Genomic DNA, 56059 nt, shown 5'->3' with positions numbered 1-56059 from the left:
GGCGTTGGTGCGGATCCTGACCCAGCCCAGGAATGCGTTGGTGAAGCAGTATCAGCGGATGTTCGCGATCGACGGGGTGGAGCTGGAGTTCACCGAGGGTGCGGTCGAGGCGGTCGCGGAGCAGGCGTTGTTGCGTGGGACGGGGGCGCGGGGGTTGCGCGCGATCATGGAGGAGGTGTTGCAGCAGGTGATGTTCGACGTGCCGTCGCGTGATGACGTGGAGCGGGTCGTGATCACGCGCGAGGTCGTGCTGGACAACGTCAATCCCACGATCGTGCCGCGCACCACGACCGCCCGCGCACGCACCCCGCGCGAGAAGTCCGCCTGACCCCGACGACGACGCACCCCCGGGCCCACCGGACACCGAAGGGGCTCCCCACCGCACGAGGTAGAGCCCCGGTCCGCCGAGGTAGAGCCCCGGTCCGCCGAGGTAGAGCCCGGGTTCATCCCGGTGGAGCCGCTGCCCCGCGGGCGCACACCCCGGTCGCGCGCGACGACGTCACACGGCGCGCAGCCAGTCGCGCGCCGCGGCGACGAGGAGCGCGACGCCCAGGTCGAGCGTCGGCTCGGGGACGGGCGCGAAGTACGGGGAGTGGTTCGGGGCGACGCCGTCGGGCAGGTTGCCCATGCCCGTCGCGGTGGACAGGTCGAACGCGGCGAACAGCGCGGGGTCGAACCCGCCGAGGTTCCAGTAGACGAGCGGCACGCCGGCGGCGGTGGCGAGGTCGCCGACGTCCTCGGACCCGGGCAGCGGCGGCAGCGACACGACGGCGGCCCGCCCGCCCGCGGCCGTGATGCGGTCGTGCTGCTCGTCGAGCGTGCGGGCGAGGACGGCCCGGGTGCGCTCGGTGGCGGCGGGGGCGTTGACCATGAGGTCGAACGTCGAGACCTCCTCGTACTCCGGCGCCTGGGGCGCCCCGGACGCCGCGGCCTCGGCGTCGACGATGCGGTGGATCGCGTCGAGCACGCGGCGGCGGACGGTCGGCGTGAAGGACCGGACGTTGACGAGCAGCTCCGCCGACCCCGGGATGATGTTGGCCTGCGTCCCGGCCCGCAGGGCCCCGACGGTCACGACCGCGGACTCCCGGGCCCCGACCTCGCGCGACACCACGCCCTGGAGCCGCATGACCGTCGCGGCCGCCATGACGACGGGGTCGACGGTCGACTCGGGGCTGGAGCCGTGGCCGCCCCTGCCGTGCAGGGTGACGCGGAACGAGTCGGTCGCGGCCATCGCCGGCCCGGCCGTGAGGTTGACGACGCCCACGGGCAGGGGCATGACGTGCTGTCCCAGGACGACGTCGGGCCGCCCGCCGGTCCGGTCGAACAGGCCGTCCGCGACCATCGCCCGCGCTCCCCCGCCGACCTCCTCGGCGGGCTGGAAGACGACGACGAGCGTGCCCGACCACGTGTCGCGGTGCGCGGCGAGCTCGGCCGCGGCGCCGAGCAGGCACGTCACGTGCACGTCGTGGCCGCACGCGTGCATGGTGCCGGACTCGTGGCCGTCGGGCGTGGTCGCGGTGTCCGTGGAGGCGTAGGGCAGGCCGGTGCGCTCGGTGACGGGGAGCCCGTCCATGTCGGCGCGCAGCAGGACGCGCGGCCCGTCGCCGTTCGCGAGGACGCCCGCGACGCCGGTCCCGCCGAGGCCCTCGTGCACGTCGTAGCCCCAGCCGCGCAGCCGCTCGGCGACGATCCCGGCGGTCCGGTGCTCGGCGAACGCGAGCTCGGGGTGCCGGTGAAGGTCGGTGTAGACGTCGGTGAGCTCGGCCGTGGTCAGCGGGGTCGCGGTCATGCAGGCATGATCCCGCGCCCGGCGACGGGTGGCGAGCGCGCGCGTCAGCCCACGAAGAGGCAGAACGGGTGGCCGGACGGGTCGGCGTAGACGCGCAGCGGTTCGTCCGGGTCGTCGGACCGGTCGAGCAGCAGACGCGCCCCGAGCGCGAGGGCGCGGTCGTGCTGCCGGTCGAGCTCCGCGACGTCGGGCACGGTGCAGTCGAGGTGGAGCTGCTGCGGCACGCCGTCGTCGGGCCACGTCGAGGGCGGGAGCGCCCCGACCTGCTGGAACGCGAGCTGGACCCCGCCCGGGGCGGCGCGCAGCACGAGCCAGTCCGCGCCGTCGGGCTCGGGCTCGCCCGCGGCGGGCGGCTCGTCGCCGGGGCGGTACCCGAGCCCGAACAGGCCGCGGTAGAACTCCGCGAGCGCGCGGGCGTCGGTCGTGTCGAGCACGACCTGGGCGATCCGGGGGAACGTGTCGGCCACGGTGACCACCTCCGCACGCCACCGTCACGCCGCGACCGCGCGCTCGCAAGCAGGTGCGGTCGTGGCACGCGAGGATGGGACCGGACGACGGCAGACCACCCACCGGGAGACGACGTGACGGACCAGGACGGGCGCCTCGCGCGGCACGTCGCCGAGGCGGCCGACGCGTGGCTGCGCGACCCGCTCGACGCGGGCGTGTACCGGCGCCTCGTCGACGCGACGCTGGCCTGGCGGGCCGGCGGCGGTCGCGTGGTGCAGGGCCTCCCGGAGCCGGGAGCCGTGCCCGGCGCCTCGCCGGGGGTCGAGCCGACCGCGCCACCTCGCCCGGCAGCGGTCACCCCGGACGACGACGAGCGCTACCTGCGGCCCGACCGCGCTCCGCGGGCCGTGGGCAGCACGCTCGCCGACGTCGCGAGCCTGCTCCGGGCGCGCGCGGGCGCGGCCCGTGCGGACCCGGCCCCCGACGCGACGGCCTCGGACAGGCACACGGACACGCACACGGGCCCGCACCAGGACCCGGGCACCCCGGGACGCACGCACCCGACCGACACCTCGCCCGAGGACGCCGAGCACGCCTGACGCGCCGCCGTCCGCCCCGAGCGGATCGCGCGACGCCGGGGCGCTGCCGCGTCGCGTCAGCCGGTGGCGCAGGTCGGCGTCGGCGGCTCTCCCGCGAGCCGTGCCTCGGTCCACCGCACGAGGTCGGGGGCGAGCGGCGAGTCCGCCTGGACGAGGCCGACGTGGTCCCGCCCCTCGTACGTGCGGTAGTCGACCGGCCGCCCGGCCGCGCAGCGCTCCCCCACGTACGCGTCCTGCGTGCCCGGGAGGACCAGCGGGTCCGACGCCCCCTGCGCGACGAGCAGCGGCGCCTCGACCGCACCCGTCGGGACGTTCCCGGCGAGCCGCTCCCCGAGGGCGCCGTCCGTCGGGTCCGTCGTCCACAGCGGCTGGTCCATGGACAGCGCCTCGGCGACGGAGACGAGCGCACCCGGCTCGGACAGGCAGCGGGACGCCATCTCGTGCACGACGAGGCGTGCCCCCGGGCGCACGGCGGCGAACGCGTCGGCGTCCGGGTAGGCCGCGTCGTACGCCGCGACGACGTACGACGCGAACACGCTCCCCCCGGCCACGTTCTCCAGGTGCGACACCATCCCGACGAGGTCGCTCGCCGGGGCGAGCGCGGCGACGCCGGCGAGCGGCACGTCGGGCGCGTACGCGGGCGCGACGGCGCCCGTCCACAGGGCGGCGTGCCCGCCCTGGGAGTGACCCCAGACGACGGTCTGCTCGCCCAGCGTCGCGTCGTCGAGCGCGCGGGCCGCGCGCACGGCGTCGAGCACGGAGCGCGCCTCGCCCTGGCCGACGAGGTACGGGTGCGGCCCTGCCGTGCCGAGCCCGGCGTAGTCGGTGGCGACGAGAGCCCACCCGCGCGCGAGCACGTCGTCGAGCAGGAAGAACGCGCCGGACTCGAACGGCTCGTCGAGCACCGACGGCGCGCACCCGCGCGCGAAGCCGGTGGTCCCGTGCGCCCACGCGACGACGGGCGGCGGCGCCCCGCCGTCCGCGCCGACGCCGTCGGGCACGACGACGAGGCCGCTCGCGACGGTGGGCTCCCCCTCGTCGAGCGTCGTCGTGTAGAGGATGCGCCAGGCGGTCGCGCCGTCCGGGATCTGCCGCGTGAACGGCTCGGCCCGCAGCAGCCTGCCGGCCTCGTCGGGCACCGCGTCGGGCTCGTCGTAGAACGCGTCGGCGTGCGGCGCGGCCCGCTGCACCGCGACGCTCACGCCCGTGAGCCCCGCGGCCGCGACGAACGCGAGCACCGCGCCGACGAGCGCGGCCGGCCCGCGGCGCCCCGACCGGGACCGGCCCGACGACGCGGCGGCGGGGTCGGGCGCACGACGTGCGGCCCGCGCACGGCGCACCCCGTCGACGAGCAGCCGCACGCCGAGCAGCACGAGGCGCACTCCCAGCACCACGGCGACGACGAGCACGGTCACGTCCGGCCAGACGAGCGCGAGCCCGCCGAGCAGCACGGACGCCGCACCCACCGCCACGCGGACCCAGCGGTCCGTGCCCGACGACCGGACGCCGTCGACCACGTCGAGGAGCCCGGCGACGACCAGGCCGACGCCCACGAGCACCGCGACGACCGCGATCGTCGGCGCGGGCCACACGAGCACCGCGACCGCGAGCGCGAGGAACAGCACCCCGCGCACGACGCGCAGGGCGCGGGCGCCGCGCGCGTCCGGGGGCGCACCGCCCTCGCCGGCGAGCTCGCCGACGAGCTCGGCGACGCCGAGGACGGCGAGCGCGGCGACGACCGCGACGACGAGGACGGCGAGCGACGCGAACGGCCGCAGCACGACGGCGGCGCCCAGCACGGTGGCGGCGCCGCCGAGCACGACGGCGACCCCGGGCGGCAGGCGGTCCCCGAGGTCGCGCAGCGCGCGGCGCGCCCGAGCGGTGAATCGGCTCACGTCGCGACCGTAGCCAGGCACGACGCAGGGCGCGCGCGGAAGGCGTGGCGGGGTGCGGGAGGAGCGGCGGAGTGACCGTCGACGGCCGGGGCTGCCGGGGGCGGTCGTCGCGCGGGCGACCGCGCTCGCCCCGAGCGGCTGGCGGTCAGACCGCCTCGGGGGCCACCTGGCGCGCGAGCTCCTCGACGATGCGCACGTCGGCGTCGAGCCACGGCACGTCGAGCCAGCTCCCGGCGTCGAGCCACGTCAGCTCGTCGTGCTCGACGAGCGGCTGGGGCTCGCCCGCGGTGACCCGCGCGAACCACAGGCGCATCACGTGGCGGTCGGTGATGATCCAGGACCCGTGGTCGGGACCCACGATCTCGTCGCCGAGCTCCACGGCCACGCCGAGCTCCTCGCGGAGCTCGCGGTGCAGCGCCTCGGTCGGGGTCTCACCGGGGTCGACCTTGCCCCCGGGGAACTCCCAGCGGCCCGCGAGGTGCGACGGACGGGACCGGCGCGCGCTGAGCAGGAGCCGCGGGGCGACGAGATCGTCGACGATCGCCGCGGCCACCACCAGTCTGCGCAGAGTCATACGCGGAGTGTCGCACGGCGTCGTGACGCGCGGGTGACACGACCGCGACCGCGGCCTGCGACGGCTGCGGAGCCGCTCGTCAGCGCAGTCCGGCCGCCCGCGCCCAGGCCACGGCCTCGGCACGGGTCGAGACGCCGAGCTTGCGGTAGAGGCTGCGGACCTGCGACTTGACCGTGTTGCGCGTGACGAAGAGCTTGGTGGCGATCTGCTCGAGCGTGACGTCCTCAGACAGGTTCGACAGGACGACCCGCTCCCGGCGGGTCAGCGGAGCGATCGGTGTGGCGATCCGCTCCGACGGGGCCGCCATGGGGCGGACCAGCTCGATGGTGCTCATGTTCTCCTCCAGATGCTCTCCGGTCACGTCATCCCCACGTGGCGAGTTCCGGTTGGTGCTACATGAAGGGATGGGACAGGAGTCGTTTCATGACGCGACTTCTCGCGACGAGTTTCAGGACGTTCGTCCAGCCCGGGACGAAGGTGCCGCCGGAGCGGCGTCGGTGCAGGTCAGACGAGGTGCTGGTACGAGAGCAGCAGCAGCGCGACCGCCGTGTAGTCCTCGAGGGAACCCGTCGAACGGGTCACGACGCTCACGCTCATCTGCTCGACCGTCGGGAGCATTCCCTGGGCGAGGTCCTCCTGCAGCGTGCGCTCGACGGTGTCGCTCAGCGCTGCCATGGCGGCGTCGATGCTCGCCTGCGGGCCCGACGTGAGGTAGGTCGGCGTCGGGACGCGGGGTGCGCGGGTCTCGCCTCGGGTCGGGCGGTCGGGCGACGTCACGGTGTCGATCATGGGTGTACCCCCTGCCAGTCCGGGGGACGGTCCCCTCGGCACCCACCACACTGGTGGTCGGTCCTCGGGGGAATCCCACGTCCGCCGCAGGAGAACCTCAAGATTTGCTCAAGACTCCGGGTCCGAGCCGTCCCGGGCGCCGTCGGTCAGCGCGTGCAGGCTCCGGAGTCGTGCCGGGACCGCGGCGAGGTCGCCCGCGCGGAGCGCCGTCTCCAGCGCGCGCGCCGCCGCGGTGGTGTCGTCGTCACCGAACGTCCCGGCCGACCCGGCGACGGCGTGGCACAGCGCCGCGGCCTCGAGGACGGCCTCGGGCGTGGGAGCGCCCGTCCCGTCCGGTCCGTGGCCCAGGAGGCGGGCCGCCTCGTCGACCCGGGCCGCGTTCCGGGCCCGCGCCCGCCCCCGCAGCACGACGAGCGCGGCGTCGAGCCGGTCCTCGGCGCGACCGTCGGGTCCGGCCGTCACGGCGTCCACCCGAGGAGGGATCCGAGCCGGGCGGCGAGGTCGAGGGCGTCGAACGGCTTCGTGATGACGCCGGCCGCGCCCAGGCCGTCGAGCCGCGAGATCTCCCCGGCGCCGACCTTGGCGGTGAGGAAGACGACCGGCACGTCCCGCAGCGCGGGGCGGGTCCGCAGGCGCGCGAGCACGGTGGGCCCGTCCACGACGGGCATCATCACGTCGAGGACGATCGCGTCGGGCCGCACCCGCTCCGCGAGCGCCGCGCCCTCGTCGCCGTCGGCCGCGACGTGGACCTCGTAGCCGCCCACCACGTCGAGCGCGAGCTCGACGACCTCGCGGATCGACGGGTCGTCGTCGATGACGACCACGCGCCGCCTCTTCTGCCCTTCCGCGTCCATCGTCCCGACGCTAGCCGAGAAGCCCGCGCCCGGCAGCGCGCACCGACGGGCGGTCACCTACGCTCGACGCATGGTGGGGCAGCGGGGACCGACGGAGCGGACGCACGACCCCTTCGTCCTCTGGTGCTGGGTGGTCGGCGTCCTCCTCGTGCTCCTCGTCCTCGTCCTCGCGAGCCCGCTCGACGCCGAGACGCGACGCACGGTCTCGCAGACCTCGATCATGAGCGCCGGGGCGATCGCCGCAGCGAGCTGCGGGTGGCGCGCGGCACGCTCGACGGGCCGACGGCGTCGGGCGTGGAGCCTGCTCGCGCTCGGCGGCGTGGTCGGTCTCGTCGGGAACGTCTGGGCGGGCCTGGTCGACAACCCCTCGACGGGCGACTACGCCTACATCGCCGCGCTGCTCCTCGGCATCGTCGGGCTCGCGTTCTTCCCCACCGTGCGCCCGCGCGGCAAGGAGATCGGGCGGATGCTGCTCGACAGCGTCGTCGTCGGCGGCTCGGTGCTGTACATCGCGCTCTACGCGGTGACGCTCCGCTCCGCCGAGGCCGCGCCGACCGGCACGACGGCCGTCACGGCGTACACGCTCCCGGTGGTGGACGCGCTGCTCGCGACCTTCGCCGTCCTCGTGATGACCCGTTCGACCGCCTCCGAGCGGGTGCCCCTCGTGCTCGTGGGCAGCGGGTTCGTGCTCTACGCCGTGGCCGACGTCGCGTTCGCCCTGCTCTCCGCCGACGGCACGTTCACGTTCGGCAGCCCGATCGACGTCGGCTGGGTCGGCGGGTACCTCATGATCGCGCTCGCGGCGCGGCACCGGGCGGCGAGCGGCAGCCCGGTGGCCGACGAGCGCGCGCAGGGGTCCGCGATCCTCGGCACGACCGTGACGTTCTGCCTGTTCCTCGCGGCGGCCCTGATCCGGGTCGTGCAGTCCTCGACGGGCTTCACGTGGGCGCCGAACGCGCTCTGGGTCGTCGTGCTGCTCGCGGTCGTCGCGCGGCAGATCCTCGTCGTCGCCGACAACGAGTCGCTGCTGCACGGCCTCGAGCGGCGGGTCGAGGAGCGCACGTCCCAGCTCCGTGCGCTCGCCGGGGAGCGCGCCCGGACGCTCGAGTCCGTGGCGGACGGCATCTACGGCGTCGACCCCGACGGCCGCGTGACCTTCGTCAACGCGGCGGCGTCCCGCACGCTCGGCGCGAGCCAGGACTCGCTCATCGGCCGGGACGCGCACGCGCTCTTCCACGCGCCGGACGCGGACGGCAACCCCTATCCCCCGGACTCCTGCTACATCCGGGAGGCCGTGCGCGACGGCATCACGGCGGTCGCCGAGCAGGACGTCTACCTCCGCGAGGACGGCTCCGAGGTGGCCGTCGAGGTCACGGCGAGCCCGCTCAAGGACGACGGCCGCACGCTGGGCGCCGTCGTCGTGTTCCGCGACATCACGGACCGGCGGGAGGTCGAGCGGCTCAAGGACGAGTTCGTGTCCGTCGTGAGCCACGAGCTGCGCACGCCGCTCACCGCGATCCGCGGCGCGCTCGGCCTGCTCGACAGCGGCGCCCTGGGCACGCTCCCCGAGCGCTCGGCGCGCATGGTGCACGTCGCGCGGTCGAGCAGCGACCGCCTCAACCGGATCGTGGACGACATCCTCGACATCGAGCGCATGGACTCGGGCACGACGCCGCTCGAGCGGGCCGAGCACCGCGTGGCCGACCTCGTCTCGACGGCCGCGGAGCCCGTCGGGCTGCTCGCGCGCGACGCCGGCGTCGAGATCGTGCAGGAGCACACCGACGAGGTCGTCGCCGTCGACGGGGAACGCGTCGTGCAGATGCTGACCAACCTGCTGAGCAACGCCGTGAAGTTCTCCCCGCCGGGTGGGACGGTCCGCGTGTCCGCGCGCTCCGCCGGGGACATGGTCGAGCTCCGCGTCGAAGACGAGGGACGCGGCATCCCCCCGGACAAGCTCGAGACGGTGTTCCGGCGCTTCGAGCAGGTCGACGCGTCGGACTCGCGCGAGCGCGGGGGCAGCGGGCTCGGGCTCGCGATCTCGCAGAGCATCGTGGAGCGCCACGGGGGCCGCATCTGGGCCGAGAGCCGCGGCGAGGGCACGGGCGCGACCTTCCGCGCGACGCTCCCCCGGCCCGAGCCGGTCCTCGGCACGGTCGACGAGGTGCCCGCGACGGCGCCCGGCGACCCGCGCCCCCGGGTCGTGGTGGTCGACGACGACGCGTACGTCGTCGACGTGCTGCGCGCGGTCCTGGAGTCGCGCGGGTACGACGTCGTGGGGGTGACCGACGGCACGCTCGCCTTCGCGGCCATCGAGGCCGCCCGGCCCGCCGCCGTCGTGCTCGACCTCGCGATGCCGGGGCGCGACGGGCAGGACGTGATCGACCGGGTGCGCCGGAGCGCCGCGACGGCGAACGTGCCCGTCGTCATCGTCTCGGGCTCGCAGCCCTCGAAGTCCGTGGCGACGGCGTCCCTCGCCGACCGCTGGCTCGTGAAGCCGGTCGCGCCCGCGGAGCTCGAGCGCACCGTCAGGGAGGTCGTCAGCCTGCGCCCGCACCACGAGCACGTGCTCGTCGTCGAGGACGACCCGGAGGTCGGGGAGGTCGTGCGCACCGTCCTGCAGGGGGCGGGCCTCGTCGTCACGCTGGCGCGCAGCGTCCGCGAGGCGCTGCAGGTTCTCGCGGGCGGCGAGGAACCGGCGCTCGTCGTGCTCGACCTCACGCTGCCCGACGGTGCGGGCCGCGAGGTCGTCGACGCGCTCCGCCAGGACGGCCGCCTGAGCCGGGTCCCGCTCGTCATCTACAGCGGGGCGCGCCTCGACGCGCACCAGCGTGCGGACCTCCGGCTGGGAGATACCGTCTACCTGCGCAAGGGGAGCACCGCCCCCGAGAAGCTGCTGGAACCCGTGCTCGACCTCCTGGACACGGCCGCGGGCCGCTGGGGCACGGCGCACGACGACGGGGCGAGAGCCTCAGGGACGGAGAACACATGACCGCGGGACCCATCATCTACGTGAGCCACGGGACGGGCACGGGGAGGACCGAGCTCTCCGCGTTCGACGCGGCGCTCACGGACGCCGGCGTCGGCGACTTCAACCTCGTCCGGCTGAGCTCCGTCGTGCCGCCCGGGTCCCGCGTGGTCGAGGTGGACCGTCTCGAGGAGGGGTACGGCGGGCACGGCGACCTCCTCTACTGCGTGTACGCCGAGGCGCACGCCGTGATGCCCGGTCACGAGGCGTGGGCCGGCGTGGCGTGGTCGCTGCGCGACGACGACAGCGGTGCCGGTCTCTTCGTGGAGCACGAGGCGCCGTCGCACGAGCAGCTCGAGCTGGACCTCACGCTCAGCCTCGAGGACCTGGCCGCGACGCGCGGCAACCGGTTCCACCCGGCCGGTCGCCGGGTCGCCGGGGTGCGCTGCGAGTCGCTGCCCGTGTGCTCCGTCGTCGTCGCCGCGTACCGCCGCGAGGGCTGGGACGGGGAGACCCGGTGACGGCGCCGACGCGCGCCGGCGCGGGGCGCGCCGCGGTGACGTTCGAGCAGACCGTGGACGGCGAGCTCGCCGACCGGTTCTGGGAGCTGTACCTCGAGGCGTTCGAGCCGCTGCGCACGCGCGCGGCGGCCCGGCACGTGCTGCACCGCGAGGAGTTCGACGAGGAGATGAGCGACCCGCGGGTGCTCAAGCTCCTCGCGCACGACGACGACGGCGCGGCCGTCGGGCTGACGACGCTCGCGACCGACCTCGCGGCGGTCCCGTGGGTGAGCCCGGAGTTCTTCGCGGCGCGCTACCCCGAGCACGCCGCGCGCGGCGCCGTCTGGTACATCGGCTTCACGCTCGCCCACCCGGGCCGTCGGGCGAGCCGGACGTTCATGGACATGATCGACGCGCTCGTCGCGCACCTCGCGGAGAACCGCGTGGTGTGCGCCTACGACGTGTCGCGGTTCAACGACGACTCGCTGCGGTTCGCGGACAACCTGCGCCGCCACCTCGAGCGGACGCAGGACGTCGAGGTCGAGACCGTCGACCAGCAGACGTACTACGCGACGACGTTCCGCTGACCGTTCCGCCGACCCTGTGCCGGGGCGGTCCGCGCCGCCCCGGCCCGGTCGTCAGCTGCCGACGTGCGCCGCGTACTGGTCGGCGGTGAGCAGGTCGCCCGTGTCGACGACGTCGACCTTGAACAGCCAGCCGTCGGTGTACGGGTCCGAGTTCACGACGGCCGGGTCGTCGACCGCCGCCTGGTTCACCTCGACGATCGTGCCCGTGACGGGCGAGAAGAGCTCCGACACGGACTTGGTCGACTCGACCTCGCCGATGACGCTCCCGGCCGTCACCTCGGCGCCCACCTCGGGCAGCTCCAGGTAGACGATGTCGCCGAGCGCCTCGGCAGCCGTCGCGGTGATCCCGACGACGGCGGGGGTCGAGCCGTCGATCCACTCGTGCTCGGCCGTGTACTGCAGGTGCGCCGGGAACTGGGCCTCGGTCATGGGGTTCTCCTTCGGGACGACGGGGCGGTCAGGACTGCTGGGGACGACGGTAGAACGGGAGCGGCACGACGACCACGGGCTCGGCCCGGCCGCGCACGTCGACGGCGAGCTCGGTGCCCTCCGCCGACAGCTCGGGCGTGACGTACGCCAGGGCGATCGGGTGGCCGAGCGTCGGCGACGGGGCGCCGGACGTCACCGTGCCCACGCGGCGCGCGGACTCCCCCACCGCTCCCCCGGCGTCGACGCCGTCGCCCGGCAGCACGACGGCGTAGCCCGCCCGCGCGGGCCGTCGCCCCAGACCCTCGAGCCCGACGAGCACGCGCGCGGGCGGAGACTCCCGGCGCGCGGCGAGCGCGGCCCGGCCGACGAACTCGAGCGGCGCGCCGTCGCCGTCGACCTTGTCGAGCTTCACGACGCGACCGAGCCCCGCCTCGTACGGCGTGGTCGTGGTGTCGAGCTCGTGCCCGTACAGCGGCATCCCCGCCTCCAGGCGCAGCGAGTCGCGCGCGGACAGTCCCGCCGGGACGAGGCCGAGCGGCGTACCCGCGGCGAGCACGGTGCGCCACAGGTCGGCGGCGCGGTCCGCGGGCACGAACAGCTCGAAGCCGTCCTCCCCCGTGTACCCGGTGCGGGCCACGAGGGCATCCACCGCTCCGTCGTCGGTCCGCAGGACGAGCGGTGCGGCCGCGTAGTACCGGAGGTCGCGCACGGTCTCGACGGCGGCCGGGTCGGCCGGGTCCGTGAGGCCCGCGACGATCTCCTCCGCGCGCGGCCCCTGGACCGCGACGAGCGCCGTGCTCGCCCCCTGGTCGGTGACCGTCGCGTCGAAGCCCGCGGCCCGCGCGACGAGCTCGCGCGCGACGAGGTCGGCGTTCCCCGCGTTCGCGACCACGAGGAACCGCTCGTCCGCGAGGCGGTACACGACGAGGTCGTCGAGGACCGCGCCGTCCTCCTGGCAGATCATCGTGTAGCGCGCCCGGCCGGGAGCGACCGCGGAGAGGTTCCCGACGAGCGCGTGGTCCAGCGCGGCCGCGGCCTGCGGTCCCGCGACCTCGATCTCGCCCATGTGGGAGAGGTCGAACAGGCCGGCCGCCTCGCGGACGGCGCGGTGCTCCGCGAGGTCGGACGTGTACCGCAGCGGCATCAGCCACCCGCCGAAGCTCGTGAGGTTCGCGCCGAGCGCGACGTGCTCGTCGTGCAGCGGGCTGCGACGCTCCGCGCTCTCGGTCGTCCCGGTCTGCTGCTCGGTCATGCGAGGTCTCCCGTCACGTAGGACTCCAGGGGCGGGCACGAGCACACCAGGTTGCGGTCGCCCCGCGCACCGTCGATGCGGCGCACCGGCGGCCAGTACTTCCCGGCGCGCAGGCTCGCGACCGGGTACGCCGCGAGCTCGCGCGAGTACGGCTTGTCCCAGTCCTCCGCCACGAGCGCCGCCGCGGTGTGCGGGGCGCCGCGCAGCGGCGACTCCTCGACGCTCCAGCGGCCGGAGGAGACGGCGTCGATCTCGCCGCGGATCGCGACGAGCGCGTCGACGAACCGGTCGAGCTCCGCGAGGTCCTCGCTCTCCGTCGGCTCCACCATGAGCGTGCCCGCCACGGGGAACGAGAGCGTCGGGGCGTGGAACCCGTAGTCCATGAGCCGCTTCGCCACGTCCTCCGCCGTCACGCCCGTCTCCGCGGTGATCGGGCGCAGGTCGAGGATGCACTCGTGCGCGACGAGGCCGTTCGGCCCCGTGTACAGCACCGGGTAGTGGTCGGCGAGACGGCTCGCGACGTAGTTCGCCGTGAGCACCGCCGTCTTCGTCGCCTCCGTCAGACCGTCCGGGCCCATGAGCGCGACGTACGCGTACGAGATCGGCAGGATCCCGGCCGACCCGTACCGCGTCGCCGAGACCGGGGTGCCGGTGGCGGGGTCCTTTCCGGGAGCCAGCGGGTCGCCCGGGAGGAACGGCACGAGGTGCGCGGCAACCGCGACGGGGCCGACTCCCGGCCCTCCCCCGCCGTGCGGGATGCAGAACGTCTTGTGCAGGTTCAGGTGCGAGACGTCGCCCCCGAACTCCCCCGGGCGTGCGAGCCCGACGAGCGCGTTGAGGTTCGCACCATCGATGTACACCTGACCACCCACCTCGTGTACGAGGTCGCAGACCTCGCGGACGTGCTCCTCGAAGACGCCGTGCGTCGACGGGTACGTGATCATGATCGCCGCGACCCGCGGTCCGTGGTCGGCCAGCTTCGCGCGCAGGTCGGCCAGGTCCACCTCGCCGCTCTCCGCGGTCCGCACGACCTCGACCTTCAGCCCCGCCAGCGCCGCCGACGCCGCGTTCGTCCCGTGCGCCGACGCGGGGATCAGGCACACGTCGCGCTCCACGTCGCCGCGCGACACGTGGTACTCGCGGATAGCCAGCAGGCCCGCGAACTCGCCCTGCGACCCCGCGTTCGGCTGCACCGAGACGGCCGCGTAACCCGTGATCTCCGCCAGCGCCGACTCGAGGCCGCCGATCAGCTCCTCGTAGCCGCGCGCCTGGTCGGCCGGCACGAACGGGTGCAGGTCCGCGAACCCCGGCCAGGAGATGGCCTCCATCTCCGCCGTCGCGTTGAGCTTCATCGTGCACGAGCCCAGGGGGATCATCGTGCGGTCCAGCGCGAGGTCCTTGTCCGCGAGACGGCGCAGGTAGCGCAGCATCGACGTCTCGGACCGGTGCAGGCGGAAGATCGGGTGCTGGAGGTACGCCGTCGTCCGGGTCGCCCAGGTCGGGAGGTCGTGGCCGGACCCGGCCACGGGGGCGCCCTCGGCGCTCGGGCCTCCAGCGGCGTCCACGCCGAACGACCTCAGCACGGTGTCGACGGTCGCGGGGGTGGTGGTCTCGTCGCAGGCGATCTGTACATGATCTGCATCGGGGTTGTACAGGTTGATGCCGGCGGTGGCGGCGGCCTCGACGACGGCGGTGGCGCGGCCCGGGACGACGGCGCGGACGGTGTCGAAGAAGGTGTCGTGCTCGACGGCGACGCCCGCGGCCCGGAGGCGCTCCGCGAGGGTCACGGCGTGCGCGTGCGTGCGCTCGGCGATGGCGCGGAGGCCGTCGGGCCCGTGGTAGACCGCGTACATCGAGGCGACGATCGCGAGGAGGGCCTGCGCCGTGCAGATGTTGCTCGTCGCCTTCTCGCGCCGGATGTGCTGCTCGCGCGTCTGGAGCGCGAGGCGGTAGGCGGTGGCGCCGTCGGCGTCGATCGAGACGCCCACGAGACGGCCGGGGAGCGAGCGCTCCAGACCCTTGCGCACGGCCATGAACGCCGCGTGAGGGCCCCCGTAGAACAACGGGACGCCGAACCGCTGGGCCGAGCCCACCGCCACGTCGGCGCCGAGCTCGCCGGGGGAGACGAGCAGCGTCAGCGCGAGCAGGTCGCTCGCCACGGTGACGAGCGCGCCCGCGTCCTTGGCCTCCGCGACCACGGGCCGCCAGTCCACGACGCGGCCCGACGCGCCCGACTGCTGGACGACGACGCCCACGAGGTGCGCGTCGTCGTCCAGCCCGGTCGGGAACGCGCCCGCCGCGCGGGCGGCGGCGAGCCCGGCCTCCAGGCCGTCCGACAGGTCCGCGACGACGACGGGCAGGCCGACCGCCCGGGCCCGGCCCTGGGTGACGGCGAGCGTCTGCGGGAAGAGGTCGGCGTCGAGCACCACGTAGCCGCCCTTCGCGCGCGACGCCCGCCACATGAGGGCGACGGCCTCCGCGACCGCGGTCGCCTCGTCGAGCAGCGACGCGTTCGCGACGTCGAGACCCGTCAGGTCCTCGACGACCTGCTGGAAGTTGAGCAGCGCCTCCAGGCGGCCCTGCGAGATCTCGGGCTGGTACGGCGTGTACGCCGTGTACCAGGCGGGGGACTCGAGGACGTTGCGACGGATCACCGGGGGAGTGACGGTGCCGTAGTAGCCGAGCCCGATCATCTGCGTCTTCACGACGTTCTTCGCGGCGAGCGCGCGCAGGTGGTCGAGCACCTCCGTCTCGGTGCGCGCCGCAGGCAGGTCGAGCGGGCGCTCGGTGCGGATCGCCGCGGGCACGGCGGCGTCGACCAGCGCGTCGAGCGAGGCGTGGCCGAGCTGGTCGAGCATGACCTGCACCTCGCGGCCGCGCGGGCCGAGGTGGCGCGGCGCGAACGCGCCGGAGGCGGCGTCGAGCGGGGAGGTGCGGTCGAGGGACGGCTGGGTCACGGGGACCTCCGGGGGAGGGGACGACGGCGGGTCCCTCCCCGCTCTGTCATCGGACGCACGCGTCGACCTGAGAGTTTTGCCGGTCCGCCGTGCCACGAGGGCCGGGGCGCGCCGACTTGCACCGTCGGTGGGCCGCGCGCGACGCCTCGAGGGCGCCCCAGCACGGCCGCTTTCCAGAGTTGCCTCGCCTCGACGGTACGTGGGCCTGAGAGATTCCCGGGGAGGACTTGCTCCTTCGGCGCCGTCGCCGCGGTCCGGGGACCGGGGCGACGGACTCTCCCGTCGCGGTTCTGGCGGCCCGGCCGGCACCGCGCCCGAAGGACGGCACCGCCGGTCAAGCATGGAGTTGTGGCCTCATCGTAGCGGGCACACCGCCCTCGCTCCCGCGTACCCGGTGCCCCCGGCCCTGCGGACCCCAGGAGGCCGCCGTACATTCGGACGATGGGGGACACGCGCACGATCATCGTCACCGGGGCCGCAGGGCCGGCCGGGCGGGCGCTCGGGGCTCAGCTCGCGCGACGACCGGAGGTGCACGCCGTCGGGGTGGACCTGGCGCCACGTGCCGTCCCGGGGTTCGCGACCGTGGAGGCCGTCCCGGCGGCGGGAGACCCCGCCTACGACGGCGCGACCCTGGCGCTCGTGCGCCGGCACGGAGACGTCCTCGTCGTCCCGTCCGTCTCCGAGGAGCTGGCGCACCTCGCCGTCCTCGCCGGTGCCGCGGGCCTGACCCGCGACGTCGTGGTGTCGCCGCCCGGCCCGACGGCCGTCGCCGGCGACAAGCTCCTCACGATGCTCGCGCTCGACCGCCAGGGCGTCGGCGTCCCGCCGCACGCCGGGGCCGACGCCCTGCCCTCCGCGGCGGACGCGCTCGACTGGGCGGCGGGTCCGGTCGTCGTCAAGCCGCGTGTCGCGCGGGGCGGGCGTGGCGTCCACGTCGTGGAGACCGCGGACGACCCGGCATGGGCCGCTCTCGACGCGTCGTGGATCGTCCAGGGGTTCGCGCCGGGGCGGGAGTACTGCCCGCAGGTGTTCCGGTCGCCGTCGACCGGGGAGACGCAGGTCGTCGTCCTGGAGAAGACCGGCCGCAAGGAGGGACGCGTCGGCAACGCCACGACGGTGACGCGCCTCGAGGAGAGCGCGGCCGCGGACGTCGCCGCCGTGGCACGGGCCACGACCCTGGCGCTCGGGCTCGTCGGTCCTCTCGACATGGACGTCCGGCGGCTCGCGGACGGGACACCGGTCGTCCTGGAGGTCAACGCGCGCTTCGGGGCGGTGTCCGAGTCCGCACCGGAGCTGCTCGACGCCGTGCTCCGCGAGTGGCCGGTCTGAAGGCATGCCGGCCGCCCTGACCGGAGTCCTCACCGCGCTCGCGCTCGTGGTCGGATCGACGCTCCTCGTCGTGGGGCTCGTCCGCCTCGCCCTCGTGCCGTTCGCGCTCGCCTTCGAGCACCGCCACCGACGCGCGGCACCCGGCCCCGCCGGGCTCGGCCCGTCCTGGGCGGAGCCTCCTCTGGTCTCCGTCGTGGTCCCCGCCTTCGACGAGGCGGTCGTCATCGACAACTGCGTGCGGTCGCTCCTGCGCAGCGACTACCCGCGCTTCGAGATCCTGTGCGTCGACGACGGGTCCCGCGACGACACCTTCGACAGGATGCTCAGGCTGTCCGAGCGGCACGCGCGCGTGCACGCGGTGCGGCAGGAGAACGCCGGCAAGGGCGCCGCCCTCAACCGTGGCATCGCCCTCGCGCGGGGCGAGGTCGTCCTCCTGGTCGACGCCGACGGCGTCTTCCGGCCCGACACGATCACCCGGCTGCTGCGCGGGTTCCGCGACGCCCGCGTCGGCGCGGTGTGCGGGAACGACCGCCCGGTGAACCTCGATCGGGTGCTGACGCGGTTCCTCGCCCTCGTCAGCCACGTCGGCACCGGGCTCATGCGCCGCGCGCTCGACGTGCTCGGCTGCCTCCCCGTCGTGTCGGGGAACGTGGGCGCGTTCCGGCGCGAGGTGCTCGAACGCACGGGGCCCCTCCGGACGGACACCCTGGCAGAGGACCTCGAGCTCACCTGGCGGGTGCACGCCGCCGGCTACGGGGTGACGTTCGCGCCGGACGCCGTGGTCTACGCCGAGTCGCCCTCGACGGTCCGCGGCCTCTGGCGACAGCGGGTGCGGTGGGCGCGCGGCCTGCTCCAGGTGTCGGCGCTGCACCGGCGGATGATCGGCAACCTCCGGTACGGGCGCTTCGGGGCGTACCTGCTCTACAACACCGTGTCGCAGGTGGCGGGACCGTTCCTCCAGGTGCTCGCGTTCCTCGCCCTCTCCGTCCTCGTCGCCGTCGAGGGCACGGGCTGGCTGCCTCCGTCGTGGTGGGAGTGGGCGCTGTTCCTCGGGCTGCCCCTGTCCCTGGGGCTGCTGCTCCTCGCGGTCGTGCTCGACCACGCACCCGGCGATCTTCGATATCTGTGGACGGTCCCGCTGTGGCCCGTCTACTCCTCGCTCATGACACTGGTCATGCTGGAGGCGGCACGCCGGGAGACGACGGACGCGGAGGGACGATGGGACAAGCTCGAGAGGACCGGCACGGTGTCGGTGCGCGGGCTCGGCGCGGTCGACGACCCTGGGTCGCGCTGATCGTCGTGCCCCTCGTCGCCGTCGTCGTCGCGGCGGTGCTCCTCGCAAGCCCGTGGAAGGAGTCCCTGCCGCCCATGCGGTCCACGCCCCCGCCCGACGACGTACGGTCCGTCAGCATCGACTTCGGTGTGGTGACCGACCCGGGCACCGACTGGGGAGCGGTCGACCAGCACCTCGACTCCGCCGGGGCGAACGCCGTGGAGCTCAACGCCGGACGGGTGGAGTTCACCGCGTTCGACTGGGCCGCCTACCCGGAGGCCGCCGCCGAGCCGGGTACCGACCACCTCTCGACGGCGGCGCGCGCCCTGGCCCGGACCTCCGACGGCGCGCAGCGCGAGTTCGGCCTGATCGTGGACGCGTTCGTCCCGCGGTGGCTCGAGCAGGACCCCTCCCTCGCCGGCCGGAGCACGAGCGGTGAGACGGCGACCTACCAGGCCTCCGCGAGCGCTCTCGCGACCGGGCCCGTCGGTGACCGCCTGGTCGCCTACGTCGTCGCGCTGGGCGAGCGGTACGAGCCCGCGTACATCTCCGTGACCGAGCTCTTCCTCGACGGCTACACGTTCGGCGAGGACGATCTCGCGCTCTACCGCGAGATGACCGGCGCGGAGGACTGGCCGCGCGACGAGTCCGGCGCGGTCCAGGAGGACGCGCCGGAGCTGGGGTCCTGGCGGTCCGACGTGCTCGCCGGGCTCCTCGCGCGGATGCGGGCCGGCCTCGACGAGGTCGGGGACGGCGACGGCGCGTCGATCGCCCTCTCCATGGAGGTACGCGTGGACTGGGACGACCTCGCGCAGGGCGTCCCGTCCAGCGGCCACGACTACGGCGTCCTGCTGTCCGCCGTCGACCGGCTGACCGTCTGGGCCTACTTCCAGAACTCGGGACACGAGGCCGACAGCGTCGAGGCGCTCACCGCAGCGCTCGCTGCGGCGGGATACGACACGTCGCGCATCACGATCTCCGTCGGCCTCTGGGCGGGGCGCGGCCGCAACATCGAGCCGGAGACGATGGCGGAGGGCGTCTCCTTCGCCGCGACGAACGGGGTGCGCTCGGTCAACGTGACCCCGTACTCCCTCATGGGCGACGCGTACTGGACCGCGCTCGCGTCCGTGTGGCGCCCCGACGCGAGCGAAGAACCGGCCTAGGGCTCGTCCTGGTCCGGTGAGAGGTCGGGCAGGAGCACGTCCACCTCGGTCCCGACCCCCGGTTCGCTGGCGATGGACAGGCTCCCCCCGTGCGCGTCGACGATCGTCTGCACGAGCGACAGGCCGAGACCGACGCCCCGGACCCGCCGACGGACGGTCTCCCGGGTCCGGTAGAAGCGCTCGGTCAGGCGCGCGAGCTCATCCGCCGGGATGCCGGTGCCGTGGTCGACGACCCGGACGCGGACGCACCGGGCGGCATCCTGCGCGGGCTCGGCGGTGACGCTCACCCGCACCTGGCCGCCCCGCGTGCTGTGCTTCACGGCGTTCGTGAGCAGGTTCTCGACCACCTGGCCCAGCCGCTGCGCGTCGGAGAGCAGGCGGACCTCGGCGTCCCCGTCCTCGACGATCGCGACCCCGGCACGGGCCGCGACCGGTGCGGTGGACGCCACGGCCTCCCGGACCACCTCCACCACGTCCAGCTCCATCGGTACCAGGGCGAACGTCCCGGAGACCACCTGGGCGCTGGTGAGCAGGTCCTCCACCAGGGCCTGGAGCTGGTGCGCGTTGCGCTCCACGACCTGGAGATAGCGCTGCTGCTCGTCGTCCAGGCTCTCGGGCCGCATCCGGAGCAGGTCGACGTACCCGAGGATCGAGGCGAGCGGCGTGCGCAGCTCGTGGCTGACGAGGCCGATGAACGCGTCCTGCTCCTGCTCGTCCTCGTGGCGGCGCGTCACGTCGGTCGCCACGAACAGGTAGCCCGGCGGGAGCTCCGGCGCCGGCCCCGAGAGGGCGGGCCTGCGGGTCACGACCACCTCGAGCCGACGACTCGTACCGTCCGGCAGGGTGTGGTCGCGCTCGTGCACCTCGGTGCCGCCGTGCGCGGCGGCCCCGACGATCTCCGCGAGCGCCGACGGCGTGCCCCCCTCCTGGTCGCCCGCCTCGCCCGCCGCGGCCGATCCTCCGCCGAGGAGGCGGACGACGTCCGTCCCCACGAGCGTGCTCGCCGCCGTCCCGAGGAGACGTTCGGCGCCGGTGTTGGCGGAGACCACCGTGCCCGCGTCGTCGGTGGCCAGGAAGGCCTGCTCGGTAGCGGCGGCGAGGATGCTCGCGAGCGTGTCCCGCGAGTCGCGCAGACGTCGTGACGACGCGTCGAGGGCGTCGCGGGCGGCGGCCAGCTGGACGGCCTGGCCGCGCGCGAGCGTCACCATGCCGTGGATGCCGAGCGCGAGCGTCGCGAGGATCGAGAAGGTGACGACCGCGTGCAGGACGGGCTGGATCCGGCCGGTGTCCACGACGACCGGCACGAGGAGGACCAGACCCGCGCCCGCGAGCCCGACCGCGGGACCGGCCGAGCCCGGACGGAGCGCCAGGCTCGCGAGGGGGAGGACGAGGAGGATGTCGAGGGTCACCGCCTGGAGGCCCGCCCCGACGTCGAGCAGGCCGATCGCGAGCATCTGCGCGAGCGAGCAGGCGAAGCGCCATGAGACGGGCCACGTGTCCCACCGGCCGAGCGCGGCGACCACGAGGACGCCGACGGAGAGCACGACCGCCGCGACCAGCAGACCCGGACGGGCGGGCTCCACCATCCACCACAGCGAGGCCGCGGCGACCACCACGGAGAGCGTGATGGGCACCTGGCGCAGCGCGACGGCGTCCTCGTCCGCCCAGCCCAGGCGGAGGACCGGGTACCTCTCACCGAGCTCGGTCGGTCTGCTCACCGCCCGCCGGAGCCGTGCCCGGCGTCCGCCCCCTGCCCGTCGACCGCGGGAGCCGCCTGGACGACCTCCCCGCGGACGAGGGTCTCGCTGGCCCGGACCGTCTCCAACGGCTCGGCGTCGCGGGCGGGGCTGAACCTGGCCCAGTACCGCGCGGTCGCACGCACCACGTCGGGCTGCATGTACTCCCGGTGGCTCTGGGACGCGAAGGCGGCGAGCATGCTCAGCTTGGTGTCGACGAACCCGTCGACGTCGACGAAGCGGTTCGGCGCGAACTCGACGGTCGAGGACGGGCTCTGGAAGCACCAGAGCCCCGGGACCTCCCGCGCAGCGACCTGGACCGCCTCGTGCACGGCGCGGTGGTCCTGGTGGCGGTCGTGGATCCCGTGGGTGTAGATCCGCGTCGGGCGGACCTCCCGGACGACCTCCTCGATCGCGGTGATCATCCCCGCGGCGGGGTCCAGCCGCGTGTCGGGGAAGTCGAGGTGCACGAGGCGCGCACCGACGACCGCGGCCGCGGCGGCCGCCTCCGAGCGGCGGGCCGAGGTCTCGCCGCCGACCGCACCGCCGGAGAGGACGAGCGTCACGATCTCGTCCCCGGCGGCGGCGTGCGCGGCGAGCGTGGCACCCACCCCGATCTCGACGTCGTCCGGGTGCGCTCCGACGGCGAGCACCCGCTGCCGGGAGGAGGTGCGGGCCGCCCGGGTCCGCTGCGCGAGCTCGGTGGCGCGGCGGACGACCTCGGCGGCTGTCACCGGCTTGACGAGGAAGTCGTCCGCCGACTCGCGCAGCGCACCGATCGCGTGGTCCACGGTCGGGTACGCGGTGACGATCATGACGCGCACCGCCGGGTCGATCGCCCGGAGCTCGGGCAGGACCTCGAGCCCGGAACGGCCGGGCAGCTGGATGTCGCTGACGAGGACGTCGTACGACTGCCGTCGCAGCGCCTCGACGGCTCCCTCGGCGGTCTCGACCGTGTCGACGTGCATGCCGCCGTGACGCTCGAGCGCGATCCTCAGGAACTCGGCGGCGTCGAGGTCGTCCTCGATCACGAGCACCTGGTACTGGGATTCGGGCACGGTCCCCCCTGACTGCGGACTCGGTCCCATCGACGGTACGCGCCCCGGGACGACACCGCTCGTCACGGTCCCGGCGTGCGCGGCACGGGCACCCCGGGGCGCGGTCAGGGACGCCCGGCGTCGCCTCCCGCGGGCTCGACGACGACGGAGCGCACCGTCGCGAGTCGCCGGACCGCGCGCTCCAGGGCCCGCGTGCGGCGGGGCGTCGCGCGGAACGACACGACGATCCGCCCGGCCCGGCCGTCGCCGTCCACCGGCCCGGTGGCGAGCGAGTCGAAGCTCACGCCGCGCGTCGAGAACACCCCGGTGAGCGCGGTGAGCGTGCCCGGCTGGTCCAGACCGTGCACGGTCGCGACCCAGTCGCGCTCCGCACCGGCCGGGGTCGGCACGCGCTCCGCGACCGTCGTCCCGGTCGTGCCCGGGACGCCAGCCGTCCCGACCTGCGTGCCCGCCGCGCCCGACGAACCCTCCGCACCCGCCGCCGCGCTCGCCGTACCGCCCGCGGGCGACCCCGCGCTCGCCGACGCCGCGCTCGCCGACACCAGGCGATCGATCCCCCCGGCCGCCTGCACGAGCCGGCGCGCTTCGTCGTCGGGCAGCTCGTCGAGCAGGACGCGCGTCCACCCGCCCGGGCCGAGCACGACCGGGACGCCGAGGACGCCGCGCGACGGCACGCCGTCGTCCGAGGGAAGCCGTCCGTCGAGCTCGCCGTCGAGCGCGACCTGCCCCGCGACGACGATCTCGCGGCCGTCGAGGATCACCTCGAGGAGGTCGACGGTCGCGCTCGCGGTGCCCGCGGGGGTCTTCGCGCCGGACTGGTGGGTCATCCAGGGTCGCGTGACGAGCCGCAGGTCGGCGGGCCAGGTGTCGATGAGCTCGAACGCGGCGCCCATGTCCTGGCTCGCGACGCGCGCGAGCTCGTCCTTCGCCGCGGCGATCTCGCCGGGCAGGGCGCCGAGCGTGCGGCCGCGGCGTAGCGCGGCGACGGCGCGGGCCCGCTCGTCGGCGTCGAGCCCGCTCACCCGGACGGTCGACCACAGCGGGACGGCGTCCTCGCCGTGCTGGCCCCCCACGAACCCGCCGACCCGGTGCCGCCGCACGCCCAGCTCGACCGCGATCTCGCGCCGGAACCGCAGCGTGTCGAGCCAGGCCCCCATGCCGAGCACACGGTGCCGCCCGAGCCGTTCCGCCATGACCGCGACCCCGAGCTCCACGGGGTTCGTCACGACGATCACGACCTCGTGGCCCGAGCCGTGCCGCGCGATCGCGTCCGCGTACTCGGCGAGCACCGCGCCGTTCGTCGCGGCGAGCACGCGCCGGTCGGGGTCGGCGCCCGTGCGGGCCGGGGGAGTGAGGCCGGCGGCGACGACGATGACGTCGGCGGTCACGTCGTCGGGCGAGTGCGCGACGTCGAGGAGCGGCGCGTGCTCGTCGTACGCGTCGACGAGGTCGGCGCGCAGCCCGTGCACGGCGCGCCCCGACGCCCCGCCTGCCCGGCCGACGAGCTGGAGCCGCGCCGTCGGCGGGAGCACCCGCCGCTCGACGATCTGCGTGCACACCTGCCGGCCGACGTCGCCCGTCGCCCCCACCACCGCTACGTCCACCCTCGCAGGCTACGACGCCCCGGAGTCAGGCGAACGCGATCCCGCCCGCGGCGGCGACCATCTCGTCGAGCACGGCGGAGACCACGGGACGGGGCTCGTGCCGGGTCGCGCGGTGGCGCGCGACGAGGCGGCGCGAGCCGAGCCCGGGCAGCCCGACGACCGTGACGCCGTCGGGCACCTCGTCCGACGCGCCACCCTCCACGGCGAGCGCCGGGAGCATCGCGACGCCGAGCCCGGCCGCGACGAGCGAGAGCGCGACGTCGAAGTCGTAGTAGTTGTGCCGCGTGCGCAGGGTCCCGCCGAGCCCGCGCGACAGCCGCCGGAGCGCACGGGCCGCGGCGGTGCCGGGCTCGGGTCCCAGCCACACGGCGTCGCGCACGTCGTCGAGACGCGTGGGCGTCGGCATGCCGGCGGGGACGACGAGCCGCCACGGCTCGTCGAGCAGGACGATCTCGCGCGTGCCGCGCGGGGCGGGGGAGTCGGCCTCGTAGTCGCGCTCGAGGAGGACGACGTCGAGCTCGCCCGCGCGCAGGAGGCGCAGGGCCTCGGTGGGCTCGCGCTCCTGCACGTCGAGCTCGATCCCGGGGGCGGTCTCGGCGAGCCGCCCGGCGACGGGCGCGACGACGGCGCGGATCGCCGTCTGGAAGGAGCCGACGGCGACGCGCCCGCTCACCTCGTCGCCGAGCGCGGCGAGCGCCTTGCGGGCCTCGACGAGCTCGGTCTCGATGCGCTCGGCGGTCTCGGCGAGCACGCGACCGGCGGGCGTGAGGGTCACGCCGCGCGGTCCGCGGTCGAGCACGACGACCCCCTCCTCGGCCTCGAGCCGCTGGATCTGCTGCGAGACCGCGGACGGGGTGACGTGCAGGAGATCCGCTGCCGCGAGGATGCCTCCACCACGGTGCACGGCAAGGAGGAAACCAAGTCTGCGTGGGTCCGTCGCCATGTAGAGATGCTAAACACCCGGTGCAGAATCCTTCGATTGTGCTGAACCGCGGAAGGCCTCACACTTGTCGTGGCGCCGGTCGGTTACCTCCTCCTCCTTACGGGTCGGCGCCCGAGCTTCGCACCACCCGCGCCACCAGCCATCGGCCCGGAGCGCACAGCCACCGCAGCGTCGCGGTACCCCCCTCCACCCCTTCTTCGTCACCGGAGTACCGCTGTGCCTGTCACCCTCGACGCGATCGTCATGTTCCTCGGCTGGATCGGTGCCGCCGCCGGCGTCGTCGCCTACGCGATGGTCAGCCGTGGCCGCTGGGCGCCGTCGTCCGCCCCGTTCCAGCTCACCAACCTCACCGCCGCGGGCCTCATGGGCATGGTCGCCGCGGCCAACGGCGTGTGGCCGTCCGTCGCCGCGAACCTCGTGTGGGTGCTCATCGGCGCCCAGGCGATCGTCGTCATCGTGCGGGCGCGGCGTGCGCGCCGTCGCGCGCTCGACGAGGCCGCCGCCCTCACCGCGTCCGCCCCTGCGGCGGTCGCCGTGCGCGCCGACGGCGAGCCCGCGCCCCAGGAGGTCGGGCTCGCCGCCTGACGGCCGCCCGCCCCCGCCCGGCACGGCTGCCCGACCCCGCTCGGCGCGGCCGCCCGACCCTGCTCAGCGCGGAGCGCCGGGCGCCGGCTCCAGGACGACGTCCACCACGACCGCACGGTGGTCGGACAGCCCTGTGTCGACGGCCGTCGCGGGCCCGAGGGCCCGGACGGTCGGGCCGCCGGGCAGGCCGTCGGCGAGCACGTGGTCGATCTGCCGCACGGGCCGGTCGACGGGGTGCGTGAGCACGTCGGCGAGCGAGGTGAACCCGGTGATCTCCGCGGGCTCCGGCGCGCGCAGGTTGAGGTCGCCCAGCAGCACGAGCGGGCGCGGGAGCGGCGCGCAGGCTCCCGTGAAGGCCCGGAGCTGGTCCGCGGTGAACTCGGGGCGCGACGTCGTGTGCGCGGTCACGACGGTGAGCGGCCCCCACGGCGTGCGGACGGCCGCGGCGAGCGCGGCGCGCGGCTCGTCGGGCACCACCCGGAAGGGCAGCAGGCGCGCGGCCCCCGTCGCGGTCCCCGGCCGGCGCCGCCGCACGCGCGACCGCCACGGCATCCGGTCGAGCTCGAGGCGCGACCACCGCTCGACGGAGAACCTGCTGACGAGACCGATCCCGTAGGACGCGACGCCCGGGACGCGCCGCACGCCCGACCCCGGCCGCCCCGCGCGCACCCACGCACCGGAGACGCCACGGAGCGTGGGGGACAGGTGCCGGTGCTCGGCGCTCAGCGCCTCCGCCGCGACGGCGACGAGGTCGGCGCGGTGCGAGCGGGGCGAGTCGCGCTCGACCTCCTGGAGGGCGAGCACGTCGGCGTCGAGATACGCGACGGCGCGCGCGAACCGCTCGACGTCGACCGTCCCGTCGAGCGCGGCGCCGTGCAGCGTGTTGAAGGTCGCGAGGCGCAGGGCGCCGTCCGGGCGCGGGGGCAGCGGTCCGTCGTTCAGGTCACGGGAGTCGTGGGGCACCGGACGATCCTCGCGCGGGCCGCGGACCGTCGCGACCAGGGCGGGGTCCCCGGGCGCGGGGGACGTCGTCGGGCCGCGCGCCGCCCGGGCCGCGTCAGAGGGTGCGGCGCCAGGCGGCGATGCGCTCGACCGCTTCGGCGACCGTGCTCGGGGCCGCGGCGAACGACAGCCGGACCCAGTCCCCGCCGCGGACGCCGTCGAAGTCGGTGCCGGGGGTGAGCGCGACGCCCGCCTCGGCGAGCAGGCGCGCGCACCACGTCACGGAGTCCAGGCCGTCCCCGGAGACGTCGGCGTAGACGTAGAACGCGCCGTCGGCGGGCGCGACGCGCGACCACCCGAGGTCGTCGAGCCGGGAGAGCACGAGCTCGCGCGACGCCGCGTACCGCGCGACGTTCTCGGCCGCGGCGGCGTACCCCTCGGGGGAGAACGCGGCGACGCCCGCGTGCTGCGCGAGCGCGGGCGGTGACAGCGCGACGTTCCCGGCGAGGGCGTCGACCGGCCCCACGAGCTCGTCGGGCAGCACGAGCCACCCGAGGCGCCACCCCGTCATCGCCCAGTACTTCGAGAACGAGTTGACGACGACGGCGCCGTCGGGCACGTACCGCGCCGCCGTCGGCAGCGCGGCGGCCGGGCCGTCCGCGCCGTCACCGTAGACGATGCCGTGGTAGATCTCGTCGCTCACGAGGCGCACCTCGTGGTCGGTGCACCACGCCGCGACGGCGTCGAGCTCGGCGGGCAGGATCATCGTCCCCGTCGGGTTCGCGGGGCTCGCGACGACGAGCCCGTCGAGGCCGCCGTCGTAGTACGCCTCCATGAGCTGCGACACCGTGGGCTGGTAGCGCGTCTCCGGGCCGCAGTCGAGCTCGACGACCTCGCAGCCCAGCGCGCGCAGGATGTTCTTGTACGCGGGGTAGCCGGGGCGTGCGAGCGCGACGCGGTCGCCGACGTCGAAGGCCGCGAGGAACGCGAGGAGGAACCCGCCGGACGACCCGGTCGTCACCGCGACGCGCGCCGGGTCGATCTCGACGCCGTACCAGCGGTCGTAGTGCTCGGCGATCGCGCGCCGCAGCGTGGGCACCCCGAGCGACTCGGTGTAGCCGAGGTCGCCGTGCTCGAGCAGCTCGATCGCACGCCGCCGCACGACGTCCGACGCCCCGGTCGACGGCTCGCCCGCGCAGAGGTTGAGCACGGACGCGCCCGCGTCGCGCAGCCGGTTCGCCTCGGCGAGGACCTCCATCACCGCGAACGGCGGCACGTGGGAGCGGCGTGAGACCTTCATCGACCCGGGCATGAGCCCATCATGCCCGGGTCATCCGTTCGGCGGACGTCGGCCGGCCGCGCACCGTGGTGTCGGTCGTCCGGCCGACGCGCCGTGCCCGACGCCCGGGGTCGGATGGGGCCATGACGACCGACGACGCCTGGCGCGACGGCCCCGACGACCGGGAGGACGACGACCGCGGCGACCACGGCGACCACGGTGACCGACGGGACGGCGCCGCGACCTTCCGCCCCGTCCGCGGGTGGGCGGTGCTGTGGCGCAGCGCGTTCGGGCTCCGGCACGGCGGCCACGAGTTCGTCGTGGCCGTGGACTTCCTCGACTGGGACGAGCGCATCCGGCTGTACCGGGACGGTCGGCTCGTCGACGAGCAGCGCTCGCGCGCCCGGTTCGACCTCGGGGGCGCGACGCTGGAGGCGAGGATGGGCACCTACGGGATGCGGTACGTGCGCGTCGTGGACGCGGTCGGCACCGTGCACGACGTCCCCCCGCTGCCCGGGACCGCCGAGGCCTGGCGCGACCGCATGGACCGCGAGCGCCCGACGGCGAGCCGCGCCGTGGGCGTGACGGCGTGGGTCGTGCTCGCGGTCGCGCTCGTCACGCAGGTGCCGCAGCTGCTCGCGCTGGCGTCGGAGATCACGGGGTGGACGCCGCCCTTCGTCCCGGACCTCCCGGGCCCGGTGAACACGATCCTCACCGTGGGCGGCGTGCTCGCCGCGCTCGACCGGGCCCTGCGCCGCCGGTACCACCCGCTCCTCGACGGCTGATCCCCCGCTCGTCCCGCGGGGCGGCGGCTGCCTACGCTGGCGGGGACGACGAGGGAGGTGCTCGTGTTCCGACGACGTTCCCGGACCCCGGACGACCCGGTCCGGCGTGCCGCGCAGTACCGGGTCGACCGGGAGGCGGCACGCGAGGCCGCGCAGCAGGAGGCGTCCGACGACGAGCCCGCGATCCCTGACCCGGCGCGCGCACCGGGCGGGTCGCGCACGACGGACGAGCCGGCCGGGGCGCGCGACGACGACCTCCCGGCCGGAGGTCCGCGTCGCGTACGACCCGAGGACCGGGCGATGTACGTCGACACGGTGATCGACCAGGCTGTCCGGCGCGGCGAGTTCGACGACCTCCCGCTCGCGGGCAAGCCGATCCCCGGGCTCACGGGGACGCACGACCCGGATTGGTGGCTCAAGGCCGTGATCGAGCGCGAGCAGCTCACCGGGCTCGGGCCCCCGGCCATGCTCCTCAAGCGCGAGGACCGCGAGCTCGACGACCGCCTCGACCGGGAGCTCGACGAGCGGGCGGTCCGCGAGATCCTCGCGGACTTCAACGCGCGCGTCGTCGACGCCCGCCGCCAGCTGCTCGGCGGGCCGCCCGTCGTGACGCCGACGCGCGACGTCGAGCACGAGGTCGCGCGCTGGCGCGCCCGCCGCACCGCCCGCTGACCACCGGGCGGGCGGCCGTCGTCGGGCCCGCCTAGGGTCGGCGGCATGGCCGACTGGCAGCCCGACGTCCTGGGCGACGACTACGAGCAGCTCATGCTCCCGCTCGCGCCCGACGAGGAGGGCGACGTCGTCGCGACGCTCGTGCGGCGCCGACGCCCGGGCCCCGACCCGTACCTCGACGTGCTGTACGTGCACGGCTGGTCCGACTACTTCTTCCAGACCGGGCTCGCCGACTTCTGGGAGGCGCACGGCGCGCGGTTCCACGCGCTCGACCTGCGCAAGTACGGCCGCAGCCTGCGGCCCGGCCAGACGCCCGGGTACGTCGCCGACCTCGCCACGTACGACGAGGACATCGAGGCCGCGCTCGGGGCGATGGGCCACCGGGGCGACGGGCGCTCCTCGCGCGAGGTCGTGCTCATGGGTCACTCGACCGGCGGCCTCACGCTGAGCCTGTGGCTCGCGCGCCACCCGGGGCGCGCGGCGGCGCTCGTCCTCAACAGCCCGTGGCTGGAGTTCCAGACGCGCGAGGTCGGCCGCCTCCTGCTCGAGCCCGTGATCGGCGCACGCGCCCGGCTCACGCCCACGCGCCCGCTCCCGAACGTCGACCTCGGCTTCTACACGCGCTCCGTGAGCAAGGAGTTCGACGGCGAGTGGTCCTACGACCTCGCGTGGCGTCCCCAGCACGGCTTCCGGACGACGCCCGCGTGGCTGTCCGCCGTCTTCCGCGGGCAGCAGACCGTCGCGCGCGGCCTCGGGATCGGCGCGCCGGTGCTCGTCCTGCTCTCGGCCCGGAGCACGCTGCTGCCGCGGTGGACGCCGGAGATGATGCACACCGACACGGCGATCGACGTGGACGGCGTCGCGCAGCGCTCGGTCCAGCTCGGCGACCTCGTCACGGTCGCGCGCCTCGACGGCGCCCTGCACGACGTCGTCCTCTCCTCCCGGCCGGTGCGCGCGCTCGCGTACGGGCGCATCGCGCAGTGGGTCGGCGCGTACCTGCCGCGCCCGGCCCCCGTCACGCCCCCCGTGCCCGACGCCGTCGCCCCCTCTCCCCGCGTCGCGCCGCGCGCGACGGGGGGCGTGGCGCGCGCGCTCGGCCGGCTCGGTGCCGGGGTGCGGCGCGCCGGACGGTCCGTCGCGCGGTCCGTGGGGACCGCCGTCGGGACGTTGCGCGGGCGGACGCGCCGCCGGTGACGCTCGACGACACCCGATGACACCTCCCCTCGCCGACCGCACGACACCCAGGAGAGACGCATGACGCTGCCCCCCGCCCCGTTCACGACCCCCGGCGGCACAGTTCCCGCCGAGCGCCCCGCCCGTCGTCGACCGCGGTGGCTGGTCCCGCTCGTCGTCGTGCTCGCGCTGGTCCTCGTCGCCGCGGTCGCGCTGGTCGCCTCCCTCGTGCTGGGACCCGACCGCCAGCGCCGGGCGAACATCGCTGCCGTGTCGACGGCGTTCGACGAGTGCGACCTCGGTGGCTCGGGCGCGACCGTCGACCGCGAGAACGGCTCCGTCAGCTTCGGCGCGGTGGGATCGTCGTTCGGCCCCTCCTGGGGCCACGTCGAGTGCCTCACCGACGCGCTGGGGATGCCCGAGGGATACCTCACGGAGCTGCAGGAGCCCGGGGAGAGCGTCGACACGGAGGAGTACCGGTGGGACACCTACATGGTGCTGCGGCTGCGGAGCGGGACCGAGACCCGCGTCTCCGTCTACCACGACTGGTGGGCGCCGGCGTACGAGCGCTGACCTGATCCACCGACCCCGGGAAGCGGCGCGGACCGCGGGCCGCGCGCGGACCGGTCCCCCCGCAGGGGGACGGCGCCGGGGCCGGCGTCGCACCGTCGGGGGATCCCCCGGACGACGCGGCGGCGCTACCGTCGGCGACGTCGTGCGTGGCGTCGTCAGCTGAAGGAGCGGTTCGAGTGTTTCGCGAGGTCCCCGTCCTCCCCGTCGTGATCCCGCTGGGAGCGGTGGTCCTCGCGCTCCTGCTGTGGCGCCTGCACCGGACCGGCCGGCTGACCGTGCCCCGCGCCGCCGTCGCGCTCGCGCTCGCCGTCTACGCGGCCGGGGTCGTGGCGAACACGGTGTTCCCGATCTTCCTCGACAAGCCGGTGACCAGCGCCCCGTGGGACGCCCACCTGGTCCTCGTGCCTCTCGTGGACTACGAGGTCGCCGACGCGCTGACGAACGTCCTCGTGTTCGTGCCGCTGGGCATGCTCGTGCCGCTCCTCCTGACGCGGACGTCGTGGTGGCGCGTCGTCCTCGCGGCGGCGGCCTTCAGCCTCGCGATCGAGGTCACCCAGTACGTCACCGCGCACCTGCTGGGTGGGGGCCACATCGCGGACGCCAGCGACCTGCTCTTCAACGTCGTGGGCGGCGTGCTCGGCCTCGCGCTGTTCACCGTGCTGTCCCGCGTCCCCGCGCTCGACGCGTTCTTCGACCGCTTCCGCTGGTCCGCGGCGCCGCGGCCGGGCGGGTCGCGCGGGTCGCGCCTCGACGGGACCGAAGCCGGTCGCGCGCGCTCAGCCGTCGAGCGCTGAGCGCACGAGGTCGACGATCCCGTCGGCCGCGGCCTCGACCTCGGCGAGGCAGTCCTCGAAGTCCTGCTGCCCGCCGTACCAGGGGTCGGCGATGTCGAGCACGTGCTCGGACCCGCCCGGCTCGACGCGCGGCGCGGCCGGGTCGAACGAGCGGTACAGGCGCACCGGCGCCGACGCGTCGAGCCGCCGCAGCGCCCGCGCGTGCTGGGCGGTCATCGCGAGCACGAGGTCGCGGGCGGCGAGGTCGCCCGCGCGCACCTGCCGCGCCCGGTGCGTCCCGTCGACGACGTACCCGTGCTCGGCCAGGACGGCGCGCGCCCGGCGGTCGATCGGGTTCCCCCGCTCCTCGTCGCTGATCCCGGTCGAGTCCACGACGACGCGGTCGTTGAGCCCGGCCGCCTCGAAGCGGTCGCGCAGCACCACCTCGGCCATGGGGGAGCGGCAGATGTTGCCGGTGCAGACGGTCATGACGCGGTAGGGCCCGGGGCGGGTCTCGGCACTGGACATGGCCCCATTCTGCGCGAGTCGTGACCTTTCCTCCCGTCCGGGTCGGGCGTCCTGCGTGTCCTGACGCCCCGCCCGGACCGTCGTCGGGCGGCCGGTGACCTGGGCGCCTACCGTGAGGAGATGATGATCGGGGCGGGGTCGGGGCGGGTCGCCGTGACGGGCGCGAGCGGGCTCCTGGGGTCGAAGCTCGCGTTCCGGCTCGCCGCCGAGGGTGCGCCGCAGCGCCTGGTGGTGCGCGACGCCGCCCGCGCGCCCAGCCTGGGCGACGACCCGTTGCCCGAGTCGGACGTCGCCGTCGTCTCCGGGTACACGGACACGCGGGGCATGGTCGAGGCGTTCACGGGGGTGGACACGGTGCTGCTCGTGTCCGCGCGCGAGGACGTCGACCGCGTCGCGCAGCACCGCGCGGCCGTGGACGCGGCCGTCGCGGCGGGCGTCCACCGCATCGTCTACGTGTCGTTCGTGGGCGCCGCCCCGGACGCCGTGTTCACGTTCGCGCGCGACCACTGGCGCACCGAGGAGTACATCCGCGCCACCGGCGTGCGGCACACGTTCCTGCGCGACAACCTCTACCACCGCGGGCTCGCGCTCATGGTGGGCGACGACGGCGTGATCCGCGGCCCCGCGGGCGACGGGCGCGTCGCGTCGGTGTCGCACGACGACATCGCCGACGTCGCGACCGTCGTGCTGCTCGACGCCGACGCGCACCGTCACGACGGCGTCACCTACGACGTCACGGGCCCCGAGGCGCTCACGCTCGCCGAGGTCGCGGCCGAGCTGTCGTCGGCCACCGGGCGCGAGATCACGTACCACCCGGAGACCGTCGACGAGGCGTACGCCTCACGCGACCGGTACGGGGCGCCGCGGTTCGAGGTGGACGGGTGGGTGTCGTCGTACACGGCGATCGCCGCGGGCGAGCTCGCGCACGTGAGCGACACCGTCCCGCGGCTCGTCGAGCGGCCCGCCCAGTCGTTCGCCGCGTGGCTCGACGACTACCCCGAGGAGTGGGCGCACCTGCGTCCCGCCTGACGCCCGTCCTGCGCACGAGATCGGCCCACGCGTCCGACGTCGACCCTCGGAGGGCCGACCGGGCGACCGGCAGGTCGATCTCGGCGGTTCCACGCCGTGGGCGAAAACCCCTGGCGTGGCCGCGGGAGGCGGACGTACCGTCGTCGTACACGCGAAAGGAGGTGGTCCTGGAAGTGAAGATTCTTCGGACTCGTGAGGTGGTTGCGCGCTAGTCGTCGCGCAACCGATCCAGCAACGGACCGGATGCGGTGAGCCCGTGAACCGGGCGGGGTCTCCCGACGCGAGCCCCCGGCGGCGAGCGAGTACCACGCAACCACCGGAGCCCGCGGGTGTCGTGCCCTCGTCCAGCACGACAGGAGGAACCCTCCAGCCCGCGGGCTTCTTGCTGTCCACCCCCTGCCGCTGGGTGCAGGAAACAGTCGCGTCCGGCACGTCCGGACGCGACTGTCTCACGCGCTCACGGGGTGGCGAGGTGGGGTTCCACGAGCTCGACGTAGCGGCGGGCGAGGGTCGCGACGACGTCGGCGCCGGGCGCGGCCCAGACGTCGGCGTGGAAGATCTCGACCTCCACGTCGCCCGTGTAGCCCGCGGCCGCGACCGACCGCGTGAACGCCGCGAAGTCGACGTGGCCGTCGCCCATCATGCCGCGGCCCAGCAGCGTGTCCGCGGGGAGCGGCGTGATCCAGTCGCACACCTGGTAGCTGACGATCCGCCCCGCCGCGCCGGCGCGCGCGACCTGCTCGTGCACCTTCGGCTCCCACCACAGGTGGTACGTGTCGACGACGACGCCTACCTCCTCGGGCGCGAACGGCTCGGCCAGGTCGAGGGCCTGCTCGAGCGTCGACACGACGCCGCGGTCGGCGGCGAAGATCGGGTTCATGGGCTCGATCCCCAGCGTCACGCCCGCGTCGCGCGCGGCCGGGACGAGGGCCGCGATCGCGTCCGCCGCCCGGGCGCGCGCCCCGACGAGGTCGCGGTCGCCCGCGGGCAGGCCGCCGGGCACGAGGACGAGCGCGCGTGCCCCGAGCGCGGCCGTCTCCGCGATCGCGGCGAGGTTGCTCGCGTGGGCGGCCGCGCGCGCGTCGGGGTCGCTCGCGGTGAAGAACCCGCCGCGGCACACGGACGAGACGCGCAGCCCGGCGTCGCGCACCCACCGCACGGCGGTGTCGAGCCCGACCTCGGCGACGGGCTCGCGCCACACCCCGATCGCCGGGAGCCCGGCCGCGACGCAGCCGTCGATCGCCTCGCGCAGCGACCAGCCCGCCGTCGTGCGCTGGTTGAGCGAGAGCCGCGCGAGCCGCGGATCGCCGGCCAGCGGTGTCCCGACACGAGCCGGCGCGCCGCTCGGCACGTCCACGACCCCCGCCTCCCCGCCGAACATGGGGTCATCGCCCGAGCTGAGCCCCGGACGGGCCCCAACCGCATGCTCGGCGGGTGGGGCGCCCCGTTCGGGGGCCGACGGGAACTCCGAGATCTCGGTGCTCATGCGACACCGTGCCCGACGACGGCCGGCTCGTTCGCGCCCGCACCGGACCCTTCGACTCCCGCCGCCGCGAGCACGAGGCCGAGGCGGTGCGCCGCGAGGTCCGGGTCCGGCAGGAGGCGCGCCTCGTTGGCGAGCTCGAACGCGCGCGCGAGGTGCACGACGCTCCTGGCCGACTGTAGGCCGCCGACCATGGTGAAGCCCGGCTGGTGGCCCGCGAGCCAGGCGAGGAACGCGATGCCGGTCTTGTAGTAGTACGTCGGCGCCTCGAACACGTGCCGCGAGAGCGCGAGCGTCGGCGCCATCTCGGCGTCGTAGCGGTCGAGGTCGCCGTCGTCGAGCGCAGCGAGCGCGGCCGAGGCGGCGGGCGCGACGGCCGCGAACGCGCCGAGCAGCGCGTCGGAGTGCCGCTCGCCGTCGCCCCGGATCAGCTCGGGGTAGTGGAAGTCGTCGCCCGTGTACAACCGCGCACCCTCAGGAAGTACAGCGCGCAGACCCACCTCGTGCGCCGCCGAGAGCAGCGACACCTTGACCCCGTCGACCTTCGCGGCGTGCGCGCGCACGAGGTCGACGAAGGTCGACGTCGCGACGTCGACGTCGTCCGACCCCCAGTAGCCCCGGAGGTTCGGGTCGAACGCCTCGCCGAGCCAGTGCAGCACGACCGGCTCGCGCACCTGGGACAGGATCGCGTCGTAGACGCGCACGTAGTCGTCGGCGGACGTCGCGACGCGCGCGAGGTGCCGGGACGCCATGAGGATCACCTGCGACCCCGTGCCCTCGACGAACTCGACCTGCTCCGCGTAGGCCCCGATCACGTCGTCGACGGTCCGCAGCTCGTCGGGCGCGCGGTGGTCCGTGCCCGCTCCGGACGCGATGCGCGCGCCCAGCTCGTGGGCCTGCGCGGCGCTGCGCGACACGAGCTCCTGCACCGCCGGCCAGTCGAGCCCCATGTTGCGCTGCGCGGTGTCCATCGCCTCGGCGACCCCGAGCCCGTACCGGAACAGGTGCCGCCGGAAGGCGAGCGTCGAGTCCCAGTCGACGACGGCCGGGGCGCCCGGGACGTTCTCGCCCCGCGGGTCCGCCACGACGTGCGCCGCCGCGAACGCGACGCGCGAGCGGTACGGGCCGGGGTGGGCGGCCCACTCCCGGGGCGCGCGGAGCTCGACGCGGCGCGTGCCGCCGTCGGCCAGCGGGATGCGCACCGCGTCCCCGGCCGTCACGCGCCCGCCTCGACGGCAGGCGCGGCGAGGCCCGACGGCGCGGAACCCGCCCCGAGCTCGACCCGACGTCCCTCGCGCGACGACGCGTAGCCGGCGTCGACCAGGCGCAGCCCGCGGACCCCGGCGTCGAAGTCGTACGGGTGCGGCCGCCCGGCGTGGACGTCGCGGAGGAACTCCTCCCACTGGGCGCGGAACCCGTTGACGAACTCCTGGTTGTCCGGGACCTGCTCCCACTGGGCGCGGAAGTCCTGGTCGGTCGGCAGGTCGGGGTTCCACACGGGCTTGGGCGTGCGGGCCCGCGGCTGGACCCGGCACCCGAACAGGCCGGCCACCGCCGACCCGTGCGTGCCGTCCACCTGGAACTCGACGAGCTCGCCCCGGTCCACGCGCACGGCCCACGACGAGTTCACCTGGGCCACGACCGGGCCGTCCGGCCCGGCGAGCTCGAAGATCCCGTACGCCGCGTCGTCGGCCGTGGCCCGGTAGGGCTCGCCGCGCTCGTCCCAGCGCTCCGGGATGTGGGTCACGGCCTTCGCCATGACCGCCTCGACGGGGCCGAACAGGTTCTCGAGCACGTAGTTCCAGTGGCAGAACATGTCGAGGACCATCCCGCCGCCGTCCTCGGCACGGTAGTTCCAGCTCGGTCGCTGCGCGGGCTGCCAGTCGCCCTCGAACACCCAGTACCCGAACTCGCCGCGCACCGACAGGATGCGGCCGAAGAACCCGCCGTCGATGAGGCGCTTGAGCTTGATCAGGCCCGGCAGGTACAGCTTGTCGTGCACGACGCCGTGGATCACCCCCGCGGCGCGCGCCGCGTCCGCGAGCTCCTCGCCGTCGGCGACGGACTCCGCGATGGGCTTCTCCGTGTACACGTGCTTGCCGGCCGCGAGCGCCGACAGCAGCGCCTTCTTGCGCTCGGACGTCACCTGGGCGTCGAAGTAGACGGTCGCCGTCGGGTCCGCGAGCGCCGCGTCGAGGTCGGTCGTGAACTCGGCGACGCCGTGCCGCTCGGCGAGCTCCGCGAGCTTCGTGCGGTTGCGGCCCACGAGGACGGGCTCCACCTGGAGGCGCGTGCCGTCGTCGAGCTCGACGCCGCCGTCGTCGCGGATCGCGAGGATCGAGCGGACGAGGTGCTGGCGGTATCCCATGCGGCCCGTGACGCCGTTCATGACGATGCGGACGGTGCGGTCGGGCGTCGTCGCGCCCGTGGTCTGGCTGGTCATCCTGCGGGTCATCCGTTCTGCGAGAGCGAGCGCTCGGCGGGGCGTCCGCCGAGGTAGAGCTCGGAGAGCTGGGGGTCGGCGAGGAGCTCGGGCGCGGGGCCGGTGATGTGGACGCGGCCCAGGTCGAGCACGCACCCGATGTCGGCGGTCTCGAGCGCGCGGCGCGCGTTCTGCTCGACGAGCAGCACCGCGACCCCGGCGTCGCGCATGCGCACGACCTGCTCGAACACCGTCGACGTGGTCTTGGGGTCGAGGCCCATCGAGGGCTCGTCGAGGAGCACGACCTGCGGGCTCACCATGAGCGAGCGCGCGAACTCGACCTGCTTCTGCTGCCCTCCGGACAGCAGGCCGGCGAGCTGCTTCCAGCGCTCGCCCACGATGGGGAAGAGGTTCTGCACGAACGCCACGCGCTCCGCGACCTTCTCCTTGTCGCGCAGCGTGTACGCGCCGAGGAGCACGTTCTCCGCGACGGTCATCTCGCGGAACACGCTGTGCCCCTGGAGCACGTGGGCCAGCCCGGAGGAGAGCATCTCCTGCGGTCCCTGGCCCGTGACGTCGCGCCCGCCGACGAGGATGCGGCCCGAGCGCGGCTTGAGCAGCCCGCTCGCGACCTTGAGCACCGTCGACTTGCCCGCGCCGTTCGGTCCGACGAGGCACACGACCGTCGACGCGGGGACCTTGATGGTCAGCCCGCGCAGCACCATCGCGGCGCGGCCGTAGCCGGCCTGGACGTCGTCCAGCTCGAGGAGGTACTCCTGCTTCGCCCCCGTCCCGGGGGTCGGGTCAGACACCAAGGTAGGCCTCCAGCACTCGCGGGTCGGCTTGCACGACGGCGGGGGTCCCCTCGGCGATGGGCCGTCCCCGGTCGAACACGATGACGTGGTGGGACAGGCTCATGACCATGTCCATGTTGTGCTCGACGACGAGGAACGTCTTGCCCTCGGCGTTGAGCTCCTGCACGAGCGTCCCGATGCGCCCGATGAGCGCCGGGTTCACGCCGCCCGCCGGCTCGTCGAGCATGATCGTGTCCGGGTCGCCCATGAGCACGCCCGCGAGCTCGAGAAGCTTCTGCTGCCCGTAGGACAGGTTGCGCGCCTCCGCGTTCTCCAGGTGATCGATCCCGACCCGCACGAGCAGCGCGCGCGCCTTGTCGATCTCCTCCGGGTTGCGCGCCCCGGCGAGCAGCTCGCGCACCCGGGTGCGCCGGACCGCGACGAGCATGTTCTCGAGGACCGTCATGCGGGGGAACACGCGGCAGAGCTGGAAGCTGCGCCCGATCCCGGCGCGCGCGATCTTGTGCGGCGCGCGCCGCGTGATGTCCTCGCCGCGGAACGTGACCGTGCCCGCGTCGGGCTTGATCATGCCCGTCACGCAGTTGAAGAACGTCGTCTTGCCCGAGCCGTTGGGCCCGATGAGCGCGTTGATCTTCCCGTGCTGGAACGTGACCGTCGCGTCGCGCACGGCGTGGACGCCGCCGAACGACTTGGTGAGGCCGACGGTCTCGAGGTTGCGGGTCGTCGGCGGGGTGGTGGTCGTCGTCATCGGTCCTTCTCCTCTCCCGTGCCCTCTGCCCTCGGCTCGCCGTCCTCGCGCCGCCCGTCCTGCCCGACGGCGGTGGCCGGCCCGGCGGTCGCGGCGCCCGTCGTCGGGGCGGGGCCGGCCGCGGCGCGGTTGCGCTCGAGGAGCTCGGCGGCCGTCATCTCGCGGATCGAGGAGTCCTGCGGGCCGAAGCGCTTCACGAGCGCCTGGGCGGCGGGGATGATCCCGTCGGGCATGAAGAGCACGACGACGCCGAGCAGCAGGGCCGTGGCGACGAGGTGGAACTGGGTGTCGCCGAACTCGAGCTTGAAGTACTCCAGGCCGGTGCCCACGACGACGGCGCCGAGGAGCGGGCCGAAGAGGTGCCGGACGCCCCCGAAGAGGGCCATGAGCACCATGTAGGAGCCGAGCATGATGGAGAACTGGAAGATCGGGTCGAGGTCGCCGAACCACAGGGCGTACATGCCGCCCGCGAGGCCGGTGAACGTCGCCGACACCACGTACGCGACGAGCTTGTAGTTGCGCGTCGGGACGCCGAGCGCCTGGGCCTTGTCCTCGTCCTCGCGGATGGCCTTGAGCCCGGTACCGAAGCGCGAGCGGTCGATCGCCCACCACGCGACGAGCATGACGGCGAGCAGCGCCGCGAACAGGTAGAAGAACGTGCGGTGGTGCTCGGGCCGCAGCAGGTCGGGGAACGGGCGGGGGACGACGAGGCCGTCGGACCCGCCGGTGAAGGAGCCCCATGCCTGGAAGACGAGCAGCAGGATGAGCACGAACGAGATCGACACGATGACGAACGACGCGCCGCGCACGCGCAGCGCCGCGATCCCCACCGGGATGGTGACGAGCAGGACGAGCACGCCCGCGACGAGCCAGGCGACGAAGCTCGGGAGGCCGACGTCGCGGATGAGCAGGCCGGTCCCGTAGGCGCCGAGCCCGAAGAACGCTGCGTGGCCGAGCGAGACGTAGCCGGTGAACCCGCCCATGAAGTTCCAGGCGGTGGCGGTGCACGCGTAGCTCGCGACGACGATGCCGGCCGAGAGGATGTACGCGTTCGGGGCCATCGCCGGGAAGGCGAGGACCAGCACGACGCCGACGACGAGCGCGGCGAGGCGGACCACGCGGACCCACGGGCGACGAGCGGGAGGTGCGCCGGGAGCGGAGGAGGCGGCCGCGCCGTCGGGCACCGGGCTGGCGGCCGCGGCGCTGCGGCGGCTCGCGGGACGGGTGTCAGAAGCGTTGGGCAAGGCGACCTCCGAAGAATCCCTGGGGCCGCAGCATCAGCGTCGCGAAGAGAGCGACGTAGAAGATGGTCTGCGCCCACGTGGTGCCGAGCGGCACCTGGAGCAGGCTCTGGCCGATGCCGAGGACCATGGCGGCGATCGCGGCGCCCGGGATGGAGCCCAGGCCGCCGACGACGATGATCGCCATGAGCGGGCCGATCCAGTGCCAGTGCAGCGACGGGTAGATCGTCGCGTCGAGCGACAGCGCGGTCCCGCCGATGGCGGCGGTCGCGAGGCCGAGGCCGAAGCCGTAGCCGGCGACGCGGTCGGTCTTGATGCCGACGAGCTGCGCGGCCTCGCGGTGCTGGATCGTGGCACGCAGCGCCTGGCCGAACCGGCTGTGCTTCATGAGCACGTAGAGCAGCGCGAGGGACAGCGCCGCGAGCGCGAACGCCACGAGCTTCACGACGGCGATCCGCGCGCCGAAGAACTCGATGCTCGCGCCCGAGTACGGGAGCTGGATGCGCCGCTGCGTGCCGCTCCAGACGAAGCCGATCATGCCCTCGATGAAGAGCGCGACGGCGAACGTGAGGAGGACGGACATCATCGTGAGCGTCGCGGGCCGCAGGCGCGTGATGAGCAGGCGCTGCATCCCGACGCCGACGAGGAAGAACAGCGGCACCGTGACGACGAGCGACAGCAGCGGGTCCATGCCGGTCTGCTGGTTGAAGAACCAGGCGAGGTACGCGGCGAGGATGAGGAACGCCGAGTGGGCGATCATCACGACGCGCATCACGCCGAAGTACAGGGTGAGGCCCGCTGCCAGGAGGGCGTAGAGCCCTCCCAGCAGCACGCCGAGCACGAGGCTCTGGAAGAGCAGGGTTCCCGTCACGAGGCGATCACCAGGCCGGCTTGGGGAAGACGAAGTCGGCTTCCTTCGCGTCCTGCGGGAGCACGATCTGGATCTCGCCGCCCACGTACTGCTGGATGAGGTGGGCGCCCTGCGGCTTGCCCGTCTCGTCCCACGTCAGCGGCCCGACGACGGTCTCGACCTCGTTGTCCCGCAGCCACGAGACGAGCTCCTGCTGGCACTCGCCCTGCTCGGCGCACCCGACGGCCTCGACGGCGGCGGCGACGACCTGGCCGGTCGTGTACGCGTTGGCCTCGTCCTCGCCGGGCGGGTTGCCGTGCAGCTCCGTGTACCGCTCGACGAAGTCGACGTTCGACGGCCAGCTCGCGGTCTCCGTGTAGCCCGTGGGCGAGAGGATGCCCTCGGTCTTCGCGCCGATCGCGGCGGAGAACTCGGGGTTCGTCGGCGCGGTCGAGAACGCGGCGAGCATCGGCTGGTAGTCCAGCTGCTGCAGCGCGACGATGAGGTTCACCGCGTCCTGGTACTGCGTGCCGCCGATGACCATGTCCGCGCCGGAGTCGTTGATCTTCGCGGCGATCGAGGAGAAGTCGGTCGTGTTGGGCGGGTAGACCTCGTCGACCACGACGTCGAGGCCGGCGTCGGCGAGCTTGTCGCGCAGGCCGTAGGCGGTGCCCTGGGCGAACGGGTCGTCCATCGCGGCGACGGCGACCGTCTGCGGGCGCTCCGCCTCGGGCATGTCGAGGATGTGGTCGGCGAGGTAGTTGTAGTGGTCGTCGGCGACGGCCGGGGCGGCGTAGAAGAGGTTCTCGAAGCCCTGCTCGAACACCTCGTTCGCGGCGCCGGCCGGCTCGACGAAGAGCATCCCGTACTCCTCGGCGACACGGGCGCTCGGCACCACGAGGCGCGTCGAGAACGGGCCGAAGACGAGGTCGACCTCGTCCTGCGCGATGAGCGCCTCGTAGTCCTGCACGACGCGGTCCGCGTTGGACTGGTCGTCGAGGATCTTCAGCCTCACCTCGCGGCCCAGGAGGCCGCCGTCCTCGTTGACGAACTGGGCCCAGGCCTCGTAGCCGCGCTGGACCCCCTTGCCGGGCTCGGAGAAGTCGCCGGTGAGGGGGAGGGAGATGCCGACGACGATCGGGTCGTCCGCGCCACCGCCTCCGCCCTCGCCGTCGGACCCGCCGGAGCACGCCGTGAGGACGAGCGCCGCTGCGGACGCCCCGGCCACGAGGGCGATCGCACGGCGTGCGCGGGGGCGGGTGGACATCCGTGGAGTCGACCGAGAATGCATGGACGTGACTCTCCCTACTTCGTCGTAGTGAAGACCTGAGGCCGTACTGCTCCGTACGAGACCGCTGCATTGCGAAAGCGCTTTCGTAAGCGCTTCCGCTAGAGTACGGTGCGGACAGCGGATGTGGCAAGCGTCACGTCGGGGAGGGGCCTCGGGTCGCCGACCGGGCGACGCACGGACGAGCGGAGCAGAGGTGCGTCGAGAGGGTCGGGCCACGAAGGGCCGGAGCGCGCTGCGGCTGGTGGACGTCGCCGAGCGGGCGGGCGTGTCGCTCGCGACCGCGTCGCGCGCGCTGTCCGGCAGCGACGGCGTCTCGGAGGTCCTCGCCGAGCACGTGCGCGACGTCGCCACGCAGATGGGCTACATCGCCAACCCGCACGCCCGCACGCTCGCGGGCGGCACGACGTCGGTCGCGGGCCTGCTGGTCTACGAGATCGGCGACCCCTACTTCTCCGAGATCGCGAGCGGCGTCGTGCGCGTCGCGACCGAGCACGGCTGGAGCGTGCAGATCAGCCACACCGAGCGCGAGCCCAGCGCCGAGGTCACGCAGATCCGCCTCATGCGCGCGCACCGCGTGGGGGCGATCCTCGTCGCCGGGTCCGGGTACGTCGAGCCCGCGATGGAGGCCGACGCCGCGCGCGAGCTCGAGGCGTTCGAGGAGGCCGGGGGGCGCGTCGTCGTCATCGGGCGGCACCACCTGCCCAGCGACGCCGTGCTGCCCGACAGCGAGGCGGCCGCCGCGACCCTCACCGAGCACGTGCTCGGCCTGGGCCACCGGCGCCTCGCGATCGCCGCCGGCCCGGAGCGCCTGACGACCGTCGCCGACCGCACCGCGGGCATCCGGGCCGCCGTCGCGGCGCACGGTCTCGACCCGGACGACCTGGTCGTCGTGCACGCGCCGTTCACGCGCGAGGGCGGCCGGGACGCCACGGCGCGCATCCTCGAGGAGGCACCCGGCACGACGGCGATCCTCGCGCTCAACGACGCGATGGCCACCGGCGTGCTGTCGCTCCTGCGCGAGCGCGGCGTCGTCGTGCCGCGCGACATGTCCGTCACGGGGTTCGACGACATCCAGGTCGCGCAGGACCTCGCGCCCGCGCTGACGACCGTGCGCCTGCCCATGAGCGAGATGGGCGCCGCCGCGTTCGAGATGGCGCTGCGGCCGCCGTCGGCCCGGCCTCGCCGCAAGCGCACCGACCACGTGCTTGTCGTGCGCGACTCCACGGCCCCACCCCGCCACCCCTGAGTGCGAGGTGGGGCGCGGGTCAGAAGGGCTTGCGCGCGACGACGAGGAAGCGCGGCGCCTCGTCGACGAACTCGTGGCCCGCGGCGAGGTGCAGGTGCAGGGCGCGCAGGGGTGCCTCGTAGCGCGCGACCGCCTCGGGCGAGAGCGACGCGAGCCCCGGCACCTGCCAGGCCATGAGCCGCAGGTACCAGAGCAGGGCGGACAGGTCGCGGAACCGGCGCAGGCCCTCGTGCTCGCGCGCGGCGTCGACCACGAACCCGGCCTCGCGGAGCACCTCGACCGCGGCGTCGAGCGTGACCGAGTCCGGGTCCCACGCCGGCTCGGCGCCGAGCGCGGTGCTCAGGCGCACGCCGTCGCGCGAGTCGGCCTGCTGCGTGAGGAACACGCCGCCCGGCTCCAGCACGCGGAGCACCTCGTCCGGGTCGAACTCCTCGTGCCGGTCGAGCACGACCGCGAACTGGCCGTCGAAGAACGGCAGGAGCTGCTCGTCGTCGCCCTGCACGGGCCGCACCTCGACCCCGAGGGGCTCGAGCCGCCGTCGGGCCACCGGCAGGTTCGGGGCCCAGCCCTCGGTCGCCGCGGAGCCCGCGGGGAACGGGCCGAGCGTCGAGAGGAGCTCGCCGCCGCCCGTGCCGAGGTCGAGCGCGGCCCCGCGCCCGCTCGCGACGAGCTCGCGCGCGAGCGCGACGTAGTCCCACGGCAGCGGGTCCTCGACGACGCGGCCCGCCACGGGGGAGAGGTCGGACCCGACGACGGGGACCGCGCGGGCCCAGGCGACGTGCTCCTCGAACGAGGCGTCCCGGGCGGGGGTCGGCACCTCGCTCGCCCGGTCGGGGGTGTCGGGGGTGTCGGGTACCGCGTCAGGCATGGGTCGATTGTCACCCGCCCGGGCGCCGGAGCCGAACGCGAGCGGTGCGCGTGCGGCGCGCGTGCGGTGGGCGTGCGGCGCGCCCGCCACGACCCGACGGGGAGGACTCCCCATCGCCCGCACGACGGCGCGCACGGTAGCCTCCCCGGTGCCCGCCTCGCGCGTCCCGGACACCGGGTGCCGGCGGGCCGGACGACCGACGAGGGGACGAGGACGACGTGAGCGGTATGTGGGGCGCGGACGTCAACGAGCTGCGGAGGCTCGCGCAGTCGCTGCGGTCCGCCTCCGACCAGCTCGTGAGCACGACGTCCGAGGTCAGCGGCCTTGTGGAGGCGGCGGGCCGCTGGCAGGGCGGCGACGCGGACCAGTTCCGCAGCGAGTGGACCGGCACGTCCGTCGCGCTGCTGCGCGGCGTGAGCCAGACGCTCTCCGAGGCGTCGCAGGCCGTCCTGCGCCACGCGGACCAGCAGTTCGCGACGAGCACCGAGGGCGGGTCCATCCCCTCCCCGGGCGTCCCCGGACCCGGCGTGCCGACCGGCCCCGGCGGTGGCCCTCCCGGCGCGGGCGACCCGCTCGACGGCTCGATCTGGGACGTCGGCGACACCGCGCTGTCCGCGTGGGGCGCCGGCAGCGGGGCGTGGATCGCGTACCGCACGTTCCTCGCCGCGCGCGGCTTCCTCGACGCGAGCCGGCTCGCGGCGCTCTCGCCCGCGGCCGCGAGCGCCCTGCAGCTCACGCGCGGGATGGCGGTCGGGGACGCCCTGAGCGTGCTCGGGCGGGCCACGACGTTCTCCCGGTTCATGGGCTTCGCGGGCGGTGCGGCCGGCGTGGTCGGCGGCATCAACCAGATCGTCAACACCCAGTACGACGGCGTGCGCGGCGGCGTCGACCGCGGCATGGGCGTCCTGTCGGTGATCGGCGGCGCCGGGACCATGGCGATCGCCGCGGGGCTCCTCACCAACCCGGTCGGCATCGCGGTCGTCGCGGGCGCGGCGGCGGTCGCGGGCGTCTGGGCGCTCGGCAACCTCGTCTACGACAACTGGGACTCGATCACCGGGTTCTTCTCCGACCCGGGCCCGTACCTCGCGGACGGCTGGAACGACGTCACGAGCTTCGTCGGGGACGCGGCCGATACCATCGGCGACGTCGCGTCCGACGTCGGTGACGCGATCGGCGACGGGCTCTCCGCCGCCGGCGACTTCATCGGAGGCCTCTTCTCGTGACCCAGCAGCCGACCATGCAGTGGTCCGCGGCCGACATCGCGGCCGCCGAGCAGACGCTCGCGCGCACGGCGCCCGGCGAGGTGACGCACGTCGTCACGCTCACGGACGAGGAGGTCGCGATCCTCGACGGGCTCCAGAACCCGCAGCTCGTCCCGCTGCCCTGGCTCGACGCGCAGGAGGGCGCGGACCGCACGCTCGTCGGGCGCGTGGCCCTGCGGTCGCTGCTCGCGCGGGGTCTCGTGGTGCCGTCGGACGAGGAGCGCCCGCCCGGGCCGGGCGGCGAGCCGCAGGTCGGGATCGAGGCGGTCACCGAGGTGACGGGCCCGCTCGTGCTGCGCCGCACGGCGTCGGCCATCCTGTCCGCGGACCGTACGACGGCGCTCGGGAAGCACTGGGTGTACGTGTACCTCCACGACGAGGACCGGGTGCTCGAGGAGGAGGTCGGGCCGAGCGGCCACCACTCCTTCAGCGTCTACCCGCTCGCCGAGCTCGCGGGCCGCCTCGCGGTGTTCCTCGACCCCGCGGCGAAGGCCGTGCTCGACGGCCGCGCCCGGACCTTCACGACCGAGCAGTTCGCCGCGGAGGCACGCACGTCGCCCGAGCTCTCCGGAGCGGTCGCCGTCACGGTGCTCGGCGCGGTGCGCGCGGGCTCGGACTCCCTCGTGCAGGTGAGCGTCTACACGACGCCGGACGGCGTGTACGTCGTGCGCGGCGGCGAGCACGGCGCCGACGGCGCGCCCGTCACGCTCGAGATGTCGGAGGTCGGGCCGGCGACGCTGCGCCGCCTGCCCGCCGAGCTGCTCGGCCGATGACGGCCCCGACCGGAGACCGCGCGACGCGCAAGGTGCGCCACTGGGCCGACGCGTCGCGCCTCGGCCGCCTCCGGCACGTCGAGGCCGCGACGCCGAACGGCCCCGCGTGGGCGGTGGTCCTCGTGCTCGTGCTGCTCGCACCGGTCGCCAGCCTGGCCGACGGCGAGGTCGTCGCCGCGGGCGTCCTGCTCGTGGCCGTCGCCGCCGTGCTCGGCCTGCTGCTGTGGTTCCTCGGCTCCGAGAAGCTCCTCGTGCTCGACGGCGGGATCGTCGTGGGCTCGTTCGCGCCGTTCCTGCGCCCGACGGTGATCCCGTGGTCGGGGATCGACCCCCGCACGGTGTCCGCGGTCGTGGGCAACCAGCGCACGATCGGGCTCCTCATGGCCGACCGCGGCGTGAGCGGCGCGTCGCGCACGGTGCTGTGGTCGCGCCGTCCGATCACGTTCCTGGCGGTGTCGCCGGTCGTCGCGCGGCACGCGTGGGCGCAGGGCCAGCCCGTCGACCTCGCGACCGCCCCCGGCTTCGACCTGTGGGTCTTCTCGACGCGGCGGCCGTCCCGGCAGGCGCCCCTGGTGCACGCGCTCGCCGCCGCGATGCACGACGCGCGGGTCCCCGGCGCCGAGGCGGTCGTCCCCCACGCGCTCCCGCCACGGCGGCTGCGCTCGACCGCCGAGGACGCCGACCACCTGGGCATCCCCGAGCGGTTCCGCCGCACGCAGCTCCGGCGCGTCTGACGCCTCGACCGACTCCTCGACCCTGCCCGCTCACGGCCGCGTCGACGGCGCCGTCACCACCGGGTCACTGCCCGGCCGCGGTCAGGCGGCGGCGGAGCCGAAGGCCGCGGCGAGGCGCGCCGTCGGGCCGTCGCCGACCGCGCTCGCGCCGCCGAGCGCCGCGACCTGGAGCACCATCCACGGGCTGAACGCCCACGGCGTGGCGGCGACGCCGCGCGCGACGTCCCGCGGGTCCGCCCAGGCGAGCTCCATCACCTCGTCGGGGTTCGCCTCGACCGGGCCGGCCGCCCGGGCGGCGTAGACGGGGCAGATCTCGTTCTCCACGACGCCCGACGCGTCGACCGCGCGGTAGCGGAACCCCGGGACGGCGACCTCCAGGTCCGCGATCTCGAGCCCGAGCTCGTGCCGCGCGTGGCGGACGATCGACTCCTCGGTCGACTCCGTCCAGCGCGGGTGCCCGCAGAACGAGTTGGTCCACACGCCGGGCCACGTGCGCTTCGCGAGGGCGCGCCGCGTGAGGAGCAGGCGGCCCGCGTCGTCGAGCACGTAGCAGGAGAAGGCGAGGTGCAGGGGCGTCTCGGTCGTGTGGACCGCGGCGCGCTCGAAGGTGCCGGTCCGGCGGCCCTGGTCGTCGACGGTGACGACGTGGTCGGCGGCGACGGGGACGTGCGAGGTCATGCGGCCACTCTCGCACACGCCGCTCGCGGACCGGCAACCCCCTCCGGCAGCGACGGTGAGCGGGGTCACTCCGCCGGGTGCGCGCACGACCTTGCCGGACCCTCCGGGGCGTGAATTAAGGTGAGGGTAACCTCACTAGTGATGACCCGCCGGGCCGAGCGCCCCCGAGCAGATCCGAGCACCATGACCTCGCCCGCGACCGCCGCCACGACGGCCGACGTCCCCGGCGGCACGGCACCGGCCGGGACCGACCCCGCCGACCGCCCGGCCGGGGTCGCCCGCACGAACGCGGGGCGCAGCGTCGGCCTCCTCGTCGCCCTCGCGGTCCTCGTGCTCGCGGTCGTGCTGAGCCTCGTCGTCGGGTCGAAGCCGGTCCCGCTCGGCACGGTCTGGGACGCCCTCACGGGCTACGACGGCTCGGGCGACCACGTGATCATCCGCGACCTGCGCCTCCCGCGGACGGTCGTCGGGCTGCTCGTCGGCACCGCGCTCGGCGTCTCCGGCGCCCTCATCCAGGCCATGACGCGCAACCCCCTGGCCGACCCGGGCATCCTCGGGGTCAACGCGGGCGCCGCGTTCGCCGTCGTGCTCGCCGTCGCGTTCCTCGGGCTCACCGACATCGGGTCGTTCATCTGGTTCGCGTTCGCGGGCGCCGTCGTCGCGACCGTCGCGGTGTACGCCATCGGGTCGCAGGGCCGCGGGGGAGCGACGCCCGTGCGTCTGACCCTCGCGGGCGTCGCGCTGGGCGCGGTGCTCGGCGGCATCTCGCAGGGCGTCACCCTGCTCGACCCGGCGGCGTTCGACCGCATGCGCTTCTGGGGCGCCGGCTCGCTCGCGGGCCGCACGATGGAGATGGCCGGGACGATCGCGCCGTTCGTCGTGGTCGGGCTCGTCCTCGCGCTCGTCGTCGCGCGCCCCCTCAACACCGTCGCGCTCGGCGACGACCTCGCGAGCTCGCTCGGCGCGCACGTCGGACGCACGCGCGTGCTCGTCGGCGTCGCAGTCATGCTCCTGTGCGGCGCGGCGACGGCCGCCGCCGGACCCATCGCGTTCGTCGGCCTCATGGTGCCGCACGTCGCGCGGTGGACGGTCGGCCCGGACCAGCGCTGGATCCTCCCGTACTCGGCGGTGCTCGCGCCCGTCCTGCTGCTCGTGTCCGACGTCGTCGGCCGCGTCGTCGTCATGCCGGGCGAGCTCCAGGTCGGGATCGTCACGGCGTTCGTCGGGGCCCCGGTCCTCATCGCGCTCGTGCGCCGCTCGAAGGCGAGCGGGCTGTGAGCGCCCCGGTGCAGGACCGTCTCCCCGCCGGGGCGCCCCGCCCGGACCGGCGCGTCGACTTCGGCCGCCCGACGCGCGTCGTGCGCGGCCGGGGCGTGAGCCTGCGGCTCGACGTGCGCACGCTCGCGGTGTGCGGGGCGCTCCTGCTCGTCGCGCTGGCCGTCGGCGTGGTCGCGCTCACCACCGGCGACTACCCGCTCACCGTGCCGCAGGTGCTCCAGGCGCTCGTCGGCGCGGCCGACGGGCCGGTGCACATGGTCGTCGTCGAGTGGCGTCTGCCGCGCGCGCTCATGGCGCTCGTGCTCGGCGCTGCGCTGGGCGCGAGCGGCGCGATCTTCCAGTCGCTCACGCGCAACCCGCTCGGCAGCCCCGACGTCATCGGCTTCAATACCGGCGCGTACACAGGCGCGCTCGTCGTCATCATGCTGCTCGGCGGCGGGTACGTCGGCGTGGCGGCGGGCGCGCTCGTCGGCGGGATCGTCACCGCGGGGGTCGTGTACGTCCTCGCCTACCGGCGCGGCGTGCAGGGGTTCCGCCTCATCATCGTCGGCATCGCGGCGTCCGCGATGCTCGCGTCCGCCAACCAGTGGCTCATCGTCAAGGCCGACCTCGAGACGGCGATGGCCGCGGCCGTGTGGGGTGCGGGGTCGCTCAACGGCATGACGTGGGCGCAGGCGGTCCCCGCGTGCGTGCTCGCCGCGCTCCTCGCCCTGCCGCTCGTGTGGCTCGCCCCGCGCATGGGCCTGCTCGAGCTCGGGGACGACGCCGCGGCCGCCCTGGGCCTGCGCAGCGAGCGGGTGCGGCTCGCGCTCGTCGTCCTCGGCGTCGCGCTCACCGCGCTCGTCACCGCGGCGGCCGGGCCGATCGCGTTCGTCGCGCTCGCCGCGCCCCAGCTCGCGCGCCGCCTCACGGGCAGCGCGGGCGTGCGCATCCTGCCCGCCGCGTGCATGGGCGCGGTGCTCCTCGCCGCGAGCGACCTCGTCGCGCAGCGCGCGTTCGCCCCCACCCAGCTCCCCGTCGGCGTCGTCACCGTGAGCGTCGGCGGCGCCTACCTCGTCTGGCTCCTCGTCCGCGAGGCCCGCAAGTGACCCCGACCCCGCAGACCGGAAGGACCCCGGTGGCACCCACCCAGCTCGCGGACGCACCGCACGACGCGGCCGCACCCGCCGCACCCGGCTCCGCCGACCGCCCCGCGGCCCCCTCCGCCGACCGCCTGCACGCGGACGGCATCACCGTCGGCTACGACGACCGCGTCATCTCCTCGGGGCTCGACGTGACGATCCCCGACGGCTCGTTCACGGTGATCGTCGGGCCGAACGCGTGCGGGAAGTCGACGCTGCTGCGGGCGCTGTCGCGCCTGCTCAAGCCGTCGCAGGGCGAGGTCGTGCTCGACGGCCGCTCCATCTCGTCCATCCCCGCGAAGGAGGTCGCGCGCCGCCTCGGCCTCCTGCCGCAGTCGTCGATCGCGCCCGAGGGGATCACCGTCGCGGACCTCGTCGCGCGCGGGCGCTACCCCCACCAGAAGCTGCTGCGCCAGTGGTCGCGCGAGGACGAGGCGGCCGTGGTCGCCGCGCTCGCCGCGACCGGCACCACCGACCTGTCGGGCCGCCTCGTCGACGAGCTCTCCGGCGGCCAGCGCCAGCGCGTGTGGGTCGCGATGGTCCTCGCGCAGGAGACCCCCCTCCTCCTGCTCGACGAGCCGACGACGTTCCTCGACATCGCGCACCAGATCGAGCTGCTCGAGCTGTGCGCCGACCTCAACCGGGACCGCGGGCACACGCTCGTCGCCGTCCTGCACGACCTCAACCACGCGTGCCGCTACGCGACGCATCTCATCGCCATGAAGGACGGCGCGATCGTCGCCGAGGGCGCCCCGGCGGAGGTCGTGACGGCCGAGCTCGTCGAGGACGTGTTCGGCCTCCCGTGCCGCATCATCGCCGACCCCGTGACGGGCACGCCGCTCGTCGTGCCCGAGGGCCGGCCCCGCCGCGCCTGACGCGGCCCCGTCTCCCGGTCGGACCACCCCGCCCGACCGGCCCCCCACCGTCCTGCGCTCGCCCGCACCGCCTCGTCGGAGGAGCACCGCATGACCCGCACGACCCGTCCCTCGTCCACCCTGCCCGGCGCGCGCCGTCCGCGGCGTCGGCCCGCGCGCTCGGTCGCGGCCGCCACGCTCGCGCTCGTTCTCACGGCCGTCGCCGCGGCGTGCTCCCCGAGCACCGACGCGGGCTCCGACGGCGCCGGGGACGGCCGGCCGTCCGCGAGCGCCGACGGCTGGTCGTGGACGTCCTCGGGCCACGGCACGACGTACGAGCTCGACGAGGCGCCGGACCGCCTCGTCGTCGACGGCTACTCGGCCGCCGCGCTGTGGGACTACGGCGTGCGGCCCGACGGGGTGTTCGGGTACGGCTTCTCGGACACCGGGGCGCTGTCGATCGGCAACGCGCGGGTCGACGAGATGGAGGTCGTCGGCACCGACGCCGAGCTCAACCTGGAGAAGCTGCTCGCGCTCGACCCCGACCTCGTGATCGGGTTCGGGACGGAGGACGGCACGGCGTGGCGGTGGTGGGACGAGAAGATCACCGAGGAGGCGACCGCCGTCGCGCCGTTCGTCGGGATGAAGTTCTCCGGCCGCCCCGTCGTCGAGGTGATCGAGGACTACGCGTCGCTCGCGGAGGCGCTCGGCGGCGACGCGGACACCCCGGAGGTCGCCGAGGCGCGCGCCGCGTTCGACGAGCGCCTCGACACCCTGCGGGCGATCGCGGCGGAGAAGCCGCTGACGATCCTGCCGCTCAACGGGGCCGAGGAGCTGTGGGTCGGGCAGCGGACCCTGGGCCAGCTCGCGCTGCTGGAGGAGCTGGGCTTCACGATCGGCGGCCCGCAGGACGAGGAGGCCTGGGCGGAGCTGAGCTGGGAGCGCGTGCCGGACTACCCGGCGGACGTCGTGCTCAGCTACACCGGCTCCGACGAGGCCATGGCGGCGAACCCCGTCTACGCGGGCTTGCCCGCGGTGCAGGCGGGGCAGGTCGTGGGCTGGGACGACAAGCGCCCGTTCACGTGGGCGAGCTACGTCGAGTGGTTCGACGAGCTCATCGCGGTGCTCGACGGCGCCGAGGTCGTCTCGGGACCGCCCGCGTCCTGACCGTCCCACCAGTCGAGGACGACGGTCGCGTGGTACGTGAGCCAGCGCGACGGCTCACCCGCGGGTGCGTCGACCTCGAACCACACGCGGCCCGGGTGGCGCCGGCCCTGGAGCCAGGTGCCGTCCGGGCGCCGCGCGCGGCGGACGTGCTCGACCGCGTCCGCCGCGCGCGGGTCCGGCGGTGTGCCGTCGAGCAGCGACGCGGCGCGCAGGTAGACCAGCGCGTTGAGCACGCTGTAGTACCAGCGGAACGGGTAGGCGAGGCGGAACGCCCAGTCCCCGACGGGCTCGCCGGTGCCGAGCCGGCGGAACAGGCCGCGGCGGAGCAGGTACTCCTCGCCGGCGCGGCGCGCGGCGCGCAGCTCGTCCGTGGCCCCGGCGTGCTCCTGGTAGGCGAGGAGGCCCTTGAGCGCGTTGAGCGTCGAGTGGTACGACGACACGGTCGCGCCCTCGACCCACGCGCAGTTCCACCCGCCGTCGGGCAGCCGACCGTCGAGGACGGTGCGGAGCAGCCCGGACACGTCGACGCCGAGCCACGCGCCCGCGGCGAGCGTGTACCCGTTGATGCACCAGTCGACCTCGCCGCCCCAGTAGGGCAGGTCGTCGTACTCCCAGCGGCAGTGCTCGGCGAGCAGCTCGGGCGTGCGACGCGCGCGGAGCACCTCGGGGTCGAGCCCCCACTCGCGCAGCGCGACGAGCGACCAGGTGGTCGCGGTCCAGGGCTGGCCCTCCTCGGGCCTGCCCTCGGCGTCCGGCGCGGTCGCGCCGTCCCCGCCGACGTCCGCGGGGAAGTACGCGCCGCCCGCCCACTGCCCGTCGGGGTCCTGGAGCGCGAGGAGCCGGGCGCCGAAGCCCTCGGTCGCGACGCGCGCCCGCGTCGCCCGCCACACGGAGGGCGGGGCGTGCACGACGTCGCGCTCCACCTGCCAGCGCAGCGCCGGGTCGGCGTCGAGGAGCCAGCCGACGACGTCGCCGTCGACGGGGCCTCCGGGCGTTCGGTCGGCCATCCCGTCACGCTACGCCGGGGGACGGCCGACCGCCGTCCGTCAGACGAAGCCGAACACGGGCGGGAACACGAGGGCGACGACCGCCGCCCACCCCGCGTAGACGGGGAGGAAGCGCGTCTGCCACGCGACGAGGTCGGCGAACGGCCGGCGCCCGCGGAGGAACGCGGTCGCGAGCACGGCCGACCACGCGAGGTGGACGAGCAGCAGGAGGTTGAGCCCGAGCGCTGCCGCCTTGTTGGGGCTCATGCCGAACTCGGCGATGCGTGTGAGCATCGCGGTGAGCGCGACCGCGTCGACGGCGAGCGCCGCGCCGACGAGGACCACCAGGAGCCCGTCGAAGAACGACCCGGGGGCGAGCGGGTCGCGTGCGGAGACGGAGTAGAGGAGCAGGCACAGGACGAGCACGAGGATCGCGTCCATGAGGATGAGCAGCTCGCGGTCGACGGCCGCGAGGTTCCCCGCGGTCGCGAGGACGACGAACGCGGCGAGGAGCATGACGAGCGTCAGCGGCGTGAACACGCGCGTGAGCACGGGCGCGATGTTCTCGACGACGTTCTGCTTCGCCTCGACGAGCCAGGCGGCCACGATGAGCGCCGCCGGGACGCACAGGGTGAGGATCCAGGTGTCGAGGTACGGCTCGAGGTCGACGCCGGCGAGCGAGAAGACCCCGATGGTCAGGCCGAGCAGGACCCCGCCACCGAGCGCGATGAGCGTGTAGTACACGGCGAGCTCGCCCGTGAACCGCACGAAGTCCATGCGGCGCGCGTCCGAGCGCCACCGCCCGCCCACGTAGGCGAGCCCGACGACGGCCCACAGCGTCACCGGGGCGGCGAGCGCCGCGAGCACGAAGGTCGAGTCCGTGGGCTCGAACGGGTACACGTTGAGGACGACGCCCAGCACGACGAACGGCACGACGAGCGCGCCGACGACGCGCAGCGTGACCTGCCGCTTCCACGCGAGGTAGGCCGTGAGGAACGGCAGCACGAGGAGCCCGACGTTGAGCCCGACCGTCTCCCAGGGCAGGAGCACGGTCGCCACCTTGACCGTGACGCCCACCGCGACGGCGAGCCCGAGCACCACCGCGAGCTCGCGCCACGAACGGGTGCGGCCCGCCTGCTCTCCCACCAGGACGAGCTGCTTCCACAGACGCTCGGAGTGCTCCTGCGCGAACTCGCGCGACAGGTCGTCGAGCGTGCCCATGCGCTTCACGGCGACGAGGAACGCCTCGTCGTCGTCGAGGCCCGTGGCCCGGAGGTCCTCGACCCGCTCGCGCAGGTGGTCCTCCATCTCGTCGACGTCCGCGGCGGAGATCGCCTCCCGGCGCCGGACGTACCCGCGCCACTGGTCGATCTGGGCCTCGAGCGCGGCGTGCGGGCCGGGGCTCGCCCCGTCCGTCGGCGCGGTCGCGGCGCCCATCAGGCCCACCCCTCCGCGACGCGCGGCGGGCTCTGGAGCCCGTCCTGGGCGGAGCGCCACACCTGCTGGAGCGCGTGCGCGACGACGTCCCACTGCGCCTGGCGCTCGACGAGCGCCTCGCGCCCCGCGGCGGTGATCGCGTAGTGCTTGCGGCGCCGGCCGACGTCGGACGTGCCCCACGACGCCTCGACGAGCCCGAGGCGCTCCAGCCGGTGCAGCAGCGGGTACAGCATGCCGTCGGTCCACTGCATCCGCCCGCCCGAGAGCTCGTCCACGCGCTTGAGGATCGCGTAGCCGTAGGACTCGCCGTCGGCGAGGATCCCGAGCACGAGCGGGGTGGCCGAGGCGGCCACGAGGTCCTTGTCGATACGCATGACGCTCCTATGCCTAGCTGTTCTAGGGGTTACGACCCTAGCAGTTCTAGGTGTGCGGAGCGGACCGGTCGTGCGCCTCGCGCAGAGGATCGGGCCGGTGCCGCCCGCTCGCCGCGGTCGACCCGAGCTCGACGTCCCCCACCGCGCTCGACGCTCCCGCGGTCCGTGGGTCCCGGCGGTCGGCGACCAGCGCCGACGTGCCTCGACTACCGGTTGCGCGCCGCACCGTCCACCGCCGTGGCGAGGTCCGGCGTGAAGGCGAAGATCGTGCCGCCCTCCTGGCTGACCCACCATCGACCGCAGAGCATGGTGGTCCGCGCCTCCTGGTCGTCCGGCCACAAGTCGGCCTCGAGCGTCCTCACCTCGGCCATCTTGTCGACCGGGACGCGCTGGGTCCGCTCGTCCGACCTGTACGCCGCGACCAGCTCCTCCCGGGACGGCGCGCCCTCCTCGGCGACGGGCCGGCACTCGCCGGACAGGTCGCCGTCGTAGGACGCGACGAGGAGCCGCTCCGCGCCCGTGGCCCGCTGCAGGACGACGACGTCCGTCGCCTCGTCGGGCACCCAGTCCGCGAGCAGGCCAGACTCCTTCCCGCTCGCGCCGTCGCTCGCCTTCTTCTCGACCACCTCGCTCGGGACGACGCCGCACGCCCCGAGCAGGAGGGTGGCGGGGACCGCGAGGGCGAGTGCGAGGGAGGCGGGACGCGGACGGGCGGCAAGGGTGTCGTTGACCATGCGTCGATCGTCGTCCGTGGCCGATCGGCGCGGCGTCGGCCCGTGGCCGGACCTGGATGCGCGCACCGTCGTGCCACGGGACGAGAAGCGGTCATGCCACGGGCGTCGGCGTGCAGTACCGGCAGCGGGTGCGGGACACGACGTCCCGGACGCAGAAAGTCCCGGCCAGGAGAACCTGACCGGGACTCTTCGAAGGTGTTGCGGCCCTGAAGCCGAAACCCTCGTCACGTGCGCGAGGGGGGAGTTGAACCCCCACGCCCTTTCGGGCACACGGACCTGAACCGTGCGCGTCTGCCTATTCCGCCACTCGCGCGTGCCGCAGAAGACTAGCACGACGCGAGGGACCGACCGGCACCGCGCCGTCCTGCGTGACGCCCGCCACCCGGACGCACCACGGCGCGAGCCCGTCGTCGACCACGACCTTCATCGCCCTCGAGCATGCCGTCGCTCCCGGGAAGAGCGGCGAGACGACAGCAACCTCGCGCTCGGCGGGGGAGCGGACGCCCGACGTTCACACGCTCCGCCACGAAAGCGCCACATCCGTCCGGTAATCGTCCGACGAAACGGGCCTGCTGGTCCGACGCGATCGATACGATCTAGGTAGTCTGCCCGGAC

At 74.9% G+C, this 56059-nt stretch carries 55 protein-coding genes, 1 tRNA gene and 1 riboswitch (1 of these 57 cut by a window edge); of the genes, 23 read left to right on the top strand and 33 right to left on the bottom strand.

What is annotated here, in order from left to right:
- Positions 1–328: part of a ClpB D2-like domain containing protein coding region (locus tag ACZ4MO_RS14470; RefSeq protein WP_499279122.1), annotated on the top strand (this coding region is incomplete at its 5' end). The annotated region extends 134 nt beyond the left edge of the window; the window shows 328 of its 462 annotated nt.
- A 171-nt stretch (positions 329–499) separates the two neighbouring features.
- Here ACZ4MO_RS14470 and ACZ4MO_RS14465 read toward each other — a convergent pair.
- Complete coding sequence (locus ACZ4MO_RS14465; RefSeq protein ID WP_175009378.1) at positions 500–1789, bottom strand: amidohydrolase; 1290 nt, start codon at positions 1787–1789, stop codon at positions 500–502.
- 44 nt (positions 1790–1833) lie between these two features.
- Complete coding sequence (locus ACZ4MO_RS14460; RefSeq protein WP_175009379.1) at positions 1834–2256, bottom strand: VOC family protein; 423 nt, start codon at positions 2254–2256, stop codon at positions 1834–1836.
- 114 nt (positions 2257–2370) lie between these two features.
- Here ACZ4MO_RS14460 and ACZ4MO_RS14455 point away from each other — a divergent pair, with 114 nt between their 5' ends.
- The gene (locus tag ACZ4MO_RS14455) at positions 2371–2835 is read left to right on the top strand and encodes a hypothetical protein (RefSeq protein WP_175009380.1); all 465 of its coding nucleotides are present in this window, start codon (positions 2371–2373) and stop codon (positions 2833–2835) included.
- A gap of 56 nt (positions 2836–2891) precedes the next feature.
- Here the strand turns inward: ACZ4MO_RS14455 and ACZ4MO_RS14450 are convergent, their stop codons facing one another.
- The 6 genes from ACZ4MO_RS14450 to ACZ4MO_RS14425 form a co-directional block, all read right to left on the bottom strand.
- On the bottom strand, positions 2892–4730 hold the full coding sequence (locus ACZ4MO_RS14450) for a lipase family protein (protein WP_186810458.1): 1839 nt from the start codon (positions 4728–4730) through the stop codon (positions 2892–2894).
- A 145-nt stretch (positions 4731–4875) separates the two neighbouring features.
- Positions 4876–5304, bottom strand: coding sequence for an NUDIX domain-containing protein (locus ACZ4MO_RS14445; protein ID WP_175009382.1), 429 nt, complete (start codon positions 5302–5304; stop codon positions 4876–4878).
- Between the two features lie 79 nt (positions 5305–5383).
- Positions 5384–5638: a helix-turn-helix domain-containing protein gene (locus ACZ4MO_RS14440; RefSeq protein ID WP_021483476.1), complete on the bottom strand. Its 255-nt coding sequence runs from the start codon at positions 5636–5638 to the stop codon at positions 5384–5386.
- Between the two features lie 170 nt (positions 5639–5808).
- Positions 5809–6093 (bottom strand): hypothetical protein, encoded by a 285-nt coding sequence (locus ACZ4MO_RS14435; RefSeq protein WP_108050838.1) that lies wholly within the window; start codon positions 6091–6093, stop codon positions 5809–5811.
- A gap of 108 nt (positions 6094–6201) precedes the next feature.
- Positions 6202–6555, bottom strand: a complete 354-nt coding sequence (locus ACZ4MO_RS14430; protein ID WP_167405808.1) for an Hpt domain-containing protein — start codon at positions 6553–6555, stop codon at positions 6202–6204.
- Positions 6552–6947 (bottom strand): response regulator, encoded by a 396-nt coding sequence (locus ACZ4MO_RS14425; protein WP_108050842.1) that lies wholly within the window; start codon positions 6945–6947, stop codon positions 6552–6554. The genes ACZ4MO_RS14430 and ACZ4MO_RS14425 overlap by 4 nt, the downstream gene beginning before the upstream one ends.
- A gap of 70 nt (positions 6948–7017) precedes the next feature.
- Here ACZ4MO_RS14425 and ACZ4MO_RS14420 point away from each other — a divergent pair, with 70 nt between their 5' ends.
- Genes ACZ4MO_RS14420 through ACZ4MO_RS14410 form a run of 3 tightly spaced genes read left to right on the top strand, consistent with a single transcriptional unit; the run spans position 7018 to position 10999 of the window.
- On the top strand, positions 7018–9936 hold the full coding sequence (locus tag ACZ4MO_RS14420; protein ID WP_186810459.1) for a response regulator: 2919 nt from the start codon (positions 7018–7020) through the stop codon (positions 9934–9936).
- Complete coding sequence (locus ACZ4MO_RS14415; protein ID WP_043653117.1) at positions 9933–10433, top strand: pyruvoyl-dependent arginine decarboxylase; 501 nt, start codon at positions 9933–9935, stop codon at positions 10431–10433. The genes ACZ4MO_RS14420 and ACZ4MO_RS14415 overlap by 4 nt, the downstream gene beginning before the upstream one ends.
- Positions 10430–10999, top strand: coding sequence for a hypothetical protein (locus ACZ4MO_RS14410; RefSeq protein ID WP_074804131.1), 570 nt, complete (start codon positions 10430–10432; stop codon positions 10997–10999). Before ACZ4MO_RS14415 ends, ACZ4MO_RS14410 begins: the two co-directional genes overlap by 4 nt.
- Positions 11000–11050: 51 nt before the next feature.
- Here ACZ4MO_RS14410 and gcvH read toward each other — a convergent pair whose 3' ends face one another.
- From gcvH to gcvP, 3 genes are read right to left on the bottom strand one after another with little or no spacing between them, the layout of a single operon-like run.
- The gene (gcvH, locus tag ACZ4MO_RS14405; protein WP_021483687.1) at positions 11051–11428 is read right to left on the bottom strand and encodes a glycine cleavage system protein GcvH; all 378 of its coding nucleotides are present in this window, start codon (positions 11426–11428) and stop codon (positions 11051–11053) included.
- A gap of 28 nt (positions 11429–11456) precedes the next feature.
- Complete coding sequence (gcvT, locus tag ACZ4MO_RS14400) at positions 11457–12680, bottom strand: glycine cleavage system aminomethyltransferase GcvT (RefSeq protein WP_171467165.1); 1224 nt, start codon at positions 12678–12680, stop codon at positions 11457–11459.
- A complete protein-coding gene (gene gcvP / locus ACZ4MO_RS14395; RefSeq protein WP_175009385.1) occupies positions 12677–15637 on the bottom strand; it encodes an aminomethyl-transferring glycine dehydrogenase in 2961 nt (986 codons plus the stop codon). The genes gcvT and gcvP overlap by 4 nt, the downstream gene beginning before the upstream one ends.
- A gap of 183 nt (positions 15638–15820) precedes the next feature.
- Positions 15821–15929: riboswitch (glycine riboswitch) on the bottom strand.
- 149 nt (positions 15930–16078) lie between these two features.
- Between gcvP and ACZ4MO_RS14390 the strand changes: the two genes are divergently transcribed.
- Genes ACZ4MO_RS14390 through ACZ4MO_RS14380 form a run of 3 tightly spaced genes read left to right on the top strand, consistent with a single transcriptional unit; the run spans position 16079 to position 19402 of the window.
- Positions 16079–16966 carry an ATP-grasp domain-containing protein gene (locus ACZ4MO_RS14390; RefSeq protein ID WP_175009386.1) on the top strand — a complete coding sequence of 296 codons (888 nt, stop codon included), beginning with the start codon at positions 16079–16081 and terminating at the stop codon, positions 16964–16966.
- 4 nt (positions 16967–16970) lie between these two features.
- Positions 16971–18260: a glycosyltransferase family 2 protein gene (locus ACZ4MO_RS14385; protein ID WP_074804119.1), complete on the top strand. Its 1290-nt coding sequence runs from the start codon at positions 16971–16973 to the stop codon at positions 18258–18260.
- A gap of 5 nt (positions 18261–18265) precedes the next feature.
- The gene (locus tag ACZ4MO_RS14380) at positions 18266–19402 is read left to right on the top strand and encodes a hypothetical protein (RefSeq protein ID WP_175009387.1); all 1137 of its coding nucleotides are present in this window, start codon (positions 18266–18268) and stop codon (positions 19400–19402) included.
- Here the strand turns inward: ACZ4MO_RS14380 and ACZ4MO_RS14375 are convergent.
- The 4 genes from ACZ4MO_RS14375 to ACZ4MO_RS14360 all read right to left on the bottom strand — a co-directional run bounded on the left by ACZ4MO_RS14375 (position 19399) and on the right by ACZ4MO_RS14360 (position 24743).
- Entirely contained in the window at positions 19399–21120 is a 1722-nt protein-coding gene (locus ACZ4MO_RS14375; protein WP_074804115.1) for a sensor histidine kinase, read from the bottom strand. The genes ACZ4MO_RS14380 and ACZ4MO_RS14375 overlap by 4 nt on opposite strands.
- Positions 21117–22196 (bottom strand): PIG-L family deacetylase, encoded by a 1080-nt coding sequence (locus tag ACZ4MO_RS14370; RefSeq protein WP_074804112.1) that lies wholly within the window; start codon positions 22194–22196, stop codon positions 21117–21119. Before ACZ4MO_RS14370 ends, ACZ4MO_RS14375 begins: the two co-directional genes overlap by 4 nt.
- A 104-nt stretch (positions 22197–22300) precedes the next feature.
- Positions 22301–23800: a lactate/malate family dehydrogenase gene (locus tag ACZ4MO_RS14365; protein WP_074804108.1), complete on the bottom strand. Its 1500-nt coding sequence runs from the start codon at positions 23798–23800 to the stop codon at positions 22301–22303.
- A gap of 25 nt (positions 23801–23825) precedes the next feature.
- Positions 23826–24743 (bottom strand): LysR family transcriptional regulator, encoded by a 918-nt coding sequence (locus ACZ4MO_RS14360; protein ID WP_074804106.1) that lies wholly within the window; start codon positions 24741–24743, stop codon positions 23826–23828.
- A gap of 216 nt (positions 24744–24959) precedes the next feature.
- Between ACZ4MO_RS14360 and ACZ4MO_RS14355 the strand changes: the two genes are divergently transcribed.
- On the top strand, positions 24960–25328 hold the full coding sequence (locus tag ACZ4MO_RS14355) for a CBU_0592 family membrane protein (RefSeq protein ID WP_074804104.1): 369 nt from the start codon (positions 24960–24962) through the stop codon (positions 25326–25328).
- Between the two features lie 63 nt (positions 25329–25391).
- On the opposite strand, the gene ACZ4MO_RS14350 is transcribed toward ACZ4MO_RS14355, so the two are convergent.
- Positions 25392–26291, bottom strand: coding sequence for an endonuclease/exonuclease/phosphatase family protein (locus tag ACZ4MO_RS14350; RefSeq protein WP_255437299.1), 900 nt, complete (start codon positions 26289–26291; stop codon positions 25392–25394).
- Between the two features lie 94 nt (positions 26292–26385).
- Positions 26386–27582, bottom strand: coding sequence for a pyridoxal phosphate-dependent aminotransferase (locus ACZ4MO_RS14345; protein ID WP_499279111.1), 1197 nt, complete (start codon positions 27580–27582; stop codon positions 26386–26388).
- Between the two features lie 110 nt (positions 27583–27692).
- Between ACZ4MO_RS14345 and ACZ4MO_RS14340 the strand changes: the two genes are divergently transcribed.
- The 5 genes from ACZ4MO_RS14340 (at position 27693) to ACZ4MO_RS14320 (ending at position 31546) form a co-directional block, all read left to right on the top strand.
- Positions 27693–28334 (top strand): hypothetical protein, encoded by a 642-nt coding sequence (locus tag ACZ4MO_RS14340; RefSeq protein WP_175009388.1) that lies wholly within the window; start codon positions 27693–27695, stop codon positions 28332–28334.
- A 63-nt stretch (positions 28335–28397) separates the two neighbouring features.
- Positions 28398–29006, top strand: a complete 609-nt coding sequence (locus ACZ4MO_RS14335; protein ID WP_255437300.1) for a DnaJ family domain-containing protein — start codon at positions 28398–28400, stop codon at positions 29004–29006.
- Positions 29007–29051: 45 nt separating this feature from the next.
- Complete coding sequence (locus ACZ4MO_RS14330; RefSeq protein ID WP_175009389.1) at positions 29052–30200, top strand: alpha/beta fold hydrolase; 1149 nt, start codon at positions 29052–29054, stop codon at positions 30198–30200.
- A 60-nt stretch (positions 30201–30260) separates the two neighbouring features.
- Positions 30261–30752 carry a hypothetical protein gene (locus tag ACZ4MO_RS14325; protein ID WP_175009390.1) on the top strand — a complete coding sequence of 164 codons (492 nt, stop codon included), beginning with the start codon at positions 30261–30263 and terminating at the stop codon, positions 30750–30752.
- Positions 30753–30928: 176 nt separating this feature from the next.
- Positions 30929–31546: a VanZ family protein gene (locus tag ACZ4MO_RS14320; protein WP_175009391.1), complete on the top strand. Its 618-nt coding sequence runs from the start codon at positions 30929–30931 to the stop codon at positions 31544–31546.
- On the opposite strand, the gene ACZ4MO_RS14315 is transcribed toward ACZ4MO_RS14320, so the two are convergent.
- A complete protein-coding gene (locus tag ACZ4MO_RS14315; protein ID WP_255437301.1) occupies positions 31529–32053 on the bottom strand; it encodes a low molecular weight protein-tyrosine-phosphatase in 525 nt (174 codons plus the stop codon). The two genes, ACZ4MO_RS14320 and ACZ4MO_RS14315, sit on opposite strands and share 18 nt — an antisense overlap.
- Before the next feature lie 120 nt (positions 32054–32173).
- Here ACZ4MO_RS14315 and ACZ4MO_RS14310 point away from each other — a divergent pair, with 120 nt between their 5' ends.
- A complete protein-coding gene (locus ACZ4MO_RS14310; protein WP_209829385.1) occupies positions 32174–33082 on the top strand; it encodes an SDR family oxidoreductase in 909 nt (302 codons plus the stop codon).
- Positions 33083–33539: 457 nt separating this feature from the next.
- Here the strand turns inward: ACZ4MO_RS14310 and ACZ4MO_RS14305 are convergent, their stop codons facing one another.
- The 8 genes from ACZ4MO_RS14305 to ACZ4MO_RS14270 form a co-directional block, all read right to left on the bottom strand.
- Positions 33540–34463 carry a TIM barrel protein gene (locus tag ACZ4MO_RS14305; protein ID WP_175009392.1) on the bottom strand — a complete coding sequence of 308 codons (924 nt, stop codon included), beginning with the start codon at positions 34461–34463 and terminating at the stop codon, positions 33540–33542.
- Between the two features lie 101 nt (positions 34464–34564).
- On the bottom strand, positions 34565–35785 hold the full coding sequence (locus tag ACZ4MO_RS14300) for a DUF993 family protein (RefSeq protein ID WP_175009393.1): 1221 nt from the start codon (positions 35783–35785) through the stop codon (positions 34565–34567).
- Complete coding sequence (locus ACZ4MO_RS14295; protein WP_209829384.1) at positions 35782–37008, bottom strand: Gfo/Idh/MocA family protein; 1227 nt, start codon at positions 37006–37008, stop codon at positions 35782–35784. The genes ACZ4MO_RS14300 and ACZ4MO_RS14295 overlap by 4 nt, the downstream gene beginning before the upstream one ends.
- Positions 37009–37016: 8 nt before the next feature.
- Positions 37017–37799: an ABC transporter ATP-binding protein gene (locus tag ACZ4MO_RS14290; RefSeq protein WP_255437302.1), complete on the bottom strand. Its 783-nt coding sequence runs from the start codon at positions 37797–37799 to the stop codon at positions 37017–37019.
- Positions 37792–38550 carry an ATP-binding cassette domain-containing protein gene (locus ACZ4MO_RS14285; RefSeq protein ID WP_175009394.1) on the bottom strand — a complete coding sequence of 253 codons (759 nt, stop codon included), beginning with the start codon at positions 38548–38550 and terminating at the stop codon, positions 37792–37794. The genes ACZ4MO_RS14290 and ACZ4MO_RS14285 overlap by 8 nt, the downstream gene beginning before the upstream one ends.
- Entirely contained in the window at positions 38547–39668 is a 1122-nt protein-coding gene (locus ACZ4MO_RS14280) for a branched-chain amino acid ABC transporter permease (protein ID WP_255437303.1), read from the bottom strand. Before ACZ4MO_RS14280 ends, ACZ4MO_RS14285 begins: the two co-directional genes overlap by 4 nt.
- A 109-nt stretch (positions 39669–39777) precedes the next feature.
- Positions 39778–40662, bottom strand: coding sequence for a branched-chain amino acid ABC transporter permease (locus ACZ4MO_RS14275; protein ID WP_074804082.1), 885 nt, complete (start codon positions 40660–40662; stop codon positions 39778–39780).
- 7 nt (positions 40663–40669) lie between these two features.
- Complete coding sequence (locus ACZ4MO_RS14270) at positions 40670–41908, bottom strand: ABC transporter substrate-binding protein (RefSeq protein ID WP_175009395.1); 1239 nt, start codon at positions 41906–41908, stop codon at positions 40670–40672.
- A gap of 217 nt (positions 41909–42125) precedes the next feature.
- On the opposite strand from ACZ4MO_RS14270, the gene ACZ4MO_RS14265 reads away from it, so the two are divergent.
- Entirely contained in the window at positions 42126–43178 is a 1053-nt protein-coding gene (locus ACZ4MO_RS14265; protein ID WP_074804079.1) for a LacI family DNA-binding transcriptional regulator, read from the top strand.
- Between the two features lie 19 nt (positions 43179–43197).
- Here ACZ4MO_RS14265 and ACZ4MO_RS14260 read toward each other — a convergent pair whose 3' ends face one another.
- The gene (locus ACZ4MO_RS14260; RefSeq protein WP_186810460.1) at positions 43198–44046 is read right to left on the bottom strand and encodes a methyltransferase domain-containing protein; all 849 of its coding nucleotides are present in this window, start codon (positions 44044–44046) and stop codon (positions 43198–43200) included.
- Positions 44047–44264: 218 nt separating this feature from the next.
- Between ACZ4MO_RS14260 and ACZ4MO_RS14255 the strand changes: the two genes are divergently transcribed.
- The 3 genes from ACZ4MO_RS14255 to ACZ4MO_RS14245 are packed head-to-tail and all read left to right on the top strand — an operon-like array spanning position 44265 to position 46815.
- Entirely contained in the window at positions 44265–45269 is a 1005-nt protein-coding gene (locus ACZ4MO_RS14255) for a WXG100 family type VII secretion target (protein ID WP_137281383.1), read from the top strand.
- The gene (locus ACZ4MO_RS14250) at positions 45266–46081 is read left to right on the top strand and encodes a hypothetical protein (protein WP_175009398.1); all 816 of its coding nucleotides are present in this window, start codon (positions 45266–45268) and stop codon (positions 46079–46081) included. Before ACZ4MO_RS14255 ends, ACZ4MO_RS14250 begins: the two co-directional genes overlap by 4 nt.
- Entirely contained in the window at positions 46078–46815 is a 738-nt protein-coding gene (locus ACZ4MO_RS14245; protein WP_175009399.1) for a hypothetical protein, read from the top strand. The genes ACZ4MO_RS14250 and ACZ4MO_RS14245 overlap by 4 nt, the downstream gene beginning before the upstream one ends.
- 81 nt (positions 46816–46896) lie before the next feature.
- Here the strand turns inward: ACZ4MO_RS14245 and idi are convergent, their stop codons facing one another.
- Positions 46897–47493: an isopentenyl-diphosphate Delta-isomerase gene (idi, locus tag ACZ4MO_RS14240; RefSeq protein WP_175009400.1), complete on the bottom strand. Its 597-nt coding sequence runs from the start codon at positions 47491–47493 to the stop codon at positions 46897–46899.
- A 183-nt stretch (positions 47494–47676) separates the two neighbouring features.
- Between idi and ACZ4MO_RS14235 the strand changes: the two genes are divergently transcribed.
- The 4 genes from ACZ4MO_RS14235 to ACZ4MO_RS14220 all read left to right on the top strand — a co-directional run bounded on the left by ACZ4MO_RS14235 (position 47677) and on the right by ACZ4MO_RS14220 (position 51913).
- Positions 47677–48771 (top strand): iron chelate uptake ABC transporter family permease subunit, encoded by a 1095-nt coding sequence (locus ACZ4MO_RS14235; RefSeq protein ID WP_175009401.1) that lies wholly within the window; start codon positions 47677–47679, stop codon positions 48769–48771.
- On the top strand, positions 48768–49859 hold the full coding sequence (gene fepG / locus ACZ4MO_RS14230; RefSeq protein WP_255437304.1) for an iron-enterobactin ABC transporter permease: 1092 nt from the start codon (positions 48768–48770) through the stop codon (positions 49857–49859). Before ACZ4MO_RS14235 ends, fepG begins: the two co-directional genes overlap by 4 nt.
- 125 nt (positions 49860–49984) lie before the next feature.
- Positions 49985–50767 carry an ATP-binding cassette domain-containing protein gene (locus ACZ4MO_RS14225; RefSeq protein WP_074804392.1) on the top strand — a complete coding sequence of 261 codons (783 nt, stop codon included), beginning with the start codon at positions 49985–49987 and terminating at the stop codon, positions 50765–50767.
- A 90-nt stretch (positions 50768–50857) separates the two neighbouring features.
- Entirely contained in the window at positions 50858–51913 is a 1056-nt protein-coding gene (locus ACZ4MO_RS14220; RefSeq protein ID WP_175009403.1) for an ABC transporter substrate-binding protein, read from the top strand.
- Here ACZ4MO_RS14220 and ACZ4MO_RS14215 read toward each other — a convergent pair.
- The 5 genes from ACZ4MO_RS14215 to ACZ4MO_RS14195 form a co-directional block, all read right to left on the bottom strand.
- Positions 51838–52920, bottom strand: a complete 1083-nt coding sequence (locus tag ACZ4MO_RS14215) for a squalene cyclase (protein WP_175009404.1) — start codon at positions 52918–52920, stop codon at positions 51838–51840. The two genes, ACZ4MO_RS14220 and ACZ4MO_RS14215, sit on opposite strands and share 76 nt — an antisense overlap.
- 39 nt (positions 52921–52959) lie before the next feature.
- Entirely contained in the window at positions 52960–54336 is a 1377-nt protein-coding gene (locus ACZ4MO_RS14210; protein WP_175009405.1) for a permease prefix domain 1-containing protein, read from the bottom strand.
- On the bottom strand, positions 54336–54710 hold the full coding sequence (locus ACZ4MO_RS14205) for a PadR family transcriptional regulator (RefSeq protein WP_024841614.1): 375 nt from the start codon (positions 54708–54710) through the stop codon (positions 54336–54338). The genes ACZ4MO_RS14210 and ACZ4MO_RS14205 overlap by 1 nt, the downstream gene beginning before the upstream one ends.
- A gap of 206 nt (positions 54711–54916) precedes the next feature.
- Positions 54917–55444, bottom strand: coding sequence for a hypothetical protein (locus ACZ4MO_RS14200; RefSeq protein WP_499279099.1), 528 nt, complete (start codon positions 55442–55444; stop codon positions 54917–54919).
- 229 nt (positions 55445–55673) lie between these two features.
- A tRNA-Leu gene (locus tag ACZ4MO_RS14195) sits at positions 55674–55757 on the bottom strand.
- Positions 55758–56059 lie beyond the last annotated feature (302 nt).

This window comes from Sphaerisporangium cinnabarinum (genome assembly GCF_055567015.1).
Note: the sequence above shows the minus strand (reverse complement) of the source record. Positions and strands in the feature narration are given on the sequence as shown.

Excerpts from the sequence above, each read along its gene's own strand:
- ACZ4MO_RS14465 (WP_175009378.1), bottom strand. The coding sequence starts at position 1,789 with ATGACCGCGACCCCGCTGACCACGGCCGAGCTCACCGACGTCTACACC.
- ACZ4MO_RS14445 (WP_175009382.1), bottom strand. The coding sequence starts at position 5,304 with ATGACTCTGCGCAGACTGGTGGTGGCCGCGGCGATCGTCGACGATCTC.
- ACZ4MO_RS14440 (WP_021483476.1), bottom strand. The coding sequence starts at position 5,638 with ATGAGCACCATCGAGCTGGTCCGCCCCATGGCGGCCCCGTCGGAGCGG.
- ACZ4MO_RS14435 (WP_108050838.1), bottom strand. The coding sequence starts at position 6,093 with ATGATCGACACCGTGACGTCGCCCGACCGCCCGACCCGAGGCGAGACC.
- ACZ4MO_RS14425 (WP_108050842.1), bottom strand. The coding sequence starts at position 6,947 with ATGGACGCGGAAGGGCAGAAGAGGCGGCGCGTGGTCGTCATCGACGAC.
- ACZ4MO_RS14420 (WP_186810459.1), top strand. The coding sequence starts at position 7,018 with ATGGTGGGGCAGCGGGGACCGACGGAGCGGACGCACGACCCCTTCGTC.
- ACZ4MO_RS14415 (WP_043653117.1), top strand. The coding sequence starts at position 9,933 with ATGACCGCGGGACCCATCATCTACGTGAGCCACGGGACGGGCACGGGG.
- gcvH (WP_021483687.1), bottom strand. The coding sequence starts at position 11,428 with ATGACCGAGGCCCAGTTCCCGGCGCACCTGCAGTACACGGCCGAGCAC.
- gcvT (WP_171467165.1), bottom strand. The coding sequence starts at position 12,680 with ATGACCGAGCAGCAGACCGGGACGACCGAGAGCGCGGAGCGTCGCAGC.
- ACZ4MO_RS14390 (WP_175009386.1), top strand. The coding sequence starts at position 16,079 with ATGGGGGACACGCGCACGATCATCGTCACCGGGGCCGCAGGGCCGGCC.
- ACZ4MO_RS14385 (WP_074804119.1), top strand. The coding sequence starts at position 16,971 with ATGCCGGCCGCCCTGACCGGAGTCCTCACCGCGCTCGCGCTCGTGGTC.
- ACZ4MO_RS14360 (WP_074804106.1), bottom strand. The coding sequence starts at position 24,743 with ATGGCGACGGACCCACGCAGACTTGGTTTCCTCCTTGCCGTGCACCGT.
- ACZ4MO_RS14345 (WP_499279111.1), bottom strand. The coding sequence starts at position 27,582 with ATGCCCGGGTCGATGAAGGTCTCACGCCGCTCCCACGTGCCGCCGTTC.
- ACZ4MO_RS14340 (WP_175009388.1), top strand. The coding sequence starts at position 27,693 with ATGACGACCGACGACGCCTGGCGCGACGGCCCCGACGACCGGGAGGAC.
- ACZ4MO_RS14330 (WP_175009389.1), top strand. The coding sequence starts at position 29,052 with ATGGCCGACTGGCAGCCCGACGTCCTGGGCGACGACTACGAGCAGCTC.
- ACZ4MO_RS14325 (WP_175009390.1), top strand. The coding sequence starts at position 30,261 with ATGACGCTGCCCCCCGCCCCGTTCACGACCCCCGGCGGCACAGTTCCC.
- ACZ4MO_RS14315 (WP_255437301.1), bottom strand. The coding sequence starts at position 32,053 with ATGTCCAGTGCCGAGACCCGCCCCGGGCCCTACCGCGTCATGACCGTC.
- ACZ4MO_RS14310 (WP_209829385.1), top strand. The coding sequence starts at position 32,174 with ATGATGATCGGGGCGGGGTCGGGGCGGGTCGCCGTGACGGGCGCGAGC.
- ACZ4MO_RS14305 (WP_175009392.1), bottom strand. The coding sequence starts at position 34,463 with ATGTTCGGCGGGGAGGCGGGGGTCGTGGACGTGCCGAGCGGCGCGCCG.
- ACZ4MO_RS14295 (WP_209829384.1), bottom strand. The coding sequence starts at position 37,008 with ATGACCAGCCAGACCACGGGCGCGACGACGCCCGACCGCACCGTCCGC.
- ACZ4MO_RS14285 (WP_175009394.1), bottom strand. The coding sequence starts at position 38,550 with ATGACGACGACCACCACCCCGCCGACGACCCGCAACCTCGAGACCGTC.
- ACZ4MO_RS14270 (WP_175009395.1), bottom strand. The coding sequence starts at position 41,908 with ATGTCCACCCGCCCCCGCGCACGCCGTGCGATCGCCCTCGTGGCCGGG.
- ACZ4MO_RS14260 (WP_186810460.1), bottom strand. The coding sequence starts at position 44,046 with ATGCCTGACGCGGTACCCGACACCCCCGACACCCCCGACCGGGCGAGC.
- ACZ4MO_RS14245 (WP_175009399.1), top strand. The coding sequence starts at position 46,078 with ATGACGGCCCCGACCGGAGACCGCGCGACGCGCAAGGTGCGCCACTGG.
- idi (WP_175009400.1), bottom strand. The coding sequence starts at position 47,493 with ATGACCTCGCACGTCCCCGTCGCCGCCGACCACGTCGTCACCGTCGAC.
- ACZ4MO_RS14235 (WP_175009401.1), top strand. The coding sequence starts at position 47,677 with ATGACCTCGCCCGCGACCGCCGCCACGACGGCCGACGTCCCCGGCGGC.
- ACZ4MO_RS14220 (WP_175009403.1), top strand. The coding sequence starts at position 50,858 with ATGACCCGCACGACCCGTCCCTCGTCCACCCTGCCCGGCGCGCGCCGT.
- ACZ4MO_RS14215 (WP_175009404.1), bottom strand. The coding sequence starts at position 52,920 with ATGGCCGACCGAACGCCCGGAGGCCCCGTCGACGGCGACGTCGTCGGC.
- ACZ4MO_RS14210 (WP_175009405.1), bottom strand. The coding sequence starts at position 54,336 with ATGGGCGCCGCGACCGCGCCGACGGACGGGGCGAGCCCCGGCCCGCAC.
- ACZ4MO_RS14205 (WP_024841614.1), bottom strand. The coding sequence starts at position 54,710 with ATGCGTATCGACAAGGACCTCGTGGCCGCCTCGGCCACCCCGCTCGTG.
- ACZ4MO_RS14200 (WP_499279099.1), bottom strand. The coding sequence starts at position 55,444 with ATGGTCAACGACACCCTTGCCGCCCGTCCGCGTCCCGCCTCCCTCGCA.